At 39.2% G+C, this 57,671-nt stretch carries 41 protein-coding genes and 2 tRNA genes (1 of these 43 running past the window's edge); 16 read left to right on the top strand and 27 right to left on the bottom strand.

Annotated features, from left to right (window positions below):
• Positions 1-437: 437 nt before the first annotated feature.
• The 4 genes from BFP71_RS05990 to BFP71_RS06005 form a co-directional block, all read right to left on the bottom strand.
• Positions 438-1,706, bottom strand: a complete 1,269-nt coding sequence (locus BFP71_RS05990; RefSeq protein ID WP_069834589.1) for an adenylosuccinate synthase — start codon at positions 1,704-1,706, stop codon at positions 438-440.
• A gap of 99 nt (positions 1,707-1,805) precedes the next feature.
• Complete coding sequence (locus BFP71_RS05995; protein ID WP_069834590.1) at positions 1,806-2,147, bottom strand: STAS domain-containing protein; 342 nt, start codon at positions 2,145-2,147, stop codon at positions 1,806-1,808.
• A 1-nt stretch (position 2,148) separates the two neighbouring features.
• A complete protein-coding gene (locus BFP71_RS06000) occupies positions 2,149-2,619 on the bottom strand; it encodes a Fur family transcriptional regulator (protein WP_069834591.1) in 471 nt (156 codons plus the stop codon).
• Positions 2,620-2,666: 47 nt separating this feature from the next.
• Positions 2,667-4,895, bottom strand: coding sequence for a RelA/SpoT family protein (locus tag BFP71_RS06005; protein ID WP_069834592.1), 2,229 nt, complete (start codon positions 4,893-4,895; stop codon positions 2,667-2,669).
• Between the two features lie 110 nt (positions 4,896-5,005).
• Between BFP71_RS06005 and BFP71_RS06010 the strand changes: the two genes are divergently transcribed.
• The 4 genes from BFP71_RS06010 to clpX all read left to right on the top strand — a co-directional run bounded on the left by BFP71_RS06010 (position 5,006) and on the right by clpX (position 8,471).
• Positions 5,006-5,087 (top strand) — tRNA-Leu (locus BFP71_RS06010).
• Between the two features lie 65 nt (positions 5,088-5,152).
• Complete coding sequence (tig, locus tag BFP71_RS06015; protein WP_069834593.1) at positions 5,153-6,478, top strand: trigger factor; 1,326 nt, start codon at positions 5,153-5,155, stop codon at positions 6,476-6,478.
• Positions 6,479-6,571: 93 nt separating this feature from the next.
• Positions 6,572-7,240 carry a ClpP family protease gene (locus tag BFP71_RS06020; RefSeq protein WP_069834594.1) on the top strand — a complete coding sequence of 223 codons (669 nt, stop codon included), beginning with the start codon at positions 6,572-6,574 and terminating at the stop codon, positions 7,238-7,240.
• 4 nt (positions 7,241-7,244) lie between these two features.
• Positions 7,245-8,471, top strand: coding sequence for an ATP-dependent Clp protease ATP-binding subunit ClpX (gene clpX, locus BFP71_RS06025; RefSeq protein ID WP_069834595.1), 1,227 nt, complete (start codon positions 7,245-7,247; stop codon positions 8,469-8,471).
• Between the two features lie 18 nt (positions 8,472-8,489).
• Here clpX and BFP71_RS06030 read toward each other — a convergent pair whose 3' ends face one another.
• The 11 genes from BFP71_RS06030 to lepA all read right to left on the bottom strand — a co-directional run bounded on the left by BFP71_RS06030 (position 8,490) and on the right by lepA (position 24,698).
• The gene (locus BFP71_RS06030; RefSeq protein WP_069834596.1) at positions 8,490-8,909 is read right to left on the bottom strand and encodes a 6-pyruvoyl trahydropterin synthase family protein; all 420 of its coding nucleotides are present in this window, start codon (positions 8,907-8,909) and stop codon (positions 8,490-8,492) included.
• A 133-nt stretch (positions 8,910-9,042) separates the two neighbouring features.
• Complete coding sequence (locus tag BFP71_RS06035; RefSeq protein WP_069834597.1) at positions 9,043-9,495, bottom strand: hypothetical protein; 453 nt, start codon at positions 9,493-9,495, stop codon at positions 9,043-9,045.
• Positions 9,496-9,498: 3 nt separating this feature from the next.
• Positions 9,499-10,464 (bottom strand): ADP-glyceromanno-heptose 6-epimerase, encoded by a 966-nt coding sequence (gene rfaD / locus BFP71_RS06040; protein WP_069834598.1) that lies wholly within the window; start codon positions 10,462-10,464, stop codon positions 9,499-9,501.
• Positions 10,465-10,553: 89 nt separating this feature from the next.
• On the bottom strand, positions 10,554-13,865 hold the full coding sequence (locus BFP71_RS06045; protein WP_069834599.1) for a VCBS repeat-containing protein: 3,312 nt from the start codon (positions 13,863-13,865) through the stop codon (positions 10,554-10,556).
• Between the two features lie 153 nt (positions 13,866-14,018).
• A complete protein-coding gene (locus BFP71_RS06050; RefSeq protein ID WP_069834600.1) occupies positions 14,019-14,516 on the bottom strand; it encodes a hypothetical protein in 498 nt (165 codons plus the stop codon).
• Between the two features lie 96 nt (positions 14,517-14,612).
• A complete protein-coding gene (locus BFP71_RS06055; RefSeq protein ID WP_069834601.1) occupies positions 14,613-16,109 on the bottom strand; it encodes a RagB/SusD family nutrient uptake outer membrane protein in 1,497 nt (498 codons plus the stop codon).
• 28 nt (positions 16,110-16,137) lie between these two features.
• Positions 16,138-19,194 carry a SusC/RagA family TonB-linked outer membrane protein gene (locus BFP71_RS06060; RefSeq protein WP_088124912.1) on the bottom strand — a complete coding sequence of 1,019 codons (3,057 nt, stop codon included), beginning with the start codon at positions 19,192-19,194 and terminating at the stop codon, positions 16,138-16,140.
• Between the two features lie 310 nt (positions 19,195-19,504).
• Positions 19,505-21,364: an OmpA family protein gene (locus BFP71_RS06065; RefSeq protein WP_069834603.1), complete on the bottom strand. Its 1,860-nt coding sequence runs from the start codon at positions 21,362-21,364 to the stop codon at positions 19,505-19,507.
• Entirely contained in the window at positions 21,364-21,975 is a 612-nt protein-coding gene (locus BFP71_RS06070) for a 7-carboxy-7-deazaguanine synthase QueE (protein ID WP_069834604.1), read from the bottom strand. The genes BFP71_RS06065 and BFP71_RS06070 overlap by 1 nt, the downstream gene beginning before the upstream one ends.
• A gap of 46 nt (positions 21,976-22,021) precedes the next feature.
• On the bottom strand, positions 22,022-22,897 hold the full coding sequence (locus BFP71_RS06075; protein WP_069834605.1) for a bifunctional 5,10-methylenetetrahydrofolate dehydrogenase/5,10-methenyltetrahydrofolate cyclohydrolase: 876 nt from the start codon (positions 22,895-22,897) through the stop codon (positions 22,022-22,024).
• Between the two features lie 13 nt (positions 22,898-22,910).
• Entirely contained in the window at positions 22,911-24,698 is a 1,788-nt protein-coding gene (lepA, locus tag BFP71_RS06080; RefSeq protein ID WP_069834606.1) for a translation elongation factor 4, read from the bottom strand.
• A 75-nt stretch (positions 24,699-24,773) separates the two neighbouring features.
• Here lepA and BFP71_RS06085 point away from each other — a divergent pair, with 75 nt between their 5' ends.
• From BFP71_RS06085 to BFP71_RS06100, 4 genes are all read left to right on the top strand, one after another.
• Entirely contained in the window at positions 24,774-25,301 is a 528-nt protein-coding gene (locus BFP71_RS06085; RefSeq protein WP_069834607.1) for a DUF4924 family protein, read from the top strand.
• Positions 25,302-25,394: 93 nt separating this feature from the next.
• A complete protein-coding gene (locus tag BFP71_RS06090) occupies positions 25,395-28,217 on the top strand; it encodes a hypothetical protein (RefSeq protein WP_069834608.1) in 2,823 nt (940 codons plus the stop codon).
• Positions 28,207-31,014 (top strand): hypothetical protein, encoded by a 2,808-nt coding sequence (locus tag BFP71_RS06095; RefSeq protein WP_069834609.1) that lies wholly within the window; start codon positions 28,207-28,209, stop codon positions 31,012-31,014. Before BFP71_RS06090 ends, BFP71_RS06095 begins: the two co-directional genes overlap by 11 nt.
• 78 nt (positions 31,015-31,092) lie before the next feature.
• On the top strand, positions 31,093-33,801 hold the full coding sequence (locus BFP71_RS06100; RefSeq protein ID WP_069834610.1) for a hypothetical protein: 2,709 nt from the start codon (positions 31,093-31,095) through the stop codon (positions 33,799-33,801).
• A 60-nt stretch (positions 33,802-33,861) separates the two neighbouring features.
• Here BFP71_RS06100 and BFP71_RS06105 read toward each other — a convergent pair whose 3' ends face one another.
• Entirely contained in the window at positions 33,862-34,551 is a 690-nt protein-coding gene (locus BFP71_RS06105) for a class I SAM-dependent methyltransferase (protein WP_069834611.1), read from the bottom strand.
• A 281-nt stretch (positions 34,552-34,832) separates the two neighbouring features.
• Between BFP71_RS06105 and BFP71_RS06110 the strand changes: the two genes are divergently transcribed.
• The 4 genes from BFP71_RS06110 to crcB are packed head-to-tail and all read left to right on the top strand — an operon-like array spanning position 34,833 to position 38,788.
• Positions 34,833-37,325 carry a DUF5916 domain-containing protein gene (locus BFP71_RS06110; protein WP_069834612.1) on the top strand — a complete coding sequence of 831 codons (2,493 nt, stop codon included), beginning with the start codon at positions 34,833-34,835 and terminating at the stop codon, positions 37,323-37,325.
• Positions 37,326-37,374: 49 nt separating this feature from the next.
• Complete coding sequence (locus tag BFP71_RS06115; RefSeq protein ID WP_069834613.1) at positions 37,375-37,974, top strand: acyl carrier protein phosphodiesterase; 600 nt, start codon at positions 37,375-37,377, stop codon at positions 37,972-37,974.
• Positions 37,971-38,414 carry a hypothetical protein gene (locus tag BFP71_RS06120; protein WP_069834614.1) on the top strand — a complete coding sequence of 148 codons (444 nt, stop codon included), beginning with the start codon at positions 37,971-37,973 and terminating at the stop codon, positions 38,412-38,414. The genes BFP71_RS06115 and BFP71_RS06120 overlap by 4 nt, the downstream gene beginning before the upstream one ends.
• Positions 38,414-38,788, top strand: a complete 375-nt coding sequence (gene crcB, locus BFP71_RS06125; protein WP_069834615.1) for a fluoride efflux transporter CrcB — start codon at positions 38,414-38,416, stop codon at positions 38,786-38,788. The genes BFP71_RS06120 and crcB overlap by 1 nt, the downstream gene beginning before the upstream one ends.
• Here the strand turns inward: crcB and BFP71_RS06130 are convergent, their stop codons facing one another.
• The 6 genes from BFP71_RS06130 to BFP71_RS06155 form a co-directional block, all read right to left on the bottom strand.
• A complete protein-coding gene (locus BFP71_RS06130; protein ID WP_069834616.1) occupies positions 38,789-39,841 on the bottom strand; it encodes a M42 family metallopeptidase in 1,053 nt (350 codons plus the stop codon).
• 57 nt (positions 39,842-39,898) lie between these two features.
• Positions 39,899-40,453, bottom strand: a complete 555-nt coding sequence (locus BFP71_RS06135; protein ID WP_069834617.1) for a hypothetical protein — start codon at positions 40,451-40,453, stop codon at positions 39,899-39,901.
• A 109-nt stretch (positions 40,454-40,562) separates the two neighbouring features.
• Complete coding sequence (locus BFP71_RS06140; protein ID WP_069834618.1) at positions 40,563-41,186, bottom strand: hypothetical protein; 624 nt, start codon at positions 41,184-41,186, stop codon at positions 40,563-40,565.
• A 162-nt stretch (positions 41,187-41,348) separates the two neighbouring features.
• Positions 41,349-42,197 carry a fimbrial biogenesis chaperone gene (locus BFP71_RS06145; protein ID WP_069834619.1) on the bottom strand — a complete coding sequence of 283 codons (849 nt, stop codon included), beginning with the start codon at positions 42,195-42,197 and terminating at the stop codon, positions 41,349-41,351.
• Positions 42,197-45,124, bottom strand: a complete 2,928-nt coding sequence (locus BFP71_RS06150) for an SdrD B-like domain-containing protein (RefSeq protein ID WP_141719696.1) — start codon at positions 45,122-45,124, stop codon at positions 42,197-42,199. Before BFP71_RS06150 ends, BFP71_RS06145 begins: the two co-directional genes overlap by 1 nt.
• Positions 45,125-45,508: 384 nt before the next feature.
• Positions 45,509-45,592: transfer RNA gene (locus BFP71_RS06155), tRNA-Leu, on the bottom strand.
• 128 nt (positions 45,593-45,720) lie between these two features.
• Between BFP71_RS06155 and BFP71_RS06160 the strand changes: the two genes are divergently transcribed.
• Positions 45,721-46,407: a LiaI-LiaF-like domain-containing protein gene (locus BFP71_RS06160; RefSeq protein ID WP_069834621.1), complete on the top strand. Its 687-nt coding sequence runs from the start codon at positions 45,721-45,723 to the stop codon at positions 46,405-46,407.
• Positions 46,408-46,409: 2 nt separating this feature from the next.
• Positions 46,410-48,095 carry a gamma-glutamyltransferase gene (gene ggt, locus BFP71_RS06165; RefSeq protein WP_069834622.1) on the top strand — a complete coding sequence of 562 codons (1,686 nt, stop codon included), beginning with the start codon at positions 46,410-46,412 and terminating at the stop codon, positions 48,093-48,095.
• Between the two features lie 96 nt (positions 48,096-48,191).
• Here ggt and BFP71_RS06170 read toward each other — a convergent pair whose 3' ends face one another.
• Genes BFP71_RS06170 through BFP71_RS06180 form a run of 3 tightly spaced genes read right to left on the bottom strand, consistent with a single transcriptional unit; the run spans position 48,192 to position 53,790 of the window.
• The gene (locus BFP71_RS06170; RefSeq protein ID WP_088124914.1) at positions 48,192-50,840 is read right to left on the bottom strand and encodes an ABC transporter permease; all 2,649 of its coding nucleotides are present in this window, start codon (positions 50,838-50,840) and stop codon (positions 48,192-48,194) included.
• Positions 50,837-53,446, bottom strand: a complete 2,610-nt coding sequence (locus BFP71_RS06175; RefSeq protein WP_141719697.1) for an ABC transporter permease — start codon at positions 53,444-53,446, stop codon at positions 50,837-50,839. Before BFP71_RS06175 ends, BFP71_RS06170 begins: the two co-directional genes overlap by 4 nt.
• 17 nt (positions 53,447-53,463) lie before the next feature.
• Entirely contained in the window at positions 53,464-53,790 is a 327-nt protein-coding gene (locus BFP71_RS06180) for a PadR family transcriptional regulator (RefSeq protein WP_069834624.1), read from the bottom strand.
• Between the two features lie 149 nt (positions 53,791-53,939).
• Between BFP71_RS06180 and BFP71_RS19255 the strand changes: the two genes are divergently transcribed.
• Complete coding sequence (locus BFP71_RS19255) at positions 53,940-54,257, top strand: DUF6660 family protein (RefSeq protein WP_222843470.1); 318 nt, start codon at positions 53,940-53,942, stop codon at positions 54,255-54,257.
• Between the two features lie 60 nt (positions 54,258-54,317).
• Entirely contained in the window at positions 54,318-56,471 is a 2,154-nt protein-coding gene (locus BFP71_RS06185) for a TonB-dependent receptor (protein WP_069834625.1), read from the top strand.
• An 84-nt stretch (positions 56,472-56,555) separates the two neighbouring features.
• Here BFP71_RS06185 and BFP71_RS06190 read toward each other — a convergent pair whose 3' ends face one another.
• Together BFP71_RS06190 and BFP71_RS06195 are read right to left on the bottom strand one after the other, a co-directional pair.
• Positions 56,556-57,014 (bottom strand): DUF3347 domain-containing protein, encoded by a 459-nt coding sequence (locus tag BFP71_RS06190; protein ID WP_069834626.1) that lies wholly within the window; start codon positions 57,012-57,014, stop codon positions 56,556-56,558.
• 9 nt (positions 57,015-57,023) lie between these two features.
• Positions 57,024-57,671: the end of an efflux RND transporter periplasmic adaptor subunit gene (locus BFP71_RS06195; protein WP_069834627.1), read on the bottom strand. It continues 1,104 nt past the right edge of the window; 648 of the gene's 1,752 nt are visible here — the last part of the coding sequence; its start codon lies beyond the right edge, outside the window; the stop codon is at positions 57,024-57,026.

A 57,671-nucleotide genomic window follows, 5' to 3' on the forward strand; every position in this document is an offset into this window, starting at 1 on the left:
ACAATCAATTACTCGAAGTAAACGTAACTCAGAAAAGATATCTCACTCCTCCAAATCTTGACAGTCACTAGCGTTCTAGCAACCCCTTTTTTAACACCCTGGCAATCTCTCATCCCCAAAGCGGATGCAAAGGTAATGAAATTATTTATTCCCAAAACAAACAAGAGGAAATAATTTAAAAATATTTTTTACCCCTGTTTTGAGTGTTCATTATGTTAAATCCGCTCCTTGCGAACGGGACGACAAAGGTAATAGGTTTTATGGTAACTCAACACTTGTAGCAAGAAAGAAATTAAGGTTTTTCTTAAATCACTGATTACCAGTCATACTCTTTCTTAAATACTTTTAGTGGCGTTAAAATTCCTTGTCGCACATCAAAAAAAAGCAGCTACAAGCGGGTGCTTGCAGCTGCTCTTCATTGATTATTTAGTCTTATACTAATTAATAATCGTCTGCGTTCGGTCTGGACCTACAGATACAATCTTAATTGGCACTCCAGTGGCTTTTTCTATATATGCTATATAAGAAGATAATTCTTCTGGCATATCATCCATAGACTTCACGCCCGTTACATCTACCTTCCAGCCTGGGAGGGTATCATAAACTGGTTCTACTTGTTCATCGACGAGTTGGAATGGCATTTCTTCTGTCAGCGTACCATCTGCGAGTTTATAGCTTGTGCAGACCTTAATTTCATCTAGAATTGATAGCACGTCAGCTTTCATCATGAAAAGTTGTGTTACTCCATTTATCATGATGGCGTACTTTAAGGCTGGCAGGTCTAACCACCCACACCTTCTTGCTCTACCTGTAGTAGCTCCAAATTCGTGGCCTTCGCGTTGAATAGCTTCTCCTGTTTCATCAAAAAGCTCGGTAGGAAAAGGTCCTCCGCCTACCCTAGTACAATAGGCTTTGAATATCCCAAACACCTCTCCGATATTTCTAGGTGCTACACCTAATCCCGTACATGCCCCTGCGGTCATAGTATTTGAACTGGTTACATACGGATAACTACCAAAATCTATATCTAGCAGAGATCCTTGAGCTCCTTCAGCAAGAACAGTATCAGAAGACGCTATACATTTATTTATTAGGTATTCTGAGTTCACCAGATTAAAGCCCCTTAAAAATTCTATCGCTTCAAAGAACGGAGCCTCAACTTCATCGAGGTCATAGTCCAGCTCATAGTGCTTGAGGGTATTTTCATGCTTACCCACTAGATTTCTGTAGCGATCTTCAAAACCTGGTGCCATGATATCACCAACTCGCAAACCATTTCTTGCAATCTTATCTTGATAGGATGGTCCTATTCCTTTTAGTGTAGACCCTATTTTATCTTTTCCTTTCGCCTTTTCATAAGCCGCATCTAGCAATTTATGTGTTGGTAGGATCAGCTGTGTCTTCTTTGAAATAAATAGATTGGCTTTTAGGTCAATTTCAAATTTATCTAATCCCTCTATCTCTTTTTTAAAGACTACTGGATCTAGGACGACCCCGTTACCAATAATATTCTTGATTTTATCTCGAAAGATGCCTGAGGGGATTTGATGAAGCACGTGCTTGTGACCATCGAATTCTAGTGTATGCCCTGCGTTGGGTCCTCCTTGGAACCTTGCAACTACATTATATTTAGGAGCCAGATAGTCTACAACTTTTCCTTTTCCCTCGTCTCCCCACTGCAAACCCAATAGTACGTCTACTTTCATTTGTTATTTGTTTTCATCTGCCTTACACGGCAGGATATTATTTGGCAAGGCTAAATCCTTGGCCTTATTTATTATTAATTCTTTTTATCGAGTAATGGACTATGACTTTAATAGTTCCATAGCTTCTTGCTGATTGTCTGATATTTTAAAAATCGCAGTCAGCTTCGTTATGATCAACAGCTTTTTCACGTGATCGGATGGTTTTACAATGGCAACTTCACCACCCTGATTTCTAAACTTTGTCAAAAGCGTAATCAACACGCCAATTCCACTACTATTGATGTATTTTACATGCTCAATATCTACCAAACAGAGAGAAACTCCTTTATTAATAGCTTCATTAGCAGCCTCGAGGATTCCCGAGCCACTATTCTCACCAATTAAATCCCCATTCAAAGAGAGCACAAGCACATCACCTTCTTGCTTAGCAGTAAATTCCATATCAATTTTCTTTATCTGTAGTCTGCGGTTTGTTAGACTTCTTTTTGGCAAAGAAGTAAAGTGTGTGGTGCATAATATCTATATCGAACATCTCCTCTAGGGTGTTCTTTATGTTTTGGATTCTTGGGTCACAAAACTCGACCACTTCGGATGAATCCACCATCAGAATATGATCATGTTGCTTATAACCATACGATTTCTCGTACTGCGCCATATTCTTTCCAAACTGGTGCTTTGTCACTAAGTCACATTCGACCAATAAATCCAAGGTATTATAAACTGTAGCTCTTGAGACTCTGTAGTTCTTGTTTTTCATGCTGATGTAGAGGGATTCTACATCGAAATGTCCATCGCGACTATAAATTTCTTCGAGGATTGCGAAACGTTCGGGTGTCTTTCTTAACCCCTTATTCTCAAGATAAGCGGTAAAAATCTCCCTGACTTCATCAAAGACTTTTTGGTTAAGCGACATTTGAATTTATTAGGATGCAAATATAAGATTCTTTACGATTTAGAATACTAGCCTTCTTCTTTCTCTTCGTCAGAAATAGTTCGCGTAACGCGCATTACTCCCAATACCTTCTCGAGCTTGTGTATTAGCTGATCTAAATGCCGTGTACTGTTGATATAAAGCTTTATGTGCCCATCAAAAATACCCGTTTCAGTATCTATACTTATCGATCGCATGTTCACCTTCAACTCGTTAGAAATGATATCCGTAACATCACGCATTAAACCCACTCGATCGGTACCGATAATTCTAAGGCCAGCCAAAAAAGCATTTTGTTGTTCGGAAAGCCACTTTGCCTTTACAATCCTATTGCCATGGTTTGACAATAATTCAGGTGCGTTAGGGCAAGTTGTTCTGTGAATCTTAATACCTTCATTAATAGTTACAAATCCAAAAACATCGTCTCCTGGTATTGGGTTGCAGCATTTAGCAAATTTATAGTCAAAGACATCCATATCTTCTCCTATTAATAGGATGTCGGTACCCTCCTTTTTTACCTTACTAAAGTCATCTGCGTACTCGAACTCTTTACTCTTGACTCTGGTGCTCTTCTGCTTCTTAGTCTTGAAATCTTTGAAATTCTTGATTTTAGACGCATCGATTACGCCCTTTCCTACCTTATAATAGAAGTCTGTTACTGTTTTTTCTTCAAAATAAGCCCTAAGTTGATTGGTCACGTCCCCATCAAACGGGATTTTCATTTGTTTGAGCTTTCGCTGAACAATCTCTTTTCCATCAAGGGCGGCTTTTTTCTTAGCCTCTTTTAGCGTGTCTTTTATCTTCGACTTGGCCTTAGAAGTAACTACGAATCGCAGCCAATCTTCATTTGGTTTTTGTTTACTCGATGTAAGAATCTCAATTTGATCCCCATTCTTTAATGCATAATCGAGCGGAACCAATTTATTATTCACTTTCGCGCCTAAACATTTCGCTCCTACTTCTGTATGAATGTCGAAGGCAAAGTCTAATGATGTGGCACCTTTCGGTAAAATCTTTAAATCTCCCTTTGGGGTGAAAACGAAAACTTCCTCATTAAAGAGATTGGCTCTAAAGTCGTCAACAAACTCTATCGCATTGGTATCATTTTGCTCAAGCATTTCTCGAACCTTCCCAATCCAGAGTTCTAATCCAGACTCGTGCGAATCCGACATACCATCCTTATATTTCCAATGTGCCGCGTAACCTTTTTCAGCAATGTCATTCATACGCTTGGTACGAATCTGAACCTCTACCCATTTACCCTTCTTACTCATCACGGTCGTATGTAAAGATTCATATCCATTAGCCTTCGGCGTACTCACCCAATCACGTAGGCGATCGGGGTTTGGAGTGTAGAAATCTGTAACAATCGAATAGACCTGCCAACAATCCGCCTTTTCTTGCTCATAAGGAGTATCGACGATAATTCTAACCGCGAAAAGGTCATAAACTTCTTCGAAAGGGATGTTTTGCTTTTTCATCTTACTCCAAATGGAATGGATAGACTTAGGCCGTCCCTTAACTTCGAAGTTGATATTAGCCTTATTGATCTCATCCAGAATAGGACTCATAAAGCTTTTAATAAATCGGGTTCTTGATGCTTTATTCTCGGCGATCTTGGCAACAATATCCTGGTATACTTCTGGTTCTGAATACTTCAACCAAAGGTCTTCTAATTCGGATTTAATGGCATATAGTCCCAGTCTGTGCGCCAACGGAGCGTAAAGGTAAATTGTCTCCGAAATTATCTTTAGTTGTTTATGCCTTGGCATGCTCCCTAGGGTTCGCATGTTATGGAGTCGATCGGCTAGCTTTACAAGAATTACCCTTACATCTTCTGAAAGGGTGAGCAGCATTTTTCGGAAATTTTCTGCCTGCTGCGAACTACCGTGATCAAAGACACCCGAAATCTTGGTTAATCCATCGATAATCTTCGCGACTTTTGGGCCAAAATCTTCTTCAATTTCTTCTAGCTCAATCTCCGTGTCTTCAACAACATCATGCAACAGCGCAGCAATGATTGAGGTAGTTCCAAGACCAATCTCTTCAACACAAATTTCCGCTACTGCTAAGGGATGATAAATGTAAGGCTCACCAGATTTACGGCGCATTTCTTTGTGTGCCTCCTGAGAAGTGTAAAATGCCTTTTTAATAGACTTGGCATCATCGTCTTTTAAAAATGGCTTTGCTTTTCGCAATAGCCGACGATACCGTCTTATGATTTCTTTTCTTTCTGCTTCTAAATCAACCGCAATCATAGTCCAAAGTTATATAAGATATTGCATGAATTTTTACTGAAAATTTCCTCTTACTGTTGTTGATTTAAAAAGTAAATCTCATACCTTTGCAATCCATTTTCAGAGTACCCGCGGATGTGGCGAAATTGGTAGACGCACTAGACTTAGGATCTAGCGCCTCAGGGCATGGGGGTTCGAGTCCCTTCATCCGCACTAAAGGAACCCTCAGTCGAAAGACTCGAGGGTTTTTATTTATGTTGACATAAAACTGTAAAGAATTGGATATCACGTTAGACAAAAAAGATTCGAATTTAGCCTCTATTAAAGTTAAATTAAACGCGGCTGATTATCAATCGAAAGTAGACGAAAAAATCAAAGATTACAGCAAGAAGGCGCAAATCAAAGGTTTCCGTGCTGGAAAAGTGCCTAAAGGAGTAATTCAAAAAATGTATGGTAAGTCTATCCTTGTTGAAGAGATCAATCATTTGGTTGGTCATGCGCTGCAAGACTACATCAAAGACAACGAGCTTAGAATTTTAGGTGAGCCTTTACCTAACCAAAAGTCTGTAGATGCCGTGGACTGGGATAACCAAGAGGATTTCGAGTTTGAATACAACATCGGACTTGTTGAAGACTTTGCAGTTGAGCTATCTAAGAAGACAAAGGTTACTTCTTATGAAATCGAAGTTGATGACAAAGTAATCGATGAGACGATCGATAATGTGAGAAGCCAATTTGGAACAATGACTAACCCAGAGGTTAGCGAAGAGGGTGACACGCTCTTTGGAACTTTTAAGCAGGGTGAATTTGCTCACGACACTACCATCGAGTTAAACGAATTGACAAAAACGGCTGCCAAGAAATTCATCGGAAAGAAGAAGGGTGACGAAATCAAGGTTGACTTGACGAAACTTCACAAAGATGAGTCGAAGCAAGCTGCTCAAATTGGTAAAACGGCTGATGAGCTTGCTGACATGGATAAGAACTTCGTATTTGAAGTTAAAAATGTGAATCGCAAGGAGCTAGCTGAAGTTAATCAAGAATTGTTTGATAAAACTTTTGGCCCTGATACTGTGAAGTCTGAAGACGAGTTCAAGGACAAAATCGTTGAAACTGTTGGCCAGAATTATGGTAGAGAAACTGAAGCTTGGTTAAACAAAACAATTCAGGACACGCTCATCAAAAACACTAAAATCACTCTTCCAGATGAATTCTTAAAGGATTGGCTTAAGCACACTGGTGAGGGTAAAGTAACTGATGCTGACTTAGAAAAAGAATACCACTTATATGCCGATCAATTAAGGTGGAACTTGATTTCTGGGCAAGTAGCTAAGGATAACGAGGTAAAAGCTGAGCATGAAGACATTCAGGCGGCGACTCGTAAAATGATCGAAGCTCAGTTCATGGGTTCTGGCTTAGGCCAGCTTGGAGACCAAATGGATTCTTTTGTAGACAATTACTTACAAGGAGAAAATGGCCAAAACTACATGAAAATGGCAGAGCAAGTTCAACAAGAAAAAGTATTGAACTTCGTAGTAGAAAAGATCGATATTAAAACAAAAAAGGTGAGCTTAGATAAGTTCAAAGAAATAGTTGGTGCATAATCAGAACCACTTAACCTTTTTCGTTGTTATCTAAAAGTCCTTTCGTACAAGGGCTTTTTTTTTAATTTTGTTAGTAAAGGTTTAAAAAAACGAATGAATAACAGTAAAGAATTCCGAAAATATGCGATTCACAACCAAGGTGTGAGTGGCTCAGCTATAGATGATTATTCTAATCATATCCAAAATATGACAAGATCAGTAATTGAGGAACGTCCTACGCGCTTTGCGGAGATTGATGTATTCTCGAGGTTGATCATGGACAGAATTATCTTCTTGGGCATGGGTGTTGACGATAATATCGCCAATATCATTACTGCCCAATTATTGTTTTTAGAGTCGGTAGACCCGAACAGAGACATCGTTATGTACGTTAACAGCCCTGGCGGTTCGGTATATGCTGGTTTGGGAATGTATGATACCATGCAGTTTGTAAAACCAGACGTGGCTACGATCTGTACTGGTTTGGCAGCGTCTATGGGTGCTGTTTTACTTGCTGGTGGTGCTGCTAATAAAAGAGCTGCATTAAAGCACTCTAGAATTATGATTCACCAACCAATGAGTGGCATGCAAGGACAAGCTTCTGATATGGAGATTTCTTTGAAGCAGACCTTAGAGGTGAAAAAGGATTTATACGATATTTTGGCTCACCATTCTGGCCAAACGTATAATAAAATTGAAAAAGACTCGGATAGAGATTACTGGATGAGATCTGAAGAGGCAAAGAAGTATGGTCTAATCGACGAGGTTCTTGAAAGAAAATAAGAATATGGCTGAGGTTACTTGCTCTTTCTGTGGGCGTAATAAGAAGGATGTGGATCTGATGATTTCAGGTATACATGCACACATCTGTAATCATTGTATTACACAAGCCAATCAAATACTTTCGGAGGAATTGAAGACAAAAACGTCTGAAGATGCGCCGAAATTTAATTTGATCAAGCCCATAGACATGAAAAAGTATCTTGATCAATATGTTGTTGGTCAAGACGAAGCAAAGAAAGTAATCTCAGTTGCTGTATACAATCAATATAAAAGGCTGATCCAAAAAGCTGACCCTGATGATATTGTGATTGAAAAGTCGAATATCATCATGATTGGTGAAACGGGTACGGGTAAAACATACATTGCAAAAACACTCGCTAAAATCCTACAGGTACCATTCTGTATAGCAGATGCTACTGTATTAACGGAGGCCGGTTATGTTGGAGAGGATGTAGAAAGTATTCTAACGAGACTTCTTCAAGCGGCAAATTATGATGTTGAATCTGCAGAGCGTGGAATTATTTATGTAGATGAGATCGATAAAATCGCGAGAAAGTCTGACAACCCTTCAATCACTAGAGATGTAAGTGGAGAAGGTGTTCAGCAAGCTCTACTTAAATTACTGGAGGGTACTTCTGTGAATGTACCGCCCCAAGGTGGAAGAAAGCACCCTGACCAAAAGATGATTTCTGTTAATACGGAAAACATCCTATTTATATGTGGTGGTGCTTTTGATGGTATTGCCAGACATATTGCCAACAGGTTGAATACACAACCTCTCGGTTTCGCAGCAACTAAGGATGATGGACATGATGTAGATAGAGATAATTTGCATCAATATGTAAATGCTCAAGATCTAAAGGATTATGGATTGATTCCAGAGTTGATAGGTCGTTTACCGATTGTTACTCATTTAAATCCATTGAATACAACTATTCTGAAAAGCATTCTTACGGAACCTAAAAACGCACTTACCAAACAGTACACGAAACTGTTTGACATGGAAGAGACTGAACTAGTCTTTACTGATGGAGCACTGGACTATATTGTGGAAAAAGCGTTGGAGTTTAAATTAGGTGCCAGAGGTTTACGTTCAATCTGTGAAGCTATTATGACAGATGCCATGTTTGAGGTACCGTCAGATGAGAATACGAATTCTATAGAAATAGATCGGGCTTACGCTCAGGAAAAGTTCGAGAAATCGAAATTTAAAAAACTTAAAGTGGCTTAGGCCACTTTTTTTATATCTCTACTCACCGAAGTACTCAACGAAATTCCTTGGCGTTTCATAAAGCTTAAGCGAATGAAGTCCACCTTCTTTTGTGATCTCATTGACTTTTGGTGCTAGAATTTTCCAAATTTCCATCACCAAAATCTCACAGCTCGCCATTTTACCCTGCATGAAGTCTACGTCGATATTCAGGTTTTTATGATCCAATTTTTCGATCACTTCATTTTTGATCAATACAGATAACGCCTTTAAGTCAACTACAAATCCTGTATCGGGGTCCGGCAACCCCTTCACCGTAGTGATCAATTCGAAATTATGACCGTGCCAATTTGCATTAGCACATGGGCCAAAAACTTCTTGATTTTTCTCTTCAGACCAGTTAGGGTTATACAGCTTATGTGCTGCATTAAAATGTTCTTTTCTACTAACGTAAACCATCTTGTCGATAATTTGGGTGCAAAGATATTAAAAAGAATTTCCCGACTACCTAAAATACCAACTGAAGGTAAAAAGTTACTTGTTTGTGTGATCAACCTCAATTACGTCACACTATGGAATAAAGACCGACTGATCAGTGCACAGTGACTTTGCCGAACGGGCTTTCTTCCCCACTATCTGTAGGTTTTATGAATTTATATTTATCCAGATTGTAAACAGACCCCTTATTCACATTTAAAAAGCGGTCAAGGTCGCCTTGCAAGGCTTTCAAAGTAGGCTTACTACTTAGAACAATTACAACCTGATCGTTTTTTATTCTTAGGGTTCTATCCTTTAAAGTCGTCTGAGCAAATTTTAAAATTCGAAGTCGATTAGCCGAATTCACTTGAAAAAGTGACTTTGCCATCTCGTTTGCCGAAGTTTTAATGGAATCAATTGGGGTCACCACACTTAAGCCATTATTCAATTCAATTGAGGCATAGAAAAACGCCACGCTATCTCTAACTGCTGCTTTTTGACCTTTCTTTTGTGCAAAAGAAGTAAATGTAAAAGCCACTAACAATGTCAATACAATTCCTATTCTCATGATCTAAAATGTTTTGTTGTCTATTAAATAGTTCTTCACATAATCCTCGACGCCAGCCTCTAAACCTGTAAAGGGCCTAGTATAACCGATCGCTTTTAGTTTAGACATATTAGCTTCTGTATAGTACTGGTATTTATCTCTAATATCTTCTGGCGTATCAATAAACCCTATGTCTGCTTTTTTATCTAGGGCTTTAAAAGTTGCCGAAACTAGATCAAAAAACGTGCGAGCTTTTCCACTACCTAAATTATAAATCGCAGAATCCGAACGATGGTTCATTAGAAAGTAACAAACTTCCACTACATCCTTTACGAAAATAAAGTCTCTTAGCTGCTCACCATCTTTAAAATTAGGATTATGGGAGCGGAAAAGCTTCATTTTACCAGTTTTCTGGATTTGTTTATAGGCATGTAACACCACAGAGGCCATTCTTCCCTTATGATATTCATTTGGTCCGTAAACATTGAAAAATTTCAGGCCAGCCCAAAAGAAAGGTTTTTCTTGCTGCGCCAGAGCCCATTTGTCAAACTCATTTTTTGAGACACCATAGGGGTTTAACGGTTTAAGCCTCTCAAGTTTCGAGTGGTCATCATCATAGCCTTCTTCACCGCCACCATAGGTAGCAGCAGATGACGCATAAACTAAGGGAATCTGATGGTCTATGCATGCCCGCCAAATCTTTTTAGAGTAGTCTAGATTAAGCTTGTTCAGGAGCTCATAATCAAATTCAGCTGTATCGGTTCTCGCTCCTAAATGAAAAATGAACTCTACATGCCTGGCGTTTCCGCTTAGCCAAGTAAAGAAATCATCTCTATTCACCTTCTGACTAATTGACTTACCCACCAGGTTTCGATCCTTATCGGGTACATCAAATTTATCAACAGCAATAATATCATTAAAGCCTTCACTGTTTAGTTTACTTACCAAACAGCTTGCGATAAAACCTGCCGCTCCTGTTACTACAATCATAAATTCGAACGAATTAAAACTTAAGGCAAATATACCGATTCCAATATGGCCTAATGATAAATTATAAAGAGAATTAAGCGTAAATAGCCTTAATAACCGCCTTTCAGATGATTCCCAGTCATTCTTACTTGAAGTAGTTCGGGAGAATCATTATTCTTAAGCAAAAGGATCAACTCTTCACCGTTGACTGATAGCTTTTGAATTTTGTTGACCACACCATTCTTTATTAGGCCACTCATAGTCTGAGACATTGGCAAGAAGTTGCCATTACCCAAACCTTTTAATAACAAGGCGCTTTGCGCATCATAGCGTCCATTAAAAACTTCTGGACTATAAGAATTCCCTGCTAGGAGGACGTCTAGAATTCCATCATGGTCAAAATCAAGTGTCTCGATATCATTAACCTGTGAAAATTGAGCTTCAATTGGTAAGACTGAATAGGTAAAACCTTCAGTACCGTTATTTATGAATAGGCTGGTTGAAAAGTGATTGGCACTCAATTTTAGCGCCTTAGCTAAGCGTTCTTTACCTAGGACTTCTTCTATAGTCGCTTCTGCATAGTCTAGATTTTTTACAAATTTCTTCTTAATAGAATTGATCTGTTGAGCTAGCGTCATTCTATCATGTAAAATGTATTCGCGCCCGCCGTTAAAGTAGGCTATTACGGGGTCAATTCTTCCGTCAGTATTAAAATCATACGCGTATACTGAAAGTGGCTCCTGAGGTGTTGCTTTGTACCGACTATTTAGTCCGAGGTTTCCAGCAAGAATATCTAGATCACCATCTTGATCAATATCCACTATTTTCAAGCAATTCCACCAACCTATATAATCCGATAGATTGTACTGTTCTGTAGCATCGAGAAAGGATCCACTGACGTTTTTGAACACCTTAATGGCCATAAATTCACCAGTTAAAACAAGCTCGTTTGTACCGTCGTTATCAAGATCTGCCCAGGCGGCATCTTTTACCATACCTATTTTCTGAAGGGCGGGAGCTACATCGGCGGTTACGTCATTAAATACCCCATGGTTATTCGACAATAGTTTACTTGTTCCTGCTAATGGGTACTGACCCGGTTTACATCTACCTCCTATGAAAAGATCTATATCGCCATCATTATCAAAATCATTTTTAATAATGACACCACTACTAAATGAATCGTAATTAATTCCGTTTTCTGATATGGTAAAATTCCCATTCCCGTTGTTCAAGTAAAGCCTATCCTTATAAAACTCACTACCTAATTCAAATTCATTACTACCGGCAATAATGAAGAGATCTTCATCACCATCTGCATCGACATCAATAAACAAAGCGCCTGCATCTTCTGATTCCACTCCTTCAAATTCAATCACTTCATAACTCAAGGCCCCATTTTTTAAACGTTGAGTAAACAAGCGTCCCGGTTCTCCAGCTGCACCACCTATAAAAACATCTTGTAGTCCGTCTCCATTTACATCGGCTGTAGCAGAACTTGGCCCCTCTTGAGATATCTTATGTGGCAGTAACGGTTCACGATTAAAATCAACAAACATTGATTCTTTGTGCTTGTAGTCTAAATTAATGTGGCTTGACTCACCAAAAACACCATCAAAAACTGGCTTCTGGTTGGCAATCTCAACCTCAGAGGTCTCTCTTTCAATATTTAATTGCTGGTTAACAAGAACGTTGTTTAACCGCGTTACTTTCTGATCTGGCCAAATCACTTCCACAGCGTCGACCTTTTTCAGTTTATTCAAACCAAAGTGCAACCTTGCATCCACAGTTGATTGAAACCCTCGGTATGGCGAAACAACTGCACTGTAAATTTTTCCATCAGCCAATAATTTAACCTGAGTACCTATGGCCTTTGCATGATCATTCTCAATAGTTACATTTATTGTCAAATAGTTTAAGCTATCAAGCTCTCTAGAACGGTTTTCATAGACAAACGATGGGTGATTAAGGTTATTGACTATGATATCTAAGTCTCCATCATTATCGAGATCTCCATACGATGCGCCTGTTGAAAAACTTGGTTCACTAAGTCCCCAAGCAGAAGCCATATTTTCAAACTTTAGTCCTCCCGAGTTAGCATAGGCATAATTCGAGACTTTTTCGCCTTTCAATTCCTGTAGTGCACCAATCACTACATTTGGATCAAATACCGCATTCCGACGCTGGTTTTCACTGATTATGTAATCTCTAAAATCTACGTCGGTCACATCTTTAACATACCCATTGGTAATGAAGACATCTTTTTGACCATTATTGTCTAGGTCAGCAATTAGGGGTGTCCAGCTCCAATCTGTATTACTCATTCCAGTCAATTGACCAACCTCTTTAAAATTACTGTTTGAGGTTCCTAATTGTAATGAGTTTCTCATGTATTGAGGTACATAACCATTATTGGTTAGGAGTTGGAATCTGTTGTAGTTTAGTCCGCTGAGCAGCTTTTTTTGCCTTCTATTGTCTTCCGGAAGCATATCTACTTGAAAAAGGTCCATAGCTCCATCGTTATTAATATCCGCTATGTCTACCCCCATACCAAAATTACTGGTATGATTCATATACTTTCCAATTTGGTCATTGAAACCACCTTTTCGATCGTTTATGTACAAATTGTCATCATAAGTAAAGTCATTACTTACGTATATATCCAGCCATCCGTCACTATTGAAATCGTTAATCAACAGACCTAATCCATACCCTTCATGTTCAATGCCTGCCTGCACCGTGATATCAACGAACTTCCCATTCTCATTTCTCAATAATCGATCACTGCTTTTGGATTTGCCATCCTTCTTCTTTCTTTTTATGGCTGTTGGATCTTTATCTGGGTTATTCTCATAATTGATTAGATAGGCATCTAGATCACCATCATTGTCGAAGTCAAAAAAAGCAGTATGCGTGGTTAATCGAGATTCGTTTAATCCATAAACTTCTGACAACTCGGTAAAAGTTAAATCACCATTATTAACAAAAAGAATATTTTCAGAATGTTTACCGATTGTTCGCCCACCAACACTTAAATAGATATCTTGAAAACCATCAGCATTAATATCAACTATCGACACTCCGTGAATCCACTTTGAAGTTTTCAAACCTGCTATTTCGGTTATATCATGAAAACGCAGTCCTCCATCATTGATAAATAACTTACTGGACACCATATTTCCAGCAAAGAAAACGTCCTTAAGCCCGTCATTATTGAAGTCAGCAATACCTACTCCACCTCCGTTGTACATATAGAGGTACTTATAAGCATTAATTGAGTCACTTTCCGTTAAATCATTGGAAAAGAGAATTCCAGAATCATTCTCATCTAACAATTTGAAACGCGGCTTAAATTCCTCTTTCCCTCCACAGGAAACAAGAATTAAAAAAAGTAGTGTTAAAAAATAGTTTCTTATCAACATATGGTATGGCGAACACCAATACTTGAAAAACTATATTCACAGTAGATTTTAGCGACCTATCTATGCAAATACGTTTACATTAAATGTTGAATTTGAGTATGACCTACTCTATTGATGTAATAAATTAATAATAAATAGACTGAGTGCAACAGTCTATTTCACTTTTCTTATAATACCAGTATACCCATCACTGGTCATCACTTTAACCTTCTCGCCATCTTTACGGTAAAACTTCAATTTACCTGAAGACATTTCAAGTGTATGGCCTGTAAAACCATAAAACATACCTAAATCATTCTTTTCGGAAAGGCTTAGTGCTTGAAGAAGGGCAAATGCCACACCGGAAGTTGGTGTGTATCCCCTTAATTCTTTTTCACCTGCACCTGGTATTACTATATTTTGAACTGATGAGGGCAATATTTTCAAATCAAACACAGTCTCTATTGCTGTTGTATCATCTTTAATTCTATCATAGTCATTTACGTGAGTGTATTTTACACCATCTATAGAAATCCAGTCATCTACCTTCAAAGTATCTTTAAATTCAACTTCAATCATTTCAGCCAAAACATAAGGCCTTCTTTCACCACAACTCGCAGCTATAAGGCATACTGCGAATAATAAACCTACCAAATATCTATTCTTTTTCATTTCTATGTTTCTATTAATCGAGACTAAATAGCTTCAAATAAAAGTAATAAAAAAGCCCCAAGTAAAACTTGAGGCTTTTAATGTATCTATAATTGCTTATATACCACCAAAAGTATATACATCAAGACCTAAGATTTCAAGCTCTTGAGCAGGTAGTGGTAACTGCGGTGAAGTACCAGGCTGCAAGAAGTGCGAAGGATCAGATGCAATTCTTCTGAAATACCATCCGTTTAAGGCACCATCCCAAGCGAATTCTACAAGACGCTCGTAAGTGATCTCCTTCAACATATCAGCATCAGACTCTGTTCCAGTCAATGCAGGAAGACCACCTCTTGTAACACGTGTCGCGTTAATCAAGCCAGCTGCCTCTGTTTTACTACCACCAGTTCTAATCAATGCTTCAGCTCTAATCATACCAATTTCATTCATTGTTAAATGAGGCATTGGTCCTAATAGTGCGGCAATGTAATAGTTGTACTTATTGAAGTTATAACTACTAAAGAAGTAGTAACCTCTATCTGCAGCAAACTGAACACCAGTATTATAAACAAAGTCAGTTGAGATTCTTTGATCTCTAGGGTTAGTAATCTCAGGTAGCGTATTCACGCCATCAGGCCATGGGTAAGGAGCAGTAGCATTGTTTGGATCAGTAGTAGTTCCACTACCAGTACCACCTTCCATCATGTTGATGATTCTCTGACTAACTCTTGTCCATAATGGGAACTGACCTTGGATAAGAATACGCGTCCACCAGAAAACACCATCACCAGCAGGTGAAATGTCAGCAGTTACCGTATTGCTTGTCAAGTTCAAGATTTGGGTCCAGTCATTTGCAGCAGCTTCAGCCGCATCTCTAGAAGAATAAGCTAAAATTTTAGCAGCAAAAGACCTCGCAAAACGAGCAGCCTCTACATTGTCATAGTTCAATCCATTGATTGCACTATGAGTAGTAGATGCATCACTATCAAATATAGCAGCAGCTTCAGTCAATTTTGTTACACCAGCAGCAATTACATCTGAGTAAGGGCTTAACTCTAACGTACCTAAATCAATAGCAGATACAGTCTCATCAGCAATAAACGCTTGGTCAAAAATTAGGCCTAAAGTACCCAAAGCTAAACCTTGAGCTAACTTACCATTTGCTAATACCTGATTCGTAAGGTCATTGCCGTTACCGTCATCGATTTGTCCACCAAACTCACTATTCATAACTCTTAACAAGTCATTAACTTGAGCCAAAGACTGGTTCAAACGAGCCCATGGAGTAGTCATAAATGCACGGTTGTTATAAGTAAGCGTGTTTTGGATCGGAGCTCTAGGAATAGTACCTAAATCTCTCATACCCCAGTTACCCCAACTTGAACTCAATGTCTGAGCGTAAACCGACATCGGCATGTTTGGCGTACTCAATTGAGTCGCCTGCCACCAAGTCAGGAACGCACCATCAACAACCGATGGGAACGTCGTAGGATCAGAGAAAATGTCAGAACTATTCTTCTCATTCAAGTTCTCCACTTCTAGATCTTCACAAGAGGTGAAAGTAACAGCGATTATCGCTGCTACTACCCCAAAATATTTGAAATTTTTCTTCATGATTTTTTCTTGATTTAAATCTTGGTTATTAGAACGTCAATGCAATTGATCCATTGAAAGATCTAACAAGTGGGTAAGCGAAGTTATCCGTTCTTGTAGTGATACCACCTGAAGCAGGATCATATCCTGGGTAGTCACTAGATAAGAACAAGTTACGTCCCACTACACTTAATCTAACATTTTTGAACACTTTGTCCATACCAATTTTTGCCAATTGGTCGCCTCCAAGGTCATAGTTTACAGCAAGCTCTCTTAGTCTTAAGTGAGTAGCATCTTCAACCCAGAAATCAGTAGTTCTGTTCGTGTTATAAATGGTAGCTAAGTAAGTATTAGCTTTTCTTTGTCCTTCAGGGAAGTCACCTTGGTTAAAGATTGGGTGTAACCTATCTCTAGCTAACCACTGACCACCTTGGTAGTAAGTATCTCCACCATTTTGGTACTCCCATAACATGAATACAGAGAAGTTCTTGTAATCAAAGGAAGTAGTAAGTGCCATATTAAAGTTAGCCTGAGCATCACCAATCAATATGTCATCTAATTGTACACCAGCCTCGTCAGTAAGGTATACAGCAGCTTCATTAGTAGTGAACTCATCTGCCGCAACAATTACGATACCGTCCCTGTTGATTTTAAAATCAGAAGGAGTAAGACCACCTGGTACGTTTGCAACTGTTCCATCAGGAAGTACGGTCAAATCGTCAAGTGATCTAGCGATTTTTCTACCGAACATTTCAGTAGGTCTGTTTCCTAAATCCCAGATGTTACGAGCACCTACTTGGAATCTTGGCCTGTTGAATTCAGTAATCTCAGCTCTTGTTCTATCAAAGATTAAGTTGAATGACAAGTTCATGTCATTTTTCTGAATCGCATCATAACCTAAAGTGAACTCTAAAGTGTTAGTCTCTAAAGTACCAGCATTTTGCTGCTGAGAACTTCTACCAGTTACAGCAGACAAAGGAATAGTCAAAATCTGATCTCTGTTAGCTTGCTCAGAGTAAGAAGCAATGAACTTGAATTTATCAAGGAAGTCAACGTTTAATCCGATTTCCAATTCGTCTGTTACATTAGGACCTAATAGTGGGTTCTCAAGAACAGTTGGGTTTTGAATTACACCGTTAATAACAGGAGCTCTTTCAAATCTATCGAAGAAACCAGGTAGTCCACCTGCTTGTCCCCAAGAACCAGTAAGCTTAGCTTCCTGAATTCCGTCGATTTCGAAATCCTCTGTGATTCTCCATCCTGCAGAGAATCTAGCAAATGTTTGCCATCTGTTGTCTCTACCGAACAATGAGTTACCATCTCTTCTAACCACAATATCAAATAGATATTTGTCTTGGTAATCACCACCAACTGATAGTGAGAAGTTGTTTGCTACAACTTGGTTTTCTTCAGTTGCACTAGCTCCTAAGAATGGAAGTCCATCATTTGGAGAAAGTGTTACGTTATTGAAACGATCAAAAGCAGCAAGTCCTAAGTTAGTACCATTAGCACTGAAGGCCTCTCCACCTCTATCTTCATACTGGAAGAAAGCGTTAGATCTTAAATTCCAATCCTGAATCTTAGTCACATATGTTAAACGGAAAGAAGAAGTGATTGCAGTGAAGTCACTGTAACCTCTACTTAATGAACCAGTTCCTGGAACACCTTGATTTGCTAGATATCCAATGTCTTGGAATTGTCTAGAGTAATCTTGCCAAGTATCCATACCGAAACGACCTTCAGCAGTTAATCCTTCAACAATGTCATACTTAACGTTTACTGATCCGATAAATCTCTTACGAGTTCTTTCGTTTCTGTTATTTGTTAAGATATAGAATGGGTTGAATTCTGAAGTAGGCGAGAATCTGTTCGCATTGTAGTTGAATGGAGAACCATCTTCTTCGTTTGGCGCGAAGAAATCCGCACTAGGATCAGCAATAGTTAAAGTTCTGATACTAGGTGTTACATTGTCTTGCTCATCTTGGATAAATCTCAAAGATGAAGAAAGCTTTAATTTCTCACCGATATATTGATCTGACTGCACAGTAATGTTATAACGCTGGTTACCGTCATAAAAGTCTACACCACCAGTTCTATCTTGGTATTCAGCTGATACCGCAAGGTTACCAGTAGCTCCTCTTGTACTTAGTCTCATGTACTGAGTAAAGAATGTACTACCTGTAAATAGGTCATTGATATGATCTCTGTAGCGAGGGAATTCGTTATCAGAAATTAGGTCTGGATCATCCTGAGCAGTTCCAGTGTTATCCAATTGGAAATCACCAGTTGCTGGATCGATCAAGAAAGGATGATATCTAGCCTTTTCAATGTTTCTGCTTTTGTAAACACTTTCGTTACCATACTCAGTTCTTAATAAGAATTGAGTTGAACCTGGAGCAATTTTATCACCTCTTTTAGAGAATAATTGGATTACACCGTTAGCAGCTCTTGATCCGAATAATGTAGCAGCAGAAGCACCTTTCAATACCTCATAACGCTCAATATCCTGAAGGTTAATGTCTGAAAGACTACCTTCAATTAACACACCATCCAATACGATTAGTGGACTGTTGTTACCTGATAAAGTAGAAGCACCTCTGATTTGAATTTGAGGACCAGCACCAGGAACGTTGCTTGGCTGTACACGTACACCAGCAATTTTACCAGCTAGGGCAGAACCAGCATCTGTAGCCGGTACTTGCTTAATTACCTTCTCACCTACAGAACTTACTGTAAATGGAAGTTTTTTCACTGGAGTAGCTGCTGCCACACCTGTTACTACAACCTCTCCTAAAGAAGTCGCATCTGGAACCATAATCACATTGTACACTGATTGATTAGGTACAAGTTTGATTTCTTGGTCAACGTAACCTAGGTAACTGAATACTAAGGTTCCGCCTGATGCAGGCACTTCGAGTCGGTATTCACCATCCTGATTGGTAGGTGTACCTTCAAAAGTACCTTTCAACTGAATAGTAACCTGAACAAGTGGAAGTCCGTCATCTGAACCTGTCACTTTTCCAGTTACTGTCCTGTTCTGCGCAAATGCAACGGTAGTTAAACCCGCCAACATAAGCATGACACAAGTCAGTAAAATTCTCTTCATTTTGCTTTCGTTTTAGTTTAATTGATGAAAAATTAATTTGCTTAGAACTCCAAACATAAAAGAAAATGTCATCAAATAATAATAATTGCAAAATAAATTTGATGCCCTGAATCACCTCAGAATCTTTGTTTTTCTGTGTTTAAACCCTTTTTTAATGTATTTAAGAATTTTGTTTGGTTGAGTAAGGGTAAACCATTTCTGAGGAAATCCGTAGTGTTAAAGGATGTTAAAAACCTAGTCGATCCTAATTCTTTTTATCGACATTGTTAATAATCTCTATTTTAATTAATTATTAAGTTTTCAGATTGTCTTATTTCAAGACATTAACAATTTTGAACTCGATTCGGCGATTCATTTCTCGCTCTTTTGGTGTATTCCCAGTTGTTAAAGGGTAGTCTTCTCCATAACCCGCAAAAACCAAATTTTCTTTGGGAACCCCTTTTTCGATAAAATATCGGTAAACTGACCTTGCTCGGTCTCTTGATAAGGCCAAATTCTCCTTTTCACCTCCAATTCCATCCGTATGACCTCCTATTTCTACCACTATCTTTTTATTAGCCTTCAGGAAGGTCAAAACCTCATTGAGGGTAGGTTCACTTTCGGGTTTTATTTCGGCACTATTGAAGTCAAAATAGATGTTACCGAAGTCGAAGGTCTCGCCTACATTTAACGGGTTCAATAAGACCTCTCCCTTTGGCAGCCTTTTCAATTCATCTTCGGTGAATTCTACTGATGCATAACCGCTGGCTGATACCCTGATTGATGAATTATTGGATTCAAGAAAAGTCAGAAAAGCACCTGTCAAACTATCACTTGTCATTATGATATCCTCAGAGACTTGCAACGTTGCAGCTAAAGGAGCTCTAGAATTTGCATCTAATACGCGACCTGATATGTAGTCTATTTTATTATCAGCTAAAACAGCCTTAGGCACCTTAAATCGATTGATCTCTATTCGCCCATTGGAAAGTCCAGAACTGTAATATGCCCAACCATCAGGGCTGAATGTGTAACCGATTTGATCGAAGGCATTATTGATGGGAAAACCAAGGTTCTTTGGGAGTGACCAACTCCCGCCTTCCCAAGTAGAAGAATATAAATCGTAACCTCCCATACCTACTCTTCCGGTTGAGGCAAAAATTAGCGTTTTCTGATCGAGGTATATATAAGGAGAGGAGTCGTCATAAACTGTATTAATTTGAGGCCCTAGATTTTTCGCCTGCCCCCAACCTCGAATACTTTTTTCACTCACCCAAATATCTAGCTTACCGACTCCTCCTTTTCTGCTGCTAACGAAAAATAGCTTTTTTCCGTCACGTGAAAGAGAAGGCTGCGAGTCCCAATCCGGACTGTTGACTTTATCATTAAGCAGTTCTGGTGCGCTCCATTCGTCACCAATAGCATAACTCACGTAAAGGTCACAGCTTCCAATATTGCCTGGGATATTACAGGCCGAATAAACCAAAGTAGAACCATCTGCCGAAATTGAGGCCGTCCCTTCATTCCTATCGGTATTGATTTTATAAGAAATTTGTTCTGGCTTTTTCCAACGAGTACCTAACCATTCACTTTGGTAGATATTCTCATCTCCTCTTCCATTTTTCTCCCTCACAATGAAGACTAATTTGTTATCGGCAGTGACGGTTGGAAAATATTGCTTCTGAAACTCGTTTAACGGAGCAGGTAATCTTTCAAAATTTATATCCAATTTCCTAGATGACTCGGCTAAAGCAAAATCAATGGACGCCGAGATTAACTGAAACTCAATGTCAGGGAATTTGTAAATCTCCCCCTCAATTTTTGAAATACTGGTTTTGGCCTCTTTATATTGACCACCTTCAAAGAATACTTTGGATTGGTCTATCAGTATTCGGTTTGAAAACCTCCGCTCTAACTCCTCTTTGTATTGAGATAAAACTCCAAGGGAACCTTCTAGATCATTCTTCCGCAAAAGAATCTGATGCAAGAGTAAAATAGCCTCGTCAAAGCTTTTGTCCTTCTTGATCGCCAAACGCGCTGACTCTTCTGCTCTTGCTACATTTCCAATCTGGCTAAGACTAAGTGCCTCTTTGTAAAAGGATAGAGCCTTTTTGTTTTTTGAATGCAGATTTTGAGCGGATAATGTTCCGCATATGAAAAGGAATATTAAAAAAAGGTAGGCTTTCAACACTAAGGAATATTCATAAACTTATGTGTTTGTAGCGAAATTTTCCACTGAGGGTTGTCTTTTACGTAACTTATTATTTCTGGCAACATACTTTCCGACTTATCCCATTCTGGTTGTAGATATAGCAAACAATCGGGTTTTACTCGCGCTGCGTGCTCTTCAGCCCATTTAAAGTCACTCTTGTTATAAACCACAACCTTTAACTCATCTGCCACTTCGTAGAATTCGGCTCTCGGCTTCATGAATTTCTTCGGAGAAAAACATATCCAATCCCAATCTCCACTCAATGGATGTGCTCCTGATGTTTCGACATTAGTCTGTAAACCAGAAAATCGCAATGCGCTAGTTAATTCGTTTAAATCGTACATTAATGGTTCTCCACCAGTAATAACGGATAAACGTGTAGGCGATTTCAATACATTTCCTACAATCTCTTCTACCGATTGTTCTGGCCATTTACCAGCCTCCCAAGACTCTTTAACATCGCACCAAACGCAACCTACGTCGCACCCGCCCAATCGAATAAAATATGCTGAATTACCAGAGAAGTGACCTTCCCCTTGTATCGTATAGAATGCTTCCATTACCGGAAGCTTAGCTTGTTTTTCTACCATCTTCAATTTTTTAGAGCAGGTGTTGAAACTGCTATTGTGAACTAGGCTAAATCAATTTTTGACTTGCCAAATAAGTATTCCAAAGTAATGAAGCGATCGTCATCGGCCCAACGCCACCAGGAACAGGTGTAATAAAACTACATTTCGGTGCTACTTCATCAAATCTCACATCGCCTTTTAGCTTAAACCCTGATTTTGTTTCAGTAGATGGTACTCTATGAATACCAACATCGATAACAATGGCACCTTCTTTTACCATTTCTTCTGTCACGAAACCTTCACGTCCGATAGCAACTATTAGAATATCGGCTTGGCTAGTAATTTCTGCTAAATTCTGTGTCCTGCTATGACATAATGTTACTGTTGCGTTTCCCGGCGATGAATTCCTCGACATTAAAACACTAATTGGGGTGCCTACCGTATGACTTCTACCAATAACAACACAATTTTTCCCTGATGTTTCGATACCATTTCTTTCCATAAGCAGCATCATACCTTTCGGTGTGGCAGGAAGTAATGTAGGTAAGTCCAAAAGCATTTTACCAAGATTTGACGGATGAAAACCATCAACATCTTTCTCAGGCAAGATTGCCTCTACCACTTTGTGCTCATCAATCTGTTTTGGTAACGGTACTTGAACAATGAAACCATCAATCTCTGGGTCATTATTCAGCTTATCAACGGTTGCCAAAACCTCTTCTTCTGAGGTGTTTTCTGGCAGGTGGATCAAAGTAGAACCAAAACCAATTTGCTGACAAGCTTTCACTTTTGCATTAACATAGGTTTTACTAGCTCCGTCTTCACCAACCAGAACTGCTGCCAAATGGGGAACTTTGCCACCGTTGGCTTCAATTTCCTTTACTTTATCCGCCAATTCATCCTTGATAGACTTTGCGGTGGCTTTTCCGTCTAATAATTCCATAGCAGTTGGTTTATTAATCTAACTTGAGTACGGCCATGAAGGCTTCTTGTGGTATTTCCACATTACCTACTTGACGCATCCTCTTTTTACCTTTTTTCTGTTTTTCAAGAAGCTTCCGCTTACGACTAATATCGCCGCCATAACACTTCGCTAAAACGTTTTTACGAAGTGCTTTTACAGTTTCTCGAGCGATAATTTTAGTACCTATAGATGCCTGAATAGCGATTTCAAACATTTGACGAGGTAAAAGCTCTCTGAGTTTTTCACACAAACGCTTACCCCAGTCATAAGCCTTGTCTCTATGAACAATAGCTGAAAGTGCATCCACTGTTTCACCATTTAACATTACATCCAACTTCACCAAGTTTGATTGTCTAAACCCAATGAGTTCATAGTCCAATGAAGCATATCCTCTGGAAATGGTCTTCAACTTATCGAAGAAGTCAAATACTATTTCTGCTAATGGCATTTCGAAAGTCAATTCAACTCGACTTGACGTTAAATAGACTTGATTCTTAATCTCTCCACGTTTATCAATACATAAGCTGATTATTGGCCCTACATATTCCGCTTTTGAGATAATCTGTGCTCTGATAAAAGGCTCTTCTAAATGTGCAGTAGCATTTGCCTCTGGCAATTCGGATGGGGCATTTACCATTTGTACGGAGCCATCAGTCATAATCGCATGAAATTGCACAGATGGAACGGTAGTGATCACCGTCATATCAAATTCTCGCTCAAGCCTTTCCTGAACAATTTCTAAATGTAGCATTCCCAGAAACCCACAACGGAAACCAAAACCAAGCGCAGCTGATGTTTCTGGTTCCCAAACAAGTGATGCGTCATTGAGCTGAAGCTTTTCCATGGACGCACGCAATTCTTCGAACTCAGATGTTTCTACAGGGTAGATACCGGCAAAAACCATCGGTTTTACATCTTCAAAGCCTTTGATTAGCTCTTGCGTCGGGTTTTCGACATGGGTTATGGTATCACCAACTTTAACCTCTTTTGCCACTTTGATACCCGAAATCAAATAGCCCACATTACCAGCGCTAATTTCCTCTTGCGGGTCTTGTTTCAGTCTCAAAATACCAATTTCATCGGCATTATATGTCTTTCCTGTGTTAACGAACTTAATCCTATCACCTTTCTTAATAGAGCCATTAAAAACTCTAAATATTACTTCAATACCTCGATAAGAATTAAAGACTGAATCGAAGATCATCGCCTGAAGTGGTTCATCAGGATTGCCTTTTGGTGCTGGCACTTTTTCAATAATGGCAGCTAAAATATCATCAATCCCGATCCCTTCTTTTCCACTAGCATGGATAACGTCATCTGGCGAACAGCCTAGTAGTTCGACTACTTGATCAGTCATCTCTTCTGGCATGGCACCAGGTAAATCAATCTTATTCAGAACAGGGATAATTTCTAAATCATGTTCAAGCGCTAAATATAGATTAGAGATTGTTTGGGCCTCTACACCTTGAGAAGCATCTACAATGAGCAATGCTCCTTCGCAAGCAGCTATAGATCGAGACACTTCATAGGAAAAATCTACGTGACCCGGGGTATCAATAAGATTTAATGTGTACTGTTCACCTTTATACACATAGTCCATTTGTATAGCATGAGACTTTATGGTTATGCCCCGCTCACGCTCCAAATCCATATCATCCAATAATTGGGCTTGCATATCTCTATCACTCACCGCCCCAGTACTCTGAAGTAGCCGATCGGCCAAGGTACTCTTACCGTGGTCAATGTGTGCGATTATGCAGAAATTTCGAATTTTATCCATGCTTTCTTAAAGAAGTGCAAAAATAGAAAAAAGCCGATCATTTGCTTTGAAGAGATAAGCATTAATTTTGCGCATATGTTATTGGCAGAGAGAAAAAAACAACAAAATATTTCGCAATACATCATTTACATGTATCAGACTGAATTGTTAATCAGAAATTTCGAGTTTGATTTGAGCCAAATTCAAAATGAAATAGTCAACAAGATTCCAGCAGAAACATTAGATGAAAAAGGCAAGCTAGCAGAAATAGACTGGTATAGAGGCCTAATAAAATCAATGAAAGAAGAAGGCCTAGAAAAAACTGGTCATTTACGAGCTGTTCAAGAACTTGTGAAAGAACTTTCTGACCTAAGTTTAAACCTGCTCACCGAAGACCCTGATTATCAGGTTATATTTAATGCTGCAAGGCCGGCTATAAGGGAAAACATCATTGCCTCTGACGGCAATATTTCTGACCCAATTCAAGCATGTCTGAACGGTGTTTTCGGTTTGCTAATCGCAAGGATGAAAGATGAGCAAGTATCAGAGGAAGAAATGGCGAAAATCGAACATTTCGGCAATGTACTTTCTTACTTGAGCCACAAAAGAAAAGTATCTAATTAACATAGGTAAAGTCAGCTGTTCCCATTTAGAAAACTCCCGTTAGTACTATAAATTCTTTTCTTCTGACTATTAAAGTCTTGGAACAAAGTATTTATGGGGATTATAAGACGCTTTGAGCAAAACGTATCCAGACAATTGCATTGTGCCGTCGCAGCGAGTGCTTTGTTCATCTTTTTAACGACTGCTATTCAAGCCCAGGTCATTGAAAAAGCTTATATCTCAACAGATAAAGATATTTACGCACCAGAGGATACCATCTGGTTTAAGGGCTATGTCTTTGACCAATTCAACTCAATTTCCGATAGCAGCTTAGCCTTTCATTTGATCCTCGTCAATGTAGATGGGATAAAGATCAGTAGATCTTCTTGGGCATTGAATGGAGGAGTAACCGATGGCTTCTTGATTGCTCCAGAAAACGAAGGCAGGTTTAGAATAAAGGCGATCAGTGGGCAAATGATAGGATCAAGAACTGATCAGTCATTTGAAAAAGACATCTATGTGCGTTCGGATCTTGCAGATGAAATCGAAGTTCAAGCCTTTCCAAATTTCGAGACCTACAACTATTCAGGTAATAACTCTATAGATATTTTCACACGGTATTCTGCAAATAATGCCGCCCCAGAAGTCAAATTAACTTATCAACTCCTTTCTGGAGAGGATCAAATAAAAAAAGGCAGGCTCAAGACTACCCAAGACGGGAAAGTCACACTAGACCTTCAAAATATCAAGCAGGAATACACCGACCTGAGGCTTGTTATCGAAAGCGAAGATAAAAGGCTTTCTAAGCCTGTCAAATTGACTCTTCCCATCCAAAAAACTCAACCTAAAATAGATTTACAGTTCTTTCCAGAAGGAGGAGATTTGATTAAAAACACTGTTTCCAAAGTGGCTTTCAAAGCGATAAATGAAAACGGCATTCCCATAGACTTCAAGGGTCTAATTATCGACAGTAATGGTAAAATTGTGGCGGCGGCCGAAAGTTATTACAAGGGTACAGGGTCCTTCAATTTAAAACCTGAAAATGGCAAAGAGTACTTCTTCAAAATTAATTCGCCTTTCAAAATCGATTCTCTTTATAAGTTACCATCTGCAAAACAATCTGGTGTTTCCCTAAGCATTACAGACGAACAAAAAGATGGTAAACAATACGCTATTGTAAAAGCAAGCAATGACCTAGTAGGTAAAAATGGAAAACTATTAATCACCAAAAACAATCAGGTGATCAGCAATTCTGACTTTATATTTTCTGGGCAAGAAAACTGGGAAGTGGCATATGAAAATTTAGGAGTCGGCACATTTAGCTTCAAGGTACTTAATCAAAACAATGATCCATTGGCTGAAAGACTTTTTTTCTCCAATGTTAAACAACAGCTCAACGTGAATTTAAGTACTAACAAAGCCGAATATGAGGCACGTGAAAAAGTTGAGGCTAAAATTCGGGTTACCGATTATAATGGCAACCCAGTTGTAGGGAATTTCTCTTTTACTGTATTCGATTATACAAGGAATGGTAATCCTTTGCCAGATCAACCAAACCTACTTGCCCAAATACTGTTAACCTCTGAACTTAAGGGCCATATACCAACACCTAATTTTTACTTTTCAAAGGACGCTAAGGCTATAAAAGCACTCGACTTAGTGATGCTTACCAATGGCTGGAGAAAACATACTCCAAGCTCCATAGTGGACATAGAAGGACTTTATGGGAAATTAATCTATAAGAACATTAAAAGAAAGCCTTTAAAAAACAGGGATGTCTATTTCTCATCTGTAAAAAGTGGTGGTATTGAGACGTTTAAAACAGATGAAAAAGGCTTTTTCAGGATCAGTTCGACTTACTTAAAAAACAGAGGAGATTCTTTCCTCATATTTACCGGAATTAGGAATAAAAAGGATCAACCTGGTTTATCACTAATTGATGACGTTAGACTTGAAAAACTAAAATTCTTTGATGACCTACTTCAAGCTAGACCTACCCTCACTGAAAGCCTCGCTCTACATGAAAAGTCAAATAAAATAAGACCGGATAAATTTCAAAATACTATTCTTTTAAACTCAGTAACAGTAGAAGCATCACGGACCAAAAAAGAATTTGTGGGCAGTTGCCCCTTAGAGTCATTTCATTTTGAGGATCCGTGGACAACCAAAAAAATTGAAGACCTCGACACAAAAAACAAAGATATTTTATCACTTCTTAAACAAGTCGGCTATATAAAGAAATTTCAAAACCTTTATGATTGGAATCACTGGCGTACACCCAACAAGCCTACCTCTGGTGTGCTAGGGCTTTATACCGATGTCCTTGTTGGTGAGTTAAACAACAAAAGAACTGTCCCATTCCAAATCTATCTCAATTGCGAACCAGTGAATAAAATCGACCTGTTTTTTGACTACTTAAATTTCGATATGGATGAAGGGAATTTTCATGCAAAGTATTCTATTGAAAGAATTGATACGGACTTTATAGAATCTATTTCCATCAACAAAACACATATAGAACCACCTATTGAATATTTAACACGTCAAAGACTCACGGAATATTTTGCATCTATTCAATGGCCTATTGTCCAGATTAACACGCTTTATGATGAGGTAGTATATAAGCCCATTTTCACCAGTAAGATCGATTATACGATCTTTAAAAACTTCACCACTGATTTTTACTCTCCAGTTTACTCAACAGAGAAACAAAAAAAGGATCCTGTCCCGGACTTGAGAACAACCATCCATTGGCAAGCCAACGTGATCACCAATGAAAATGGGGAAGCTAACATCTCCTACTTTAACGCTGACCGTCCCAATGAAATCAAAATAACAGTCGAAGGGGTCGATGGCTACAGCAGATTGGGGTTTGAAACCAAATCTTACAAGGTACTAGAAGGGTCATTAACGGAAGGAGGTGATAATGATGATTAGCAGGTTTATACTCTTAACAGCATTCTTTTTTATCGGTCATGTAAGTTTTACACAGGTAGTCGAAAAAAGCCATCTCAGTACCGATAAAGATATTTATGCACCTCAAGACACTATCTGGTTTAAGGGATATAGTTTCAATATACTCAATCAGCTTTCGGAAGCCAGTTTAGCACTTCACGTACTGATGGTGGACGGTGAAGGCAATAAAAAGACAAATACTAGCTGGGAATTAACCGATGGAATCACCGATGGATACTTGGTCGCTCCAAAACTCGAAGGTAAATATCGAATAATAGCGGTGACGGGTCAAATGATCGGCAGTCCTATGGAGCAAACTTTCACAAAAGACATATTCGTTCGTTCCGAAATAGCTGATGAAATTGAGGTGCTCGCATTTCCACAGTTTGAAACTTACATCGCCGATGGTGAAAATGCCATTGACATTTTCACCCGATACTCCACTAACAATGAAGCCCCAGAGGTAAAATTATCCTACACCATTCTTTCTAATGGCCAATCGATTAAAAAAGGGAGACTAAAGACTTCTACTGAAGGAAAAGTGACCCTCAATATTGAAAAGCTCAAAAAGGACATTGGAACTGAATTCAGCCTCCTAATCGAAAGTGATGACAAAAGACTAACCAAACCTATTAAGCTCACTGTTCCTGTTGCGGTTCAGTCCAAAAATATCGATCTGCAATTCTTCCCTGAAGGTGGAGAACTGATCGCTGGAATGGTCAATAAAGTCGCCTATAAAGCAATCGATCAAAATGGGGAGGCCTTTGATCTAAAAGGAGTGATTTTAGATGACAAAGGAAAAATGGTCGCAGCAAGCGAAAGCTTTTATCAAGGCATGGGTAGTTTCGATTTGCTTCCCGATACTAATTCATCCTACTTCTTCAAAGTAACTGGACCTGTTAAAATTGACTCGCTCTACAAACTTCCACGGGTCGAAAAATCAGGAATACAATTGAGTATCAAACAACTGAGCGATTCTTCTAAGAGGTATGCCTTCGTAAAACCCACAGCTGATCTACATGGTCAAAAAGGCAAGTTTGTCATTGCTAAAAGTGATAAGATCATTAGCTCGATCGAATTCACATTCTCCGAACAGGAATATTGGCAAATCGCCTCAGAAAATCTGGGTGTTGGGGTTTATAATCTTAGGGTAACTGACGCAAACGACAAACCGATCGCAGAACGGTTATTATTTGCCAACTCGGATAGTCAGCTTGATATCAATGTTCAAACTGATAAAAAAGCCTATTCAGCCAGAGAACTTGTTGAGGCTAAAATCACAGTCAAAGACAAATATGGCCTACCCGTACAAGGTAACTTCTCTTTCGCAGCGATAGACGCTATAAGAACTCAAAGCCCATCACCTGATCAGCCCAATTTACTAGCACAAATTCTCCTAACATCAGATTTGAGAGGCAGTATACCAACGCCAAACTTCTATTTTACTTCTGATAGAAAAGCCGAAGCGGCACTCGATTTAGTAATGCTAACCAATGGATGGAGACGCTATGTTCCGAGTACTATTATTGATAGCGAGGGATTGGCTGGTAGCTTGCACAAAACCAATAGAAAGCGAAAGTTATTGACTGACCGTGAGGTTGTTTTAACTTCTTTAAAAAGTGGTGGCATAGATTATTTTAAAGTAGACAGTTCTGGTCTATTCAAAATCCCATCTTCATACTTGAGAGCAAAAGGAGACTCATTTCTGATATTCTCCGAAAGAAGGAATGAGAAAGATAAATTCAGCCTAATACCAAACCAAGACAAACGAATTGCCAAAGACAAAGCACTATTCGGATATACCCAAGGAGTTTTAAAAGCAGGCCTTCAACAAGATCTAAGGCTATATGAAAAAGCTTTCAAACTTAGACCTGATCGTTTTCAAAATACGCTACTCCTGAATTCTGTAGTCGTGGAAGGAAAAAGCTTACTACCTGATGGGACTTGCAAATTGGAAGATTATCATAATCAATGGCCCTGGTATACAAAAACTCGAGAAGAGTTAAATCTCGGCGACTATGGCATAGTTGATTTAGTAACGCAAGTTAACCCATATGAAACCGTCGGTGGTTTTGGAGACGCCATTTTCAGTAGAACAAAATTGTATGGTACGTGGCCTATGAGGGTATATATAAACTGTGTACCTATACCAAGAATCGAATACAGAATGATAAGAGTCAGCAGTGGGCCAGCAAGAGAAATAACTCAAGTCAATACTGATAACGCTGATAGAAACGGCAAAGCCGTTGAAGAACAAGAGCCGTGGGGAAGCACACTTGGTCCGATGAATTCGAGCGATTATTTTGTTAGGGAAAGGGAATACAACTTCGCTAAAACGGTAAACAGGATTGATCTTCGAAACATTGAGTCAATTTCTATCAATACGACTACACAAATACTCACTCGGATGGATCATGAGCAGAACGTTTTTCCAATTCTAAATATAAACACCATCAATGATCAGCTTATTTATAAGCCAATTTTCGATATGAAGTACTTCCATAGTACTTACCAACACTACACTATAGAATTTTACTCTCCAGTTTACGCAACAGAGAAACAAAAAAATGATCCCGTCCCGGACCTTAGGACAACAATCTTTTGGCAGGCGAACGTGATCACCGATGAGAACGGTCAAGCGTTAATTTCATATTACAACGCAGATAGACCTAACGAAATAAAACTAATAGTCGAAGGAGTTGACGGCTACAGCAGACTGGGCTTTGGTACATTAAAATATCAAGTAGAAGGGGGTCCCGTGACAGAAGGAGGTCAGTAAGGTTTTAACTGAACAATAGGTGCTAATAAGTCGTTTTTATATTTAGAATCAGCTTAACCACACACAAAACCAAAGCTTATGAGATTCTTCATCGTATTAGTAAGCTCTATCCTTCTTTCAATCACTTGCTCAGCTCAGGTAATTGAAAAGGCCCACCTCTCAACAGATAAAGACATTTATGCACCTCAAGACACTATCTGGTTTAAGGGCTATAGTTTCGATATGCTCAATCAGCTTTCAGAAGCCAGTTTAGCACTTCACGTGCTGATGGTGGACGGTGAAGGCAATAAAAAGACAAATACTAGCTGGGAATTAACCGATGGAATCACCGATGGATACTTGGTCGCCCCAAAACTCGAAGGTAAATATCGAATAATAGCTGTAACTGGTCAAATGATTGGCAGCCCAGCAGAGCAGGCTTTCACTAAAGACATATTCGTACGATCAGAAATAGCCGATGAAATTGAAGTTTTAGGCTTCCCGAAATTTGATACTTACGACCCCAACAGTGAAAATGAAATAGATATTTTCACACGATACTCCACTAACAATGAAGCTCCTGAGGTAAAACTATCTTACACTATCTTAAATGAAGGCAAATCCATTAAAAAAGGAAGATTAAAGACCTCAACAGAAGGAAAAGTCACCCTCAATCTTAAAGAACTAAAGAGAAATAGCAACAAAGAATTCACCCTGCTAATCGAAAGTCGAGACAAACGACTGACTAAACCTATTAAGCTGACCGTTCCCATTGCTGTTCCATCAAAAAGTATCGATTTGCAATTTTTTCCAGAAGGTGGGAACATAATCGCTGGAATGGTAAATAAAGTCGCTTACAAAGCAATCGATCAAAATGGAGAGGCCTTTGACCTGAAAGGAGTGATTCTGGATGAAAAGGGGAAAATGGTGGCATCAAGCCAAAGCTTCTATCAAGGCACGGGGAGTTTTGATCTGTTGCCCAATGCCAATTCAGCCTATTACTTTAAAATCAATGAGCCGTTCAAAATTGACTCGCTGTATAGGCTCCCTGAAATAAGAAAATCAGGGATTCAACTGAGTCTAGCAAAATTAGGTGGTGCGCCTGAAAAGTATGCAGCCGTTAAAGCAACGCCTGACCGATATGGACAAAAAGGAAAGTTTATCATTGCCAAGAATGACTCGATAATCAGTTCGGTGCCATTTGAGTTTTCCAAACAAGAAAACTGGCAGATTGCCTTTAACAATCTTGGTGTTGGGGTCTATAATCTTCGGGTAACCGATATCAATAATATACCGCTGGCAGAACGGTTATTCTTTGCCAACTCAGACAACCAATTGAACATCAATATTGAAACCGATAAAAAAGAATATGCAGCAAGAGAACTTGTTCAGGCTAAAATTAGGGTACTTGATGAAGATGGCTTCCCTGTAGAAGGCAACTTCTCATTTGCTGCCGTCGATGCTTTAAGAACAAAAAGCCCTCTACCCGAACAACCCAATTTATTGGCCCAAATACTACTCGCTTCAGATCTTATGGGCCATGTGCCCACACCTAATTTCTACTTCTCCGGTAATGAAAAATCAGAAAAAGCGCTCGACTTGGTGATGCTAACCAATGGCTGGAGAAGATATGAACCTTCAATCATTACTGACCCAGAGCAAATTACTGGAAGCCTTCATAGGCGGAATAGGAAAAGAAAGTTGTTAAAAGACCGGGAAGTAGTTCTATTTCCAATTCGGGGCGGTAGTCTAAAGTCATTTGAAGTTGACAAAACCGGTGTTTTTAGAATCCCATCTACTTATTTAAAATCTCTTGGTGACTCCTTCCTAATTACATCTAACAAAATGACGGAGCGGGATAAATTCAGCTTAATACCAAATCAAGAGAAAAGGATTGCAAGGTCAAGTCATCTTGCACGGTATACAGAATATTATCGAGATAAATATTTACAAGACGACAATTTATTATTTCACCAAGAATTTAAGTTATCGCCGGATAGGTTTCAAAACACTCTATTACTTGGCGCTGTAATAGTAGAAGATAATGGGAAAATATCGTATGCTGGCTGTGATTTAAGGGATTTTCATTTTCAGGACCCTTGGAATACTAAAATGGTTGAAGAACTGGATATGACAGACTTAGACATTCTAGCCATACTAAAGCAGGTAAATCCAGAAATACATGATATCGGAAACTTTAGTCCAGACCCTGGGAAGCAGGCTATGATATACGACGTTTTAATGACTAAAGGTAGACCCATAAGAATTCAACTCAATTGTGAACCTATGAAGATTATCGATTTTGTTCAAAGAGATAGCACCATTACTGATGGACAGTACTTTGTAAGAGAAAAGCTTAACCGTATAGATTGGGGAAACATTGAATCGATATCATACAACAGAACTTTCTTACCTGGGCCAAATAGAGCTCCGGATATCTATTTTGAGGAAATTACTTTCCCAATAGTAAACATCAATACGATTAACGATCAACTTATTTACAAGCCAATGTTCAATCGAAAGTTCTTTCATAGTACCTATCAGCACTACACTACTGAATTCTATGCTCCTGTTTATGAAACAGAAAAGCAAAAGAATGATCCAGTACCAGATTTGAGAACTACCATTTTCTGGAAAGCTAATGTGATCACCAACGAAAATGGAGAAGCTACCATCTCCTATTACAATGCTGATCGTCCTAATGAAATTAAACTGACTGTCGAAGGAGTAGATAGCTACAGCAGACTGGGATTTGGTACATTAAAATATCAAGTCGAAGAAGGGCCCGTGACAGAAGGTGGTCAGTAAGGTTTTAACGAAACGATTAACTTATTGATGAAAAACTCAAATTGAGGAAATGACAAAGGGTCATCTCCTAATAAGCCTCGCTAAATACTGCCCATTCTCATCGGTATGTAAAAAGTAGACGAACCATCCTGCCTCAAAAGCCATTCGATCTAACGTGTCAGAATCAACATAAACCCAGTCGAACCAGTCTCCTTTTTTACCATTATACTCATACTGAAATCTCACCTCGCCAAAGTATTTATCTTGAGGTTTTTCCTGACCATCGTATAAGTAACTTATATCACTACTGTCTATAATTATTTGCCCTTCGGGCTTTAAAAGTCGATCTGCTTTTTCTAAAAAATGATTGAGGTTAGACAAACTCCCAATGAATCCCAAGCCATTCATAAGGCTTAAGATTGTATCATATTGTTGAGTCTCTTCGGTTTTAAAGAAATCTACCTCTGATGCATTTTTAACACCAGAAGCATTCATAATTTCAACGGCTTCCTTATTGACATCAATGGCCGTCACTTCACAGCCCATCTGCTGTAAACATAATGCATGAGACCCAGTGCCCGCACCTACATCCAGTACAGCTCCTTCACATACTGTCAAGGCCAGCTTTTCAAGTTCAGGCATATCCTCATACTCTCTGAAAAAGTACCAAATGGGCATTTCTTCAGGTACCCCATAAGAATTATGTAGCCTTAAATCACCAGTCTCTTTTTGCTGACTATATGCCTTTAAAGCCGCACCGTAAGGATTCATTTTTCAAAAAAGAACATATCATTTAGTAAATCAAAATGTCGGCTAAAACACCAACAAAATAAAATTCCGCAGGATCAAAACATTACAAAACAAATACGGTTATATGCATGTACCAACGAATAAAACATAACTACTCCTATCACTGAAACAAATACACTTAAAGTGCTTATTAGCAACTAGTTAATTATCACTTACCATTCAAACCAAATATCTACTTCTAGGATAACTTTCATTTAACATATACACTCAATTTTGGCAACTTTAGCCAATTATAATTTAGCATGACGAAGGCACTCTTCACCTTTACTTTCATTATCTGTGGCTTACTAAGTTTTAACTTAGGACTCAATGCGCAATGCGACCCAAAAACGTTTGATGCCGTTCGAACGACAGATAAAATCAAAATTGATGGTGTCTTTGATGAAGAAGCGTGGGAAACAGCTCCGATACTAACTGACTTTGTGCAAAGAAGACCATCTCCAGGCGATGCTTCGGCTCGAAAATCAGAGGTAAGGTTTCTTTACGACGATGAAGCAATCTACATTTCTGCTAAACTTTATGAGAAAAGAGATAGCGTTTTTAACCTTTTAACTAACCGTGATAATATTGGTAATTCTGATTACTTCGGAGTTTCTATAGATCCTTTTAACGCAGGGCTCAATGGCGTTGGTTTATTTGTCACAGTTGCTGGGGTACAATATGATACTAGGTACTCGAATGGTGGAAATGAGCGTATTTGGAGAAATGATGAAGACTGGAATGCCGTTTGGTTATCAGACACCAAAATTACTGACGAATACTGGACAGTAGAATACAAAATTCCCTACGCCGTTCTAAGATTTAAATCAAATGACATTCAGGAATGGGGAATTAACTTTTTCAGAAAATCATCTGCGATCAATGAAGACTCGTTCTGGAATCCTATCGACCCAGAAATTGATGGTTATCTTAATCAAGCAGGATTAGTCAAGAATTTAGAAAATATTAAAACACCAACCCGACTATTCTTTTACCCTTACGTTTCAACGGTAATTAGCCGATCGACTGAAACAGGTTTCGTCACTCCCCAATTGAACGGCGGTATGGATATAAAGTATGGTATCAATGATGCTTTTACCTTAGATGTCACTCTCATTCCGGATTTCAGTGGTGTTCGTTCGGACAATCAGGTATTAAACCTTTCGCCTTTTGAAGTTCGTTTCGACGAGAATAGACAGTTCTTTACTGAAGGTGTGGAATTATTCAATAGAGCAGGCATTTTCTATTCTCGAAGAATTGGGGCGACTTTCGGGAATGTAACAGAAACACTTGGTGAAAATGAAGAAATCACTTCGAGGCCTCAAGCCGCGCAGCTGATTAATGCTAGTAAAATCACCGGAAGAACAAATAGTGGATTGGGTATTGGCCTTTTCAACGCAGTTACCGATCGAACATTTGTAGAAGTAGAAGATACAGAAACGGGAGAAGTCAGACAGGTAGAGGCTGATCCATTGACCAACTTTAACTTATTAGTGCTTGATCAAAACTTGAGAAATAACTCTAGCGTCACCTTAACTAACTCCAACGTATGGAGAGGTAAAAATGGAGATGATGCTAATGTAACCGCTCTTAATCTAAGTCTTAACGACCCAACTCTGACATGGCGCGTGGGTGGTTCTTACTCGTACAGTCAAGTTATATCTCACGATATAGAAACAGAAACTAGCTCAAATAAAACTGGGTATAAGTACAATCTCTCAATCGCCAAAACCAGAGGTAATTTTCAGTTTAATGTTCGAAGGAATGTGGAGACTGATGACTATGATATTAATGACTTAGGCTTTTTAAGAAGAGCGAACAGGCTGGAACATGGAGGTCAAATCTCTTACAATCAGTTCAGACCACAGGGCATCTTCAACAGCTGGTCTATGCGATTTAATACGCAGTATAATCAATTGCATGCGACAGAGGAATTTACGAATATGAACATGAATTTCAATGTTGATGGCCAATTCAGGAACTTCTGGTCACTATCGGCAGAACTGGGAGGAAGCCCGAGAAGTAGTAATGATTTCTTCGAAGCTCGTGTAGATGATTATGTTTTTAGAATCCCTGAAAGTGTAAGATTTGGAATGAACCTTAGATCAGATGGGCGGAAAAAGTTCAGAGTCACTGGTAGATTTAGAAGAACATTAAGATCTGAGTGGGACTTTTCAGAAAATTCCTACAACATCTCGGGTAGAATTAGAATTGGCGAACGTGCCGAAATCAGTCAACGAATTGATATTCTTGATAGAAAAAATAATAGAGGATATGTGACCCGCTTTTATAATGATGAAGGAGGCCTAACAGATGTAATTTTTGGTGTACGAGATAGAAGAAGGTTGACAACGACGACTGATGCGCGCTATATTTTCTCCAACAGAATGGGGGTGACTTTCCGTTTACGTCATAACTGGGACCGAGTAGAATACAGAAACTTCTTAGAGCTCACTGAAGACGATCAATTATTAGATTCCGATTATAGTGGAAGAGACGAGGTAACAAATGATCCGCTCCACGACAGAAACTTCAATGTGTTCAATATCGATATGGAGTATAACTGGCAGTTTTCTCCGGGTAGTGAAATTAGAGCTATCTGGAAAAGATCGATCGGCACGAATGATATCAATACACAACTTGACTTCTTCGATAACTTCAACAATACTTTTAACGCCCCAAATTTCGATACCATTACGATCAGGTTGGTATACTTCCTTGACTACTTAAACGTCAAGAAAATCTTCACTAAGTAAGGTTTGGGAATCCCTCCACTGGTTAATACCTTTAGTTAAAAGCAAAAGCATTAACTATCTAGCCCATTTATTACTCTCAGGCGACAACCCTAAAATTAAGGTTGGTAATTTTCTTGGTGACTTTATTAAAGGAAAGCAGTTTGAAGCTTTAGACCCAATGATTGGTAAGGGAGTACTATTGCATAGGGAAATAGATTTCTATACCGATAATCACCCTACCGTGGCGATCAGTAAGGACAGGTTAAGAGATAAGTATCGGCACTATTCAGGTGTTATTGTCGATATGTTTTATGACCACTATTTGGCAAAGAACTTCGAACTGTTTTCGGACAAGCCTTTAGTCCAATTTGCTGATTTGAGTTACAAGCTCATGGAGTCTTATTGGGATATAATCCCCCCTCGAGGTCAGAAAATGCTCCCATATATGGTTCGTGGTAACTGGTTAGTGAATTACGGTAAAAGTGAGGGTATTCATAGGGCGCTACAAGGTCTTTCTAGAAGAACCAAATTTGATTCTAAGCTGGAATACGCCATTCAAGACCTGTTGCAGTATGACGCTGAATTTGAAAGTGAATTCAAGTCCTTTTTTGCTGAGATTCAACAGCATATTTCAGTATTTCGTGAAGATTTGATTAATTCGTCTCAATGATAATTTCAAAGCCACAAAGAAAGACTATTTTCTCACTGACCATATTCACCATAGTATGTGGATTTGGATCAATTTATTTCCTTCGGCAGATATTAGATGATGCAGAGGGCACTTGGCGATATATCATGCTGGGTATCTTGGTGCTCACGACAAGCATTCTATTATCCAAGCTTCTATTTGGCTACAAGGTGATTAAAATCAGTCATGATTTAGTTCATATATACTTCCCATTTAGGTTTTTTAAAACCACCCAAGAAATTAAAAATCTAGGTGCTTGGCAAGAAACAAAGGTCATGACGAATAAGACAGAATTTCGTCAGCTGAAGCTGGTATTTTTAAATAAAGGCTATGTAAAACTCTCGAATCAAGAGAACAGCAATTATGACAAGGTGTACAAATACATCAAACGGAAAGCACCTAAAAAAGAGGTTAGAGATTAATGATCAAGAACCTTATCATAGTAGCACTCGGTGGTGGAATTGGTAGCGCACTTCGTTACCTTATCCAAGAAGTTCTCCACAAGCAAATCGAAAATTTTGAGCCTTATGGGACCTTTGTCGTCAACATTTTAGGATGTCTTTTATTGGGCCTACTCGCTGGTTTTGCTGAGCAAGAAAAGCTACTCACTCCTTCAATGAACTTATTATTAATCTCAGGCTTTTGTGGTGGTTTTACGACATTTTCAACCTTCGCCTTTCAAAGTCACAACCTTTTCCTTGCCAATAAGCCTATTCAAGCGATACTTTATATTGGCTTAAGTATTACGATAGGCCTAATCGCTGCCTACCTAGGATACAAATTGACTAAAGGCTAATTAATGACTCCAATCGTATTGATCGAGGTTTTCCAAACAGGCCATCAGTAGATCAATAGAGGCCTGAATATCATCTTTGCTCGCCATTTCAATAACTTGATGCAAGTGTCGTGTAGGAATGGAAACAGCACCAGAAATAGCACCATTCTTACCCATGCGCTGTACCCCAGCCGTATCAGTTCCGCCTGCCACTAGAATCTCCGGTTGCCATTTAATGTCATGCTTATTGGCCATTTCCTTCATATAAGCCACCATTCGATAATCGCAGATTGTAGAAGCATCTAGAATTTTTATAGCTGTTCCTTTTCCTAACTCAGTGACCATTTCATGTGGCTGGGCTCCGGGTAAATCAAAAGCGATGGTTGTATCCAAACCAAAACCAAAATCTGGATTAATAGTATGTGCAGAAACATTAGCACCACGCAGTCCGACTTCCTCTTGAACGGTAAATACACCGTAAACATCGTAAGGTTGTTTCTTTAAGTTTCTTAAAGCTTCTATGAGAATAAAAACTGAAACGCGATTATCGATTGATTTGCAATTAACGCAATTACCCATCTCGATCAGTTCGCGTTCTCTGGTAATTGGGTCTCCAATAGCGATCACTTTTTCAACATCCTCTTTTGGCATACCCAAATCGATAAAGTAATCTGAGGTTTTTGCCACTTTAGTTCTTTCCTCGGCAGTCATTACGTGAATAGGCTTACTTCCCATTACACCAATCACATCTTCCCTACCATGTATAATAACACGTTGGGCTGTTAATGTTTTTGGATCAAAACCACCTAGTGTTTGAAATCTTACAAAACCATTGTCATCGATGTGAGACACGATAAACCCTATTTCATCCATATGGGCAGCTACCATGACTTTCTTGCCATCGGGGTTATTGACACCTCGCTTAATCGCAAAAACGTTACCCATATTATCAACGCTTAGCTCATCAACTAACGGGTTTACCTCTGCAATTACCAAGTCTCGAATACGCTTCTCAAAACCGGGAGCGCCAGCGATTTCACAAATGTTTTTGAGTAAAGGAATATTCAAAGCCATAACAAATCAGATTTGCTGTGAATATAATAGTAAAGGATTTGAGAGTGAAGTTGAAGGCTATAAATCCTCAGCGATAGTGAAGAGAACCTCCATTGTATAGATACCGGGAGAATATGTAAAACCTGGTGTTAACCGATAACTAATTCGAAAGCGATGTGTAAATGGATCGGAATTGGAATCACCAGGGTCGTTAGTACCAATACCTGAGCCAGTGGTGGCATCATTCCCAACAGACCCAATCAAGTAAGTTGGAGTAGAAATATCTTGAAGTTGAAAAAAGGCGGCTTCTTGTGAAGTAAGACCAGGACTATTGGCTCGTATGGATAAGATGCTTACTGGAACGTTATCATCCCCTGCGTCAGAATAGGATTGAACAAGATCCCAGAAACCCGGAGTAACAGTTTGGGTTCCCACATATAGGTCCCATTCTACTGTAGATTCTATGGTTACCTCTGAAGCATTGCCTAAAATGGCGCCTGTGGTATAGGATCGTATAGAATTAAATGTAAAAACGAGGTCAGTGCCTTTAGTAATCGTTAAGTCAATGGTTTGACCAGAGCACCAAAAGACCATAAAGAATTGCAAGACCGTCGCCAGTACCAGTGTCCGCATGCATAAAGTTATAAATATTAAAAGAGGTAACAATATTGTTACCCCTTTTACCAATCAACATAAATCGAACTAACTTATTTACTACGTCTTAGTAAAAGTTATGTCTTTATTAAAGGTCTTCTGCTAGCGTGTAAATAAGGTTGATACCGTAGTATCCAGCAGTATAAGTATCTAATCCTGGAGATAATCTGTAGTCTATTCTGAACTGGTGAGTATCAGGAGACGTTAGGTAAGATCCTGGAGCGCCTGGAGCATCACCAGCATCAACAGTACCTGTTACATCACCAATAATTGGTAACTGATCAGTACCAGTTAAGTTGAAGTAGGTATTAGCCACTCCACCCCCATCGATCAATGAGTTACCAGCAGCGTCAATAGCTCTAACACCAATGATGTCTGATAAAACAGCAGTAGAACCTGCAGAAGAATACGTTTCGAAATTCTCCCAAGTCGCAGTCTCAGCATTTACAGCTAAATCCCAAGCAACAGTAGCTTCTACTCTTAATTCAGTAGCATTTGTTTTAGTAATACCGTTTTGGTACTGAGGAATAGTACTAAATACGAAATCTAAGTTAGGGTTTGTTACCAAAGTGAGATCAAGTACACCTTGTAGCTCCAAAGAGACATATACATTTTCATTGTCTGTTGGAAGTTGTGCGAACGCCTTTGAAGTGAACGCGAAGGATACTAATGCCACTGCGGCTAACATCCTGAGTTTAATTACATTTTTCATGATATAAATGTTTAGGTTAAAAGTTTCGATACGTGAATGTATGGACTTATTTTCATATATACAAATTAACAGTAAAACATTTTGTTATTTTTCTCGCTATCATCCCCTCTATATCAGGACAATAGCCTCGTTTTACTGCATAAGTACTTAAATCCAACATTATTAATTATTTCCCCTTTGGGGTATTAAAATTTCCATTTCAGCTGCTTCAACTTCATCACGATTTCCATAATCCATCACTGCTAAAACAGAGTAGCGTCCAGGTGGAATATCGGGTGGAATATTGAAAACTGTATTTCTATTAAGTGCTGGCAACATGGTAAAACCGCGGGTAGTAACACGTTTAGTCTCACCTGTGGACAGACTGGTTAATTCTATATATGAGTTGCATCTCAAGAATGTCTCTCCTGCATTCTTCATTTTTACGGTAAACTTGTTTTCTTCAAAATCTAACCCTGTGATTTCGCCCCGAGAATCGGTGGCACTTGGAGGGGTCTGAAAAATATAGACGCCAAATCGGTAGGATTGATTTACTTGGACTTTTAGACCTTCGCCACTACCCTGCCCATCATTTTCTGGCGCTCTCAACTGCACGTAGGCGACGGCCCATCTTGCAATTAGTGCTGCTGAATCAGCAGGTACATCCATGAGCACAGAAATCTCTTGATTCTCTCCAGGTTCTAATTCGAAAACTGCTGGCGTGGCTGTTAGCCAAGAAGCACAACTTCTAGATTGTGTGCCTTGTGCCGAAAACTGACTCTTCCCAGCCACATTGGCCGAAAAGTCTCCAAAAGTCACCTGAAAGCCTTGCCTATCAGCCGAGTTATTAGCGACAGTGATTCTGCTAGTCCCAGAACCACCAGGTGTCACCTTATAGTTTATTCTAGTCGGTGAGGTCGAAATTTTCTGAGCAACCGAATCCCACGCAAAAAAGGCCAACAGCAAAAGCATTATTGAAGCTATTCTCATCAGCCTAAAGTCTTTAGCGTTTAATTTCATGTTCTTAATCATTAGTTATTGTCGAATTTCTTGATGTTCAATTTTCTTTTCTTCTCTATGAGATAATAGGTTAGTTCATAATTTGAATCTGCATTATCAATGGTCAATTCATATGAATCTTGAGCAAACTGGAACTGTTCATCTATAGTTGCTGAACTGGCATCAATCACATATTTACCAAAGGGTACGAAAATTTTAAATTTGCCATCCTTATCGGTTACTCCCGAGTAAACACGCTCATCAGATCCAATCGCTGATATTCTTATACCGCCTAGCTTCACGTCATCATAAGACCTGGAATAAGTAGCTTTCTGTGCTATTACGGTTCCTATGATCTGCACACCCCGAGTTAATGGTATAAGTAAGGTTTGGCTTTTATTCATTAGCACTGGGTTGTTTCCGGCTTTAAACCAACCTTCATTGTCGCTTAGCATTTTTGATTTAACCAAGTAGTTACCTACTTCTAAGTTCTCAAAGCTAGCCTCTCCATTAAGGTCTGTCATAATGGTTTGGTCTTTTAAAGTGATCATTACATTCTGCACAAACTCTTCTCCCTTATCCCTTTTCCCATTTCCATCGGCGTCTTTGAACACTAGTACTTTCAGGTCGAATGCCTTACCCCCTGGCCTTTTAAATCCAAAGTCTTTTTTAATCCCAAAGCGCAAAAAGGTGTTTGCTTGATTAAAAGGCTCTAAAACTCCGTCTATTCCTTGTTGTTCATTCTGCAAAGCGATAGGGCTTTCACCTTGTTTGACAGAAACTAGCTCTGCAGCCATGGTAAAGGTGTATCCACTTTTAGCGTAATAGACGAACTCACCTGTCATATTCGTTCTCCACCTTGCAAAGACAGATTCATAGCGGCTGTTAATTCTAGGCCTGAATAACAAGCCTTGTTTTCTGAAATAAAGAGAGGCGTAAGTTGAGATAAAGACCGACTGTGGATTAATCTGATCCTCAATAACCCTAATATTCTCTGTTACCGTAGCGGGACCGTAATTATACCTTGCTACGAAATTCAAATTCTTATACCGAAGTCTATTCTCCCAGCGAGCTACTGGAAATGGCTCAATTTCAAAATCTGGAGCATCGGAGAACCCAGCAAAGAACCTCGTGAAAACCCTAAAACGCTTACCATTATTTCTACTTAAGCCTGCCGCTAGTCCTGAAGTTTTAACTCTTAAACCTAGAACCTCATCATCTTGATGAATTGGAGATACATTCATCGTTGCCTTATTCAGCCTCCATTCATAACGCAATTCATAACGATCTCTCTTATTTAATTGACTCGTAAAAAGATTTCCTCTTAAGAAGCGAACTGGTCTATTACTATTTACTGCTCCTCTAAAACTAAGACTAGAAGTAGTTGAAAGCGGGTATCTCAAATTCAAAGCCAATTGCCTGCTTCCGCTTCTCTGAGCAAAGAATGATTCGGAATAATATGCGCCTGTGAAACCAATATTTAATTTATTAACCGACCCGAAGTATCTGAGTTCAGCGCCATATCCTGGTGTTTGAAAAACACTATCTGGATCAAAACTATCTTCTTGAACGCTATACGCACCCACAATCCCGACTCGATGTCGTTTTCCGATTCTATGGTTCACTTGCATTCTAAAAAGATGCCCGTCAATTACATTAAAATCATCTATCTGATTTACGTATTGTAATTCTACATTACTACCTTCTTTAGGTTCATACTTAATTCTACCACCTAAATAAGTCAGGTCATTTCTACTCAACCTTCCTCCTCTATTGGCATTGGTTGCATAAATAGCTCCGACTTCAAAATTGTTGAAACGATAGCTTCCTTTTGCCCCCATGCCATTAATGAATACACCCATATTTTCACCTATACCACCCAAAGAAGCCGAATACCTAGGCGTAGAATACTGGATGAATCGATTGGCACTACGAACTTGTGTACCACCAACGAGACTCGTTGTAATAATAGCTTGGTAGTAATAACTTAAGAAGCGTTGACTGCCTAGGTCCGCATTTCCTCGCAGGTCAAGAGAGAAGTTGGTGAAATTAGATAGAATATTATAGGAGTTTAACTCGGCGGTTAACGGTATTACAGCACTTCCCTTTCCAGAGTCAAATTTGGCTTTGTTAGAAAGCTTGGTGAAACTGACTCGGCGCCCTTTTATTTTATCGATATTGTCTACACTTGCCGCATTGATCTGCAAGCGATACTTTTTATTATTGATTTGTTCTTCTTCATCATCTGGTCGATCAGTAAAAAAGTACCCTTTGGTCTTATCTTCACTTACCCGCACATTTAGAACGAAAGTACTATCCAAACCAACTGGTAGTTCTGCATATAAGGTATTGTCTTGAATCTTCTTCCACTCGTGATCCAATACATCTAACCTGACATTCGTCGATAAATTAATTCTTATTCTTTCAACAGAATTACCTTCGTTCACTAACCTTACATGAACACTCGCACTGTCAGATTCATTTGTAAAGTATACTTCCCGTTCTTCGACAAGCATATTCCATTTGGACACTTTCTTCACTTCAACTGACCAAGAACTTGAAGCTAGGGCATCACCGAATTGCGAATAGGCTGTTGCACTAATAAAGTAACTGGTATTACCGTTGGTTGTCCTTGATGGGACTAATCTAATCGGGATAAACGTAGAGTCTCCTGGAGCTACGACATGAATTTTCTCTAAGTCGTTAACAACTTTCCAACCAGAAGGTGAAGATAAATCGAGTGAAAATCGAAGGGGGCGAGAAGTTCTGTTTTTGGCTTTTATGACATTAGTCACAACATCATCCGCAGACGCAGTACCACCTGACTTGAGAAAGTCAAGGGTTAGGGCCGTATTGAGTCCATTTGTTTGAGCAGTCGCCGAATTGGCTATCATCAAACATAATGCACCAATCATGGCAATGGAGAGGAAACTCCACAGTCTAGATAGACGCGTAGTCAAAATAAGTTAGTTCTCGATGTTAGGTATTTCAAATATATAAGTTTCAATTGATTTAGCACAATATGAAAACACCTAATTACGTTGCCCTCAGCCACTTTTGAGGATAAGTTGAAAAATGCGTGATGCCAGAGACAAACTTTTGTATGTATAAAAAATAATTTTTTCCGTAAAGTTTACCCCTAGACAGATTAGTTGTCAGTATCTCAAGTCTAAGGCGTAACGCTAGCCAATATTTCTCTATTCCTATTAATTGTTCTCTGACATGGGTTTAAAGCGTAACCGGCCAACACTACTTTAGGGAGTAGATAGAACATTTTGCCCGAATAATTGGCAAGCACGAAATCTGGCGCAAAAGAAAACCCCAGCTTAGAAAGCCAGGGTTTGTGCGCACGAGAGGAGTCGAACCTCCACGCAAGTTAATGCACCACCCCCTCAAGGTGGCGTGTCTACCAATTCCACCACGTGCGCATGGTAATTATTGGGTTGGCAAAAGTAAATAAGAATTGACCTATTTCAAATAAGAAAGACTCACCTTTCAACAAATGTCCGTTGTTTAACCTCAACGAGTTTTCTAGATTTAAATCTCAAATCGAAAAATGAATAATATTAATAAGAGCACGCTTCTTGGCATCTTACTGGTACTTGTTGGTGGAGTCACCGTATTAAGTAACCTAGGCTTGATTCCTTGGCAACTAAGGCACTACTTATTCCAGTGGGAAAATATTCTGATGCTACTGGGTATATTTTTCTTCTTTTCTCAAGAGGATAAAAAGGCAGGTATTATTCTATTTGTCATCGGCTTTTATTTTGTTTTAGATGATTGGTTCTATATAGACTTTTCATTTTGGGATTTCTGGCCAGTTTCCCTCGTGCTGATCGGTATATATATACTTAATAGAAAAGCAGTGACCACGGATGATTTAAAATCTAATCATCAAGACGAGAAAGATTTCATACAGGATACGGCTATTTTCAGCGGTGGCGATAAGGTCATCGGTACGCGTAACTTTAAAGGAGGGAGCTTAACAGCAGTTTTCGGAGGGTCAAATATTGACTTAACCACTTCTGAGCTTTCTAAAGATTCAGCCAAACTAGATTTATTCTATATGTTTGGTGGCTCTAAAATTCGCGTACCTAAAGATTGGAACGTTGAAGTAAAAACCACCAGTATTTTTGGTGCATTAACTGATAAAAGGATTGTAAAGGCTTACAACCCTGAATCGCCTGAAACATTGGTAATCACTGGTGTTATCATCTTTGGAGGGGCAGAATTAACTAATTAAACATGAAGAAATTATTGATTATAGCACTCATATTTTGTGCTGCTGCACTGCAGGCTCAAGATAGAATTACTGGAAAGAAGTTTGCCACTCGCTCCGAAGTAATAGCTCAAAACGGGATGGCCGCTACTAGTCAGCCGCTGGCTACTCAAGTAGCCCTAGATATCTTAAAAAAAGGTGGAAACGCAATAGACGCTGCCATTGCCGCCAATGCTGTACTTGGCTTAGTAGAGCCGACTGGTAATGGTATCGGAGGTGATTTATTTGCCATAGTATGGGATGCTAAAACGCAAAAGCTTCATGGTCTTAATGCTTCGGGCAGATCGCCTTATGGTTTAACACTAGACTATTTTAAAGATAATGGCTACCAGAAAATCCCTTCCTATGGGCCACTACCCGTATCTGTTCCAGGTGCTGTAGACGGATGGTACGAACTGCATGGAAAATTTGGCAATATGGATATGAAAGATATCCTTCAGCCTGCGATTGATTACGCTAACAATGGTTTTCCTGTAAGTGAACTTATAGCATGGTACATGGAAAGAGGCGCTGCCAACTTAAAGCGCTTTCCTGGCTTTAAAGAAGTTTACATGCCCAATGGTAAAACTCCAGCAAAAGGAGAAATCTTTAAAAATCCGGCTTTAGCAAATACACTTTCAAAAATTGCAGCTGGTGGCAGAGATGCTTTTTATAAAGGAGACATCGCAAAAACTATTGCTGGCTACATGGAGCAAATGGGTGGCTTTTTATCTGAAAAGGATTTAGCCGACCATACTTCTGAGTGGGTTGAACCTGTAAGCGTTAACTATAGAGGATATGATGTTTGGGAATTACCACCAAATGGGCAAGGTATTGCTGCGCTACAGCAATTGAAAATATTGGAAGGCTATGACTTGAAATCAATGGGATTTGGAAGTGCCGAATACATTCACACTTTCACAGAAGCCAAAAAGTTAGCCTTCGAAGATCGAGCTAAATTCTATGCCGATATGGACTTCTATAAAACTCCGATAGAATGGTTGATTTCCGATGAATACGCGGCTGAAAGAAGAAAACTTATCAATCCAAATAGAGCAGCACGCTCCGTTCCTGCCGGACAGTTAAAAGATGGTGATACAATTTACATGACAGTCGCCGATAAAGACGGGAATATGGTTTCATTAATCCAAAGTAACTTTAGAGGTATGGGTTCTGGAATGACACCTCCTGGCCTTGGTTTTATCTTACAAGATCGCGGAGAGTTATTCTCGCTAGAAGAGGGTCATGCCAACGTATATGAACCCCATAAACGTCCGTTCCATACAATTATACCGGCATTTATTACTAAAGATGGCGAACCTTTTGTCAGTTTTGGACTTATGGGTGGTGCTACACAACCTCAAGGGCATGCTCAAATTGTAGTGAATATGGTGGACTTTGGTATGAATTTACAGGAGGCGGGAGATGCCCCAAGAATCCTTCATTCTGGTTCGTCCCAACCTACTGGCGAGGTAATGACGGATGGCGGTACTCTTCAACTAGAAAGCGGAATAGACTATGAAGTGATCCGCAAGCTTGTACTCATGGGACACAAAATATCTTGGAATGTGGGTAGCTATGGTGGCTATCAGGCCATTTTATGGGACAAATTGAATAAAGTCTATTACGGAGCGTCCGAGTCGAGAAAAGATGGTCAGGCAGCGGGTTATTAACCTGGCTTAAAGGTTTAGGATTCAGTTATGAATCAAAAAGGGCTTTATGATTGAATTCATAAAGCCCTTCTTATTTGCTGGAAGCCCTAAAACTGATTACTCATCTCTTAATGCGTTTACTGGATTACCCTTGGCTGCTTTGAATGAATTATAGCTGACGGTAGTAAAAGCAATCATTGAAATTAAGAATCCACCCAGAATGAATAAGCCTAAACCAATTTCGGTTTGATAAGCAAAGCCATTTAGCCATTCTCGCATGAGATAAAAAGACAATGGGAAGGCTAAAACTATGGCTACTGAAATAAGTTTAGCATAATCTTTTGCTAATAAGAAAACGAGCTTCACAACCGAAGCACCGAGCACTTTTCTGATGCCGATTTCCTTTTTGGCCTGTTCAGTCGTAAACGAAACGAGACCAAATAGTCCTAAACATGCCACAAAGATGGCCAGTACGGCGAATCCAACAAACACCGTATTAAACTGACGATCGGCCTTATACTGCCTGTCAAATAGTTCGTCTAGAAAGAAGAAATCGAAAGGGTTATCAGGATAAATTTGATCCCAAGCTGTTTCAACTTTTGATATGACCGCAGGGTAATCATCCGTACTCAACTTGACAGAATAGTAAGACGCGGCCCTTCGCTCATTATAGACAAATAATACAGGATTCAAATCGTCTTTGATGGTGGCTTGATGATAGTTTTCGATGACACCAATAATTGTCATTGGTCTATCACTATTTGGATCGATTTTCTCTCCAATGGCTGATTCTGGATCACTAAATCCCAAATGTTTTACGGCCATTCTATTTAATAAAACAGCAGCTGTATCCGTTTTCATCTCTTTCGAAAAAGTTCTTCCAGCCAGCACTTTAATATCAAAAAAGTCGGTAAAATCTTCATCAGCCCCAACTCTGTAGCAATCTCTCAGTTCGGTTGGGTAGAATTTACTATGGAAACCACTAATACTGAAGTTTTCTACGCCGGGCACATTGCTCGAAATTGTAAAACCTTCTACCTCAGGAAACTCTTCCAGTTTATTAGCAAAAACTTGCAAACGATCCTCGAGGTCGGTGTCAGAGGTTCCAGATGATGGTGCTTGTAAAACAAGTGTTTGATTTAAATCAATACCCAAGTCGTAATTGCGCATATAATTCAACTGCTTAAAGACTAAAAACGTCCCTAGAATCAATGTGATAGATGCTGTAAACTGAAATACAACAAGTATTTGTCTAAATCCGAATTTTCGTCTACCAGATTCAAACCCACCTTTCAGCACTGTGAGTGGCTTGAAAGAAGTGAGGACTAATGCTGGGTAAAAACCAGAGCAAATCGTCCCCATAAGCACCAAAACAAATAGTCCGCCGAGTACGGTTGGCCCTATCAGCAAAGACTGCTCTAGACTTAAATCCATCACGCGGTTAATTACAGGTGTAAGGAACCAAACGATAATGAATGAAGTGAGTATGGCCAAAAAGTTATACAAAAAAGACTCTACTAAGAATTGTATCAACAGGTTTGCTTTGCCCGCTCCTACTACTTTTCGAACCCCAACTTCTTTAGCCCTTTTGACTGCTCTAGCCGTGGCTAGGTTTATATAATTAACCCAAGCTATGAGCAGAATTAAGGCAGCAATAATTAATAAGAAATAGATCTGTTGACCGCCGCCATTTTCGCCCATATCCCAACTAATACCTACTGATTTAAGATGTATGTCGCCAACCTGTTGTGTCCAAAGCACTTCTCTGATCGCGTTTCTTTCGTAAGACTCAGCTTTTTTATCGTCTAAGTAAATACCAAGTTTTGCATCTAGGGCAGCTTGACTCACCCCATCTGCCACTTTTACGAAGGTGTAGAAGTCGTACCATCCCCAATTCGAGACAAAGTCTTCAAAGCCATTCCAAGTTGATAGTGAAGTAATCAATTCGAACTGCATGTGCGAATTCTTAGGGAAGTCTTTGAATACGCCACTGACCTTCAGTTCGGTGGATCCTCTCCAAAATATAGATTGACCAATAGGGTTATCGGTTCCAAAATATCGCTTGGCAGTAGATTCAGAAATTACGATTTGGCTTGGCTGAGAAAGCACATTCTTTCTATCACCATTGATGAGTTCAAAGCCAAACATATCGAAAAAGTTATGGTCAGCTAAAACCGCTTTGTCTTCATTGTAGCGAATTAGTGTACCATCCTTATCCCTGACACTATAGACCCCTCCGCCAAATGGTAGAATTCGAGTTGACATTTCAATTTCTGGGAAATCAGTTAACAGATTCGGGGCAACCGCTGGATAGACTGGGGCACTTTTTGTCTTCAACTCCCCTTGACCATACATATCCATTACCACACGATAGGTCTGTTCGGCCTTCGGGTGGAAGTTATCAAAAGTGACCTCTTTCAATACGTATATACTGATTAGTAGACAGGCTGTAATCCCGACAATAAGTCCCGACAGGTTGATAAAACTATAGCCCCTATGTCTTTTAAAGTTCCGTAAACTGACAATTAAATAATTCTTTAACATCGCAATTTGATTTGAGTTATATGACCGTTTTTCGAAAGATGAAGGCCTAAAAAACCTTAAAACATCCCAAACAAACCACCAATAAGCTCTTTTGACACCCACTTCATCTTGTCGATAATAATAGGCCTCAATCAAGTCACCTTGTATTTCATCGACTAAGTCGGCAGCACAATACCACTCTAAAAAGCGGTTGGCCCAATGTGGTGGATTTAACTTTTTCATTCCATTCTTAGGGCTTTCACAGGATTACTCCTCAATGTTTTAGATGTACCAAAGAAAACAATTCCAATAATGAGGCAGAATACAAAGACAATTACCCCTGCAAAAACTAACGGGTTCAACTCGATATGGTAAGCAAAATTATCGAGCCAATCGGATGCAAAATAGATCGTAAGTGGCACAGCAATCACAGAAGCCAAAGTCAACAAGAGTAAAAATTGTTTTGATAGAATGAAATACAAATGGTACGCATTTGCGCCTAGCACTTTCCTGATACTCACCTCCTTTAATCGACCAGTGATTGAAATACTTACGATACCGATCAAGCCTAAAGTAGCTAAGCCTAATGCCCAAATTGTAGCGTATTTCACAATCTCAAACCAACGTTCCTGTGCTGCGTATTGAGCCTCAAGATCGTCTGACATCAAATTGAATTCAAAAGGGGCGTTAGGAGCAATCTCATACCAACTCTCTTGGAGAAATTGGACCATCTCAGCATTCAACGGTTGGTTCATTTTAACCAATATGTTCTCATATGTGCCCTCAGATCGACCCATAACCATCAATACTGGTCTTAATTCACGAGCCAATGATTGAAAATGAAAATCCTTTGTTACACCGATCAATTGGGGGTCTTTCAAACCTGCATTTCTAAACTTTTTTATGTTTCCATCTAAAACGAAATCTTCACCCATAGCGCGCTTGAATTGATCATTCATAATCACACTATTGCTATCAAGCGATGAACCTACATTGAAGTTTCTTCCCATAGTGATAGGAATGTCCATAATTTCAAAGAAAGATGGCTCAACAAAATACATGGAGTATGTGACTTTTGAACCGTCGGATTTTTCAAGCTCAGATGAAAACCCTCCTCTGGAGAAGGAACTGTTAATAGAGGTTACACCAGCAATATTGGGGTTAGATTCGAGCAGATTTTTGTACACTTTGACCTTCTCAGGATCATTATTCATATTATTGTCCAACACTACAACGTTCGTTGCATCATAACCCAGGTCTTTCACGTTGAAGAACTTAATCTGCTGAAATACTACAAAAGAACCCAACAGCAGCATAATAGAGAGACTGAACTGTACGGTTATTAATGATTTTGTAAAGAAATTTGAACCACCAAGCTTTAGCTTTTTTCTGAAAAAATCGAGGATACTAATTCCTGATAATACGAGTGAAGGATAAGCACCCGCAATAAGGCCTGTCAAAAGGGCAATAGAAGGTAAAAGAATGAGTAGTCGTAAGTTGATAATATCTTCTAACCGGTAATTTTTATCGGCAAGTGAATTAAAAGAAGGTAAAAGCAAGCTCATTAATAAAATACTGAGCAGCATAGCCAATATGCTCAAAGTGAAGGCTTCCGTCCAAAACTGGATGACCAACTGGCGACGCTTCGCCCCAATTACTTTTTTAATCGCTATTTCTTTACCTCTGAGCGTAGACCTACCCATTGATAATATGGTAAAGTTTGCACTACCAATGAGCAAAATTATCACGGCTATAATGGACAGCGTGTAAGATTCCGATGGGTCACCGGTAGACCATAAGCTTCCAATATCGGAAGCTAAATGTACGTCTGTAAGTGCTTGTAACCTGTAATTCTGATAATCCCCTTTGTAAGATTTACTCTCCTTGACAGCGTCAGTTAAATAGTTCTTCCAATGGTCTTTCAGCTTTGCCTCAAACTCATTCAAGTTAATATTTTCATTGAGTTGCATAAAAATCTCATCGATTCTAACTCCCCAGCTATTAGAAGCCCAGCTATAATAGTCTACCTGGTCGTAGCTCATAGCCATATCAAACTGGATGGAAGAATTCGTAGGAATTCGCTCCACAACGCCTGTGATTAAATAGGCTGTGAATTTATCATCCTGTCTTATCTCGATTGTTTCGCCTAGAACATCAATGCTTTGAAAATACTTCTCGGCCATTTCACGCGTAATGACAACATTTTTTGAGAACTGTAGGGCCGAATTTTTATCTCCAACCACAAACGGAAAACTGAAAATCTCAAAAAATGAATTATCAACGAAAATAGCGTTTTCCTGTTGAGCTGCACCATCAGTCCTTACATAGCGACTATCATCTCCAATACGTGTGATGGCAGCAATTTCAGAAAAATCATTCACTAATTCCTTTGCCATGGGAAGTGGGTGACTAGCACCAGTGTAGTCAAATTCTCCTTCTGGCGAATAGTAATCAGTGATCATACGATAAATGGCATCTTTATTTTCATGATGCTGATCATATGAAAGCTCGTCCACCACGAAAATGGAGATAAGGGCTACAGCTGTAATCCCGAGTGTAAGGCTAAAAATATTTATAAAAGAGGCCCACTTTCTTCTGTTGATAATTCTAAGCGAGATTTTGATGTTGTTTTTTAGCATAATTAAAGCGTTTGAGTTAATTGACTTTTTTTGAAATGAAGAGGGTCTAAAAAATCTTAGGACATCCCAAATGAACCACCATCTGGCCTTTCCGTGTCCTAATTCCTCTTTCCGGTAATAGTAAGCTTCTAGAAGGTCACCTTGAATCTCATCAAGGAGGTTTTTGGCACAATACCACTCTAGAAAGCGATTTGCCCACTTTGGAGGCATGTTATCTTTTTCAATCACTAAACAGAAAAATTAAGTCTGGGCATCAGATCCCAAAGTTTCATTCTGTTGGACTGGATTTGTTCTAAGGTCGACAGGCCAATTTTGGTGACTTCAAAAATTCGCTTGCGCCTTCCTCCTCTTTCCGCTGTGGCACCGCCCATCTTAGACATGATTAACCCTTTCTTCTCCAGGCGTTTTAAAACGGTATGTACAGCCGATATCGAGATTCTGCTTCCCATGTGCTCGTGATAGGCTTCTGAAACCGTATATCCATAGGCTTCCTCCTGTTTTACAGCAACAATTAGCAGCACTGTCTCTTCTAGATTTCCTAAACTTTGACTCATATATCTACAACTATTGTAGAACAAATAAAGAGAATGATTTCTATTATTACAACATTTGTAGAACTTATTGCGAATTCGATTCTCGATAAGCACACGAAATTAAGTCCCTTGAAAGCCTGTTAAAAGCCAATATTACCTACATTTGTAATGTGAAAATCACTGCTATAATTCTTTCTTTATTGATCATAAGCCTGTACAATCAGCCTTGCGTAGATGATTTAGGAGAAATCAATACAGATGAAATTTCACAGGAAATAGGAAGCGATCAGCATGACGAATCGACCGAACACAACGATGATGACTGCTCTTCTTTTTGCGCTTGCAACTGTTGCCAGAGTCAAGTTTTTAGTACCAACGTATCGATACCAGCACTGACTTCTTTCACTATTTTAAGCGCTTTAGAGGCAAGTCCGAATTGGATTTCGGCTTTTTCTACCTCCATTTGGGAGCCCCCTCAAGTTGGTTAATGTATCTACCACCCGCCATTTAGTTGGCAAAGTCCATTACATTAACACATTACAACACTCATGAAAAATATATTAATCATGTTGTTGCTCTGCTGTGGAGCATCAGCATTTGGTCAAAATACCTTTAAGGCAAAAATTATTGATGCCGAAAGCGGCGAACCTTTAATAGGCGCTACAGCACAAATTTCCGCTACCCAAGGTGATGTAGCCGATGCAAATGGCGAGGTCACTATAACCAATATCCCCAATGGAGAAGTCACCATTAAGGTCTCTTTTGTTGGCTATGAACCCTTTTCGAAAAAGTATACTTTCCCAATCAGTGAAGCTTCTATTGTAATTTCTTTAGAACCTTCTGAAGAAGAGGAAGAGGTTATCGTTACCGCCACAAGAAGTGGAAGAACAATCGATGATATACCAACAAGAATTGAAGTATTGGGCAGTGAAGAACTGGCAGAAAAGGCTGTTATGCGTTCATCCAACATCGCCATGGTACTTCGGGAAAGCACAGGTATTCAAATGCAGATCACCTCTGCTAGTTCTGCAAATCAAAGTATTCGTATACAAGGGCTAGATGGCCGCTATACCCAAATTTTAAAAGACGGTTTCCCTTTATTTGGCGGATTTGCTGGTGGATTAAGCATTATGCAAATTCCTCCGCTTGACCTTCAACAAGTTGAAGTAGTTAAAGGCAGTAGCTCTACCCTATACGGAGGGGGTGCCATCGCTGGTTTGGTAAACCTCGTCACCAGGACTCCTGATGAAGAAAGAGCGCTCAAACTGATGGTGGACCAAACGCAAGCCCGCGGTACAACGATCAATACTTTTTATTCTGAACAGTTCGAGAAATTGGGAGTCACCTTATTTTCTTCTCTTGGCAGGCAAGAGGCTTATGATGCTAACAATGATGACTTTAGCGATATACCGCAAATTAGGGGGTTAACATTTAATCCAAGTTTGTTTTACAATTTCAATCCTCAATCTAGACTGAGGCTTACGCTCAATGCAACTTTAGAGAATCGGTTGGGGGGAGATATTCAAGTGATTGATGGTGGCACGAATGGAATTCATCAATTTACAGAGGAAAACAAATCTCAGCGATATAATTATCAGTTGTCCTATGACAAGATAGTTGACGAGAACAAGTCGTTTCATTTAAAACATAGCATCACCTATTTCGATCGCGAAATCATAGAGCCAAACTTTGTTTTTGCGGGAAAACAGTGGTCTTCTTTTAACGAAGCGTCTTTTAATTTCGGGCAAGAGGGCTCTCGGTTTATCGTTGGTGCCAACCTCTATACGGATCGTTTTGATGAAAACCCATTAGGCGGCCTTTCAAGAGACTATAGCCATACAACGGTTGGCATATTTGCTCAAAACACATTAAAAATCTCAGAAGAATTGTCTTTAGAAAGTGGAATGCGAGTAGATACTAATGATGATTACGGAACTTTTGCACTTCCGAGAGCTTCGTTTTTAGCTAAAGTGAGTGAAAAATTTTCTATTAGACTCGGCGGTGGCCTTGGCTACAAACTTCCGACAATTTTCACGGAAGATGCAGAGAACCTAACTTTTCAAAACATCTTACCGATCGATCCGAATCTACTCGAAGCTGAACGATCGATTGGAGGAAATTTAGATTTTAATTACACCACTTCCATTAGCACGGATTGGACTTTATCTATCAACCAACTATTCTTTTCTACCCGAATAAATGATGCCCTCGTTTTTCGAGCAAATCAAGGACAGTATTTCTATGAAAATGCCAATGGCCCCGTCAACAGTCAGGGTATTGAAACTAATATTAAGCTGACTTACAAAGACTTTAAACTCTTTGCCAATTATGCTCTTATTGATGCCCAACTCAAATATGATAATGTGACACGCCAAAAACCATTGACAGCTAAACATAACATTGGTGCCGTTTTGGTGTATGAAGTGGAAGACAAATGGCGAGTCGGGCTAGAATCTTACTACACTGGATCTCAAGTAAGAGGCGACGGAAGCACAACAGACGACTTTTGGATTGTGGGATTTATGATACTCAGGAAGTTCGAGAAACTGAGCCTATACATCAACTTTGAAAACTTCACCGATACCCGTCAGCATAGGCTAGAAAACTTTGCGATTGGCAATCATTTCAAACCTGCTTTCCCAGAAATATGGGCACCAACCGACGGTAGTATTATTAATGCAGGGTTTATATTCGATTTTTAAGCTAAAAGTATAAAGCCACCCCAAAAATGGGGTGGCTTACACATACACACACGTCTCTAAAGCCCAAAGGCTTAAGAGATTTCTTTATTGACTAATCGTCTCTTGAACGCTACCACAGTGTAGCATTAAGTTTCCAAAATAGGGGTTGTTAATTTCTTTTTCGGTTGCTAACCAAAAGGCACCTTTGTTATTAAAAGCCATAGGGCAATATTGCTTATACAGTAATGTAGTAGCGCCGTCAGATTTTACAATAGTATACATTTCTTCTGAAAGTTTCTCAAAAGCTAGCCTTTGTTTATCCACATTTGTTGTGGCCGCTATTTCTTCTAAAACAGAATTCAGTTTCGGGTTAGTATTCGTTGCCAAAAAAGTCTTCGCTAAGCGTTGAGTTTCTTTAGCATTAGTCTTTACTAGCGCATCTTTAATGGCCAAATATTGACTTAGTCCGTCTTCCTCATTTGGAGCGCTTGACTGTTGTTTTTTCTGACCACAGCCTGCGATCAGTACGAAAATCGCCAAAAGGATTATGTTTCTTTTTATCATATCAATACTCTATTTACTTGCTTCTATTACTTCTTCTACATTGCCACAATTCAGCATGACATCACCGAAATATGGGTTGATTATTTTCTCTTCTTTACTTATCCAGGTCGCGCCCTTATCATTATTGGCCATAGGACAGTATTGGATATAAAGTGGACTTTCAAACGAAGTTCCAAATGACTTTACAGCATTAATCAGGGCTTTCGATAGGTTAATAAACTCCAATCTCTGTGCATCGCGATCGTTGGTTGTGGTAATAAAATCGAGGCTTTTATTCATGATGTCTTGCAATGGTTCCCAATACTCTTGAACAGTATTGCTTTCATTGTTAAAAACCATTTGTTGAATAGCATTCTCTACCAAAACTCCCGCTTTTCTAATCTCCGAACCATTGCCTAGAACCATCGCGTCTTTTAAGGTGATATACTCTGAAGAAAGAGCACTCAATTCTTCCTTGAATTGCTCTCCAATATTGCCCGACAAATCCTTGAATTCTGGCAGTTCAACTTCTTTAAAACCCTCACCTTCAGAACCGGTTTTAGAAGATAGAGGATTCATCATACTATTATTCCCTTTCAACTGTGATTCTGCATCTAAAGTAAAGGCGCCGTTCACAACAACTTCTTCACCTTTCTCCAGACCATCTTCAATGAGGTA

The sequence above is a fragment of the Roseivirga misakiensis genome, assembly GCF_001747105.1.
Classification (GTDB): Bacteria; Bacteroidota; Bacteroidia; order Cytophagales; family Cyclobacteriaceae; genus Roseivirga; species Roseivirga misakiensis.

Excerpts from the sequence above, each read along its gene's own strand:
- BFP71_RS06100 (WP_069834610.1), top strand. The coding sequence starts at position 31,093 with ATGAGATTCTTCATCGTATTAGTAAGCTCTATCCTTCTTTCAATCACT.
- BFP71_RS06035 (WP_069834597.1), bottom strand. The coding sequence starts at position 9,495 with ATGAGAATAGGAATTGTATTGACATTGTTAGTGGCTTTTACATTTACT.
- BFP71_RS06030 (WP_069834596.1), bottom strand. The coding sequence starts at position 8,909 with ATGGTTTACGTTAGTAGAAAAGAACATTTTAATGCAGCACATAAGCTG.
- BFP71_RS06190 (WP_069834626.1), bottom strand. The coding sequence starts at position 57,014 with ATGATAAAAAGAAACATAATCCTTTTGGCGATTTTCGTACTGATCGCA.
- BFP71_RS06130 (WP_069834616.1), bottom strand. The coding sequence starts at position 39,841 with ATGGCTTTGAATATTCCTTTACTCAAAAACATTTGTGAAATCGCTGGC.
- BFP71_RS06085 (WP_069834607.1), top strand. The coding sequence starts at position 24,774 with ATGTTATTGGCAGAGAGAAAAAAACAACAAAATATTTCGCAATACATC.
- BFP71_RS06020 (WP_069834594.1), top strand. The coding sequence starts at position 6,572 with ATGAATAACAGTAAAGAATTCCGAAAATATGCGATTCACAACCAAGGT.
- BFP71_RS06105 (WP_069834611.1), bottom strand. The coding sequence starts at position 34,551 with ATGAATCCTTACGGTGCGGCTTTAAAGGCATATAGTCAGCAAAAAGAG.
- BFP71_RS06075 (WP_069834605.1), bottom strand. The coding sequence starts at position 22,897 with ATGGAATTATTAGACGGAAAAGCCACCGCAAAGTCTATCAAGGATGAA.
- BFP71_RS06120 (WP_069834614.1), top strand. The coding sequence starts at position 37,971 with ATGATAATTTCAAAGCCACAAAGAAAGACTATTTTCTCACTGACCATA.
- BFP71_RS06110 (WP_069834612.1), top strand. The coding sequence starts at position 34,833 with ATGACGAAGGCACTCTTCACCTTTACTTTCATTATCTGTGGCTTACTA.
- lepA (WP_069834606.1), bottom strand. The coding sequence starts at position 24,698 with ATGGATAAAATTCGAAATTTCTGCATAATCGCACACATTGACCACGGT.
- crcB (WP_069834615.1), top strand. The coding sequence starts at position 38,414 with ATGATCAAGAACCTTATCATAGTAGCACTCGGTGGTGGAATTGGTAGC.
- BFP71_RS06180 (WP_069834624.1), bottom strand. The coding sequence starts at position 53,790 with ATGAGTCAAAGTTTAGGAAATCTAGAAGAGACAGTGCTGCTAATTGTT.
- BFP71_RS06000 (WP_069834591.1), bottom strand. The coding sequence starts at position 2,619 with ATGTCGCTTAACCAAAAAGTCTTTGATGAAGTCAGGGAGATTTTTACC.
- BFP71_RS06185 (WP_069834625.1), top strand. The coding sequence starts at position 54,318 with ATGAAAAATATATTAATCATGTTGTTGCTCTGCTGTGGAGCATCAGCA.
- BFP71_RS06145 (WP_069834619.1), bottom strand. The coding sequence starts at position 42,197 with ATGATTAAGAACATGAAATTAAACGCTAAAGACTTTAGGCTGATGAGA.
- BFP71_RS06055 (WP_069834601.1), bottom strand. The coding sequence starts at position 16,109 with ATGAAGAAAAATTTCAAATATTTTGGGGTAGTAGCAGCGATAATCGCT.
- BFP71_RS06170 (WP_088124914.1), bottom strand. The coding sequence starts at position 50,840 with ATGAAAAAGTTAAATCCACCACATTGGGCCAACCGCTTTTTAGAGTGG.
- rfaD (WP_069834598.1), bottom strand. The coding sequence starts at position 10,464 with ATGATTGTAGTAACAGGAGCGGCAGGTTTTATCGCAAGCTGTTTGGTA.
- BFP71_RS06060 (WP_088124912.1), bottom strand. The coding sequence starts at position 19,194 with ATGAAGAGAATTTTACTGACTTGTGTCATGCTTATGTTGGCGGGTTTA.
- BFP71_RS05995 (WP_069834590.1), bottom strand. The coding sequence starts at position 2,147 with ATGGAATTTACTGCTAAGCAAGAAGGTGATGTGCTTGTGCTCTCTTTG.
- BFP71_RS06045 (WP_069834599.1), bottom strand. The coding sequence starts at position 13,865 with ATGTTGATAAGAAACTATTTTTTAACACTACTTTTTTTAATTCTTGTT.
- BFP71_RS06095 (WP_069834609.1), top strand. The coding sequence starts at position 28,207 with ATGATGATTAGCAGGTTTATACTCTTAACAGCATTCTTTTTTATCGGT.
- BFP71_RS06175 (WP_141719697.1), bottom strand. The coding sequence starts at position 53,446 with ATGCCTCCAAAGTGGGCAAATCGCTTTCTAGAGTGGTATTGTGCCAAA.
- BFP71_RS06090 (WP_069834608.1), top strand. The coding sequence starts at position 25,395 with ATGGGGATTATAAGACGCTTTGAGCAAAACGTATCCAGACAATTGCAT.
- BFP71_RS06140 (WP_069834618.1), bottom strand. The coding sequence starts at position 41,186 with ATGAAAAATGTAATTAAACTCAGGATGTTAGCCGCAGTGGCATTAGTA.
- ggt (WP_069834622.1), top strand. The coding sequence starts at position 46,410 with ATGAAGAAATTATTGATTATAGCACTCATATTTTGTGCTGCTGCACTG.
- BFP71_RS06005 (WP_069834592.1), bottom strand. The coding sequence starts at position 4,895 with ATGATTGCGGTTGATTTAGAAGCAGAAAGAAAAGAAATCATAAGACGG.
- BFP71_RS05990 (WP_069834589.1), bottom strand. The coding sequence starts at position 1,706 with ATGAAAGTAGACGTACTATTGGGTTTGCAGTGGGGAGACGAGGGAAAA.
- BFP71_RS06160 (WP_069834621.1), top strand. The coding sequence starts at position 45,721 with ATGAATAATATTAATAAGAGCACGCTTCTTGGCATCTTACTGGTACTT.
- BFP71_RS06135 (WP_069834617.1), bottom strand. The coding sequence starts at position 40,453 with ATGCGGACACTGGTACTGGCGACGGTCTTGCAATTCTTTATGGTCTTT.
- clpX (WP_069834595.1), top strand. The coding sequence starts at position 7,245 with ATGGCTGAGGTTACTTGCTCTTTCTGTGGGCGTAATAAGAAGGATGTG.
- BFP71_RS06050 (WP_069834600.1), bottom strand. The coding sequence starts at position 14,516 with ATGAAAAAGAATAGATATTTGGTAGGTTTATTATTCGCAGTATGCCTT.
- BFP71_RS06070 (WP_069834604.1), bottom strand. The coding sequence starts at position 21,975 with ATGGTAGAAAAACAAGCTAAGCTTCCGGTAATGGAAGCATTCTATACG.